This window comes from Bosea vaviloviae (assembly GCF_001741865.1).
Taxonomy (GTDB): domain Bacteria; phylum Pseudomonadota; class Alphaproteobacteria; order Rhizobiales; family Beijerinckiaceae; genus Allobosea; species Allobosea vaviloviae.
In genome coordinates this window covers 57,672-115,342 of sequence record NZ_CP017148.1, presented here as the reverse complement: position 1 = coordinate 115,342, position 57,671 = coordinate 57,672, and the positions used below count along the sequence as shown (strand labels likewise).

48 protein-coding genes and 8 pseudogenes (2 of these 56 cut by a window edge) are annotated in these 57,671 nt (G+C 60.6%); 28 read left to right on the top strand and 28 right to left on the bottom strand.

The window, feature by feature from the left end; translation table 11 throughout:
* The 3 genes in view from BHK69_RS30130 to BHK69_RS30120 are tightly spaced (at most 36 nt apart) and all read left to right on the top strand, a layout consistent with a single transcriptional unit that may run on beyond the window.
* Positions 1-298 carry the 3' portion of an ABC transporter permease subunit gene (locus tag BHK69_RS30130; RefSeq protein WP_083269942.1) on the top strand. 1,571 nt of this gene lie to the left of the window's left edge, so 298 of the gene's 1,869 nt are visible here — the last part of the coding sequence; the start codon falls outside the window, past its left edge; its stop codon occupies positions 296-298.
* 2 nt (positions 299-300) lie between these two features.
* Entirely contained in the window at positions 301-1,443 is a 1,143-nt protein-coding gene (locus BHK69_RS30125) for a M24 family metallopeptidase (RefSeq protein ID WP_069694163.1), read from the top strand.
* Between the two features lie 36 nt (positions 1,444-1,479).
* Positions 1,480-2,574: an ATP-binding cassette domain-containing protein gene (locus tag BHK69_RS30120; RefSeq protein WP_148663732.1), complete on the top strand. Its 1,095-nt coding sequence runs from the start codon at positions 1,480-1,482 to the stop codon at positions 2,572-2,574.
* Positions 2,575-2,640: 66 nt separating this feature from the next.
* On the opposite strand, the gene BHK69_RS30115 is transcribed toward BHK69_RS30120, so the two are convergent.
* Positions 2,641-3,105, bottom strand: coding sequence for an Lrp/AsnC family transcriptional regulator (locus BHK69_RS30115; protein WP_069694346.1), 465 nt, complete (start codon positions 3,103-3,105; stop codon positions 2,641-2,643).
* Between the two features lie 165 nt (positions 3,106-3,270).
* Here BHK69_RS30115 and BHK69_RS30110 point away from each other — a divergent pair, with 165 nt between their 5' ends.
* The 6 genes and pseudogenes from BHK69_RS30110 to BHK69_RS31745 all read left to right on the top strand — a co-directional run.
* Positions 3,271-4,398, top strand: coding sequence for an amidohydrolase (locus BHK69_RS30110; protein ID WP_069694345.1), 1,128 nt, complete (start codon positions 3,271-3,273; stop codon positions 4,396-4,398).
* 347 nt (positions 4,399-4,745) lie between these two features.
* Positions 4,746-5,954, top strand: coding sequence for an aminotransferase class V-fold PLP-dependent enzyme (locus BHK69_RS30105; protein ID WP_069694161.1), 1,209 nt, complete (start codon positions 4,746-4,748; stop codon positions 5,952-5,954).
* A 45-nt stretch (positions 5,955-5,999) separates the two neighbouring features.
* Complete coding sequence (locus tag BHK69_RS30100; RefSeq protein WP_069694160.1) at positions 6,000-7,139, top strand: M24 family metallopeptidase; 1,140 nt, start codon at positions 6,000-6,002, stop codon at positions 7,137-7,139.
* A gap of 72 nt (positions 7,140-7,211) precedes the next feature.
* On the top strand, positions 7,212-8,570 hold the full coding sequence (locus BHK69_RS30095; protein WP_069694159.1) for a malonyl-CoA decarboxylase: 1,359 nt from the start codon (positions 7,212-7,214) through the stop codon (positions 8,568-8,570).
* Positions 8,563-10,086: a malonate--CoA ligase gene (locus BHK69_RS30090; protein ID WP_069694158.1), complete on the top strand. Its 1,524-nt coding sequence runs from the start codon at positions 8,563-8,565 to the stop codon at positions 10,084-10,086. Before BHK69_RS30095 ends, BHK69_RS30090 begins: the two co-directional genes overlap by 8 nt.
* 28 nt (positions 10,087-10,114) lie before the next feature.
* Positions 10,115-10,451 (top strand): annotated as a pseudogene (locus BHK69_RS31745) (IS66 family transposase); the annotation flags it as partial.
* Between the two features lie 353 nt (positions 10,452-10,804).
* Here the strand turns inward: BHK69_RS31745 and BHK69_RS30085 are convergent.
* From BHK69_RS30085 to ehuB, 5 genes are all read right to left on the bottom strand, one after another.
* Entirely contained in the window at positions 10,805-12,010 is a 1,206-nt protein-coding gene (locus BHK69_RS30085; RefSeq protein ID WP_069694157.1) for a M24 family metallopeptidase, read from the bottom strand.
* On the bottom strand, positions 12,007-12,774 hold the full coding sequence (gene ehuA, locus BHK69_RS30080; protein WP_069694156.1) for an ectoine/hydroxyectoine ABC transporter ATP-binding protein EhuA: 768 nt from the start codon (positions 12,772-12,774) through the stop codon (positions 12,007-12,009). Before ehuA ends, BHK69_RS30085 begins: the two co-directional genes overlap by 4 nt.
* Positions 12,771-13,463, bottom strand: a complete 693-nt coding sequence (gene ehuD / locus BHK69_RS30075) for an ectoine/hydroxyectoine ABC transporter permease subunit EhuD (protein ID WP_069694155.1) — start codon at positions 13,461-13,463, stop codon at positions 12,771-12,773. Before ehuD ends, ehuA begins: the two co-directional genes overlap by 4 nt.
* Entirely contained in the window at positions 13,460-14,113 is a 654-nt protein-coding gene (gene ehuC / locus BHK69_RS30070) for an ectoine/hydroxyectoine ABC transporter permease subunit EhuC (protein ID WP_069694154.1), read from the bottom strand. The genes ehuD and ehuC overlap by 4 nt, the downstream gene beginning before the upstream one ends.
* Before the next feature lie 155 nt (positions 14,114-14,268).
* Positions 14,269-15,138 carry an ectoine/hydroxyectoine ABC transporter substrate-binding protein EhuB gene (gene ehuB / locus BHK69_RS30065; RefSeq protein ID WP_069694153.1) on the bottom strand — a complete coding sequence of 290 codons (870 nt, stop codon included), beginning with the start codon at positions 15,136-15,138 and terminating at the stop codon, positions 14,269-14,271.
* Between ehuB and BHK69_RS30060 the strand changes: the two genes are divergently transcribed.
* Positions 15,128-16,216, top strand: a complete 1,089-nt coding sequence (locus BHK69_RS30060; RefSeq protein WP_148663731.1) for a LysR substrate-binding domain-containing protein — start codon at positions 15,128-15,130, stop codon at positions 16,214-16,216. The genes ehuB and BHK69_RS30060 overlap by 11 nt on opposite strands.
* Positions 16,217-16,415: 199 nt before the next feature.
* On the opposite strand, the pseudogene BHK69_RS30055 reads toward BHK69_RS30060, so the two are convergent.
* Positions 16,416-16,604 (bottom strand): annotated as a pseudogene (locus tag BHK69_RS30055) (integrase core domain-containing protein); the annotation flags it as partial.
* Positions 16,605-16,674: 70 nt separating this feature from the next.
* On the opposite strand from BHK69_RS30055, the gene BHK69_RS30050 reads away from it, so the two are divergent.
* Positions 16,675-17,694: an IS110 family RNA-guided transposase gene (locus tag BHK69_RS30050; protein WP_069694151.1), complete on the top strand. Its 1,020-nt coding sequence runs from the start codon at positions 16,675-16,677 to the stop codon at positions 17,692-17,694.
* Between the two features lie 255 nt (positions 17,695-17,949).
* On the opposite strand, the pseudogene BHK69_RS30045 reads toward BHK69_RS30050, so the two are convergent.
* The 3 pseudogenes from BHK69_RS30045 to BHK69_RS32435 form a co-directional block, all read right to left on the bottom strand.
* Positions 17,950-18,327, bottom strand: a pseudogene (locus tag BHK69_RS30045) (DDE-type integrase/transposase/recombinase); the annotation flags it as partial.
* A 49-nt stretch (positions 18,328-18,376) separates the two neighbouring features.
* A pseudogene (locus BHK69_RS30040) lies at positions 18,377-18,727 on the bottom strand (integrase core domain-containing protein); the annotation flags it as partial.
* A 14-nt stretch (positions 18,728-18,741) separates the two neighbouring features.
* A pseudogene (locus tag BHK69_RS32435) lies at positions 18,742-18,885 on the bottom strand (aldehyde dehydrogenase family protein); the annotation flags it as partial.
* 347 nt (positions 18,886-19,232) lie between these two features.
* On the opposite strand from BHK69_RS32435, the gene BHK69_RS30035 reads away from it, so the two are divergent.
* Positions 19,233-20,132 carry a LysR family transcriptional regulator gene (locus BHK69_RS30035; protein ID WP_069694150.1) on the top strand — a complete coding sequence of 300 codons (900 nt, stop codon included), beginning with the start codon at positions 19,233-19,235 and terminating at the stop codon, positions 20,130-20,132.
* Between the two features lie 98 nt (positions 20,133-20,230).
* Here the strand turns inward: BHK69_RS30035 and BHK69_RS32430 are convergent, their stop codons facing one another.
* Positions 20,231-20,986 carry a hypothetical protein gene (locus BHK69_RS32430; RefSeq protein ID WP_148663729.1) on the bottom strand — a complete coding sequence of 252 codons (756 nt, stop codon included), beginning with the start codon at positions 20,984-20,986 and terminating at the stop codon, positions 20,231-20,233.
* A 9-nt stretch (positions 20,987-20,995) separates the two neighbouring features.
* Between BHK69_RS32430 and BHK69_RS30025 the strand changes: the two genes are divergently transcribed.
* From BHK69_RS30025 to BHK69_RS30005, 5 genes are all read left to right on the top strand, one after another.
* Complete coding sequence (locus BHK69_RS30025) at positions 20,996-21,328, top strand: hypothetical protein (RefSeq protein WP_069694148.1); 333 nt, start codon at positions 20,996-20,998, stop codon at positions 21,326-21,328.
* Between the two features lie 556 nt (positions 21,329-21,884).
* Positions 21,885-23,045: an amidohydrolase gene (locus BHK69_RS30020; protein ID WP_069694147.1), complete on the top strand. Its 1,161-nt coding sequence runs from the start codon at positions 21,885-21,887 to the stop codon at positions 23,043-23,045.
* Positions 23,046-23,086: 41 nt separating this feature from the next.
* Positions 23,087-23,887: an aldolase gene (locus BHK69_RS30015; RefSeq protein WP_069694146.1), complete on the top strand. Its 801-nt coding sequence runs from the start codon at positions 23,087-23,089 to the stop codon at positions 23,885-23,887.
* A 499-nt stretch (positions 23,888-24,386) separates the two neighbouring features.
* Positions 24,387-25,454 carry a carbon-nitrogen hydrolase family protein gene (locus BHK69_RS30010; protein WP_083269938.1) on the top strand — a complete coding sequence of 356 codons (1,068 nt, stop codon included), beginning with the start codon at positions 24,387-24,389 and terminating at the stop codon, positions 25,452-25,454.
* Positions 25,455-25,653: 199 nt separating this feature from the next.
* Positions 25,654-26,664, top strand: a complete 1,011-nt coding sequence (locus BHK69_RS30005) for a molybdopterin-dependent oxidoreductase (protein WP_148663728.1) — start codon at positions 25,654-25,656, stop codon at positions 26,662-26,664.
* Between the two features lie 73 nt (positions 26,665-26,737).
* Here BHK69_RS30005 and BHK69_RS30000 read toward each other — a convergent pair whose 3' ends face one another.
* Genes BHK69_RS30000 through BHK69_RS29990 form a run of 3 tightly spaced genes read right to left on the bottom strand, consistent with a single transcriptional unit; the run spans position 26,738 to position 29,796 of the window.
* Complete coding sequence (locus BHK69_RS30000; protein WP_069694144.1) at positions 26,738-27,526, bottom strand: ABC transporter ATP-binding protein; 789 nt, start codon at positions 27,524-27,526, stop codon at positions 26,738-26,740.
* Positions 27,527-27,530: 4 nt separating this feature from the next.
* A complete protein-coding gene (locus tag BHK69_RS29995; protein ID WP_069694143.1) occupies positions 27,531-28,358 on the bottom strand; it encodes an ABC transporter permease in 828 nt (275 codons plus the stop codon).
* A gap of 34 nt (positions 28,359-28,392) precedes the next feature.
* On the bottom strand, positions 28,393-29,796 hold the full coding sequence (locus tag BHK69_RS29990; RefSeq protein WP_244548593.1) for a CmpA/NrtA family ABC transporter substrate-binding protein: 1,404 nt from the start codon (positions 29,794-29,796) through the stop codon (positions 28,393-28,395).
* A 1,245-nt stretch (positions 29,797-31,041) separates the two neighbouring features.
* On the opposite strand from BHK69_RS29990, the gene BHK69_RS29970 reads away from it, so the two are divergent.
* Positions 31,042-31,563 carry a hypothetical protein gene (locus tag BHK69_RS29970; RefSeq protein ID WP_069694139.1) on the top strand — a complete coding sequence of 174 codons (522 nt, stop codon included), beginning with the start codon at positions 31,042-31,044 and terminating at the stop codon, positions 31,561-31,563.
* A 201-nt stretch (positions 31,564-31,764) separates the two neighbouring features.
* Here the strand turns inward: BHK69_RS29970 and BHK69_RS29965 are convergent, their stop codons facing one another.
* Positions 31,765-32,244 carry an Lrp/AsnC family transcriptional regulator gene (locus BHK69_RS29965; RefSeq protein WP_069694138.1) on the bottom strand — a complete coding sequence of 160 codons (480 nt, stop codon included), beginning with the start codon at positions 32,242-32,244 and terminating at the stop codon, positions 31,765-31,767.
* 119 nt (positions 32,245-32,363) lie between these two features.
* Here BHK69_RS29965 and BHK69_RS29960 point away from each other — a divergent pair, with 119 nt between their 5' ends.
* The 10 genes and pseudogenes from BHK69_RS29960 to BHK69_RS33325 all read left to right on the top strand — a co-directional run.
* Positions 32,364-32,909 carry a M20/M25/M40 family metallo-hydrolase gene (locus tag BHK69_RS29960; protein WP_069694137.1) on the top strand — a complete coding sequence of 182 codons (546 nt, stop codon included), beginning with the start codon at positions 32,364-32,366 and terminating at the stop codon, positions 32,907-32,909.
* A gap of 251 nt (positions 32,910-33,160) precedes the next feature.
* The gene (locus BHK69_RS29955) at positions 33,161-34,348 is read left to right on the top strand and encodes an amino acid ABC transporter permease (protein ID WP_244548592.1); all 1,188 of its coding nucleotides are present in this window, start codon (positions 33,161-33,163) and stop codon (positions 34,346-34,348) included.
* A 10-nt stretch (positions 34,349-34,358) separates the two neighbouring features.
* On the top strand, positions 34,359-35,738 hold the full coding sequence (locus BHK69_RS29950; RefSeq protein ID WP_069694135.1) for an amino acid ABC transporter permease: 1,380 nt from the start codon (positions 34,359-34,361) through the stop codon (positions 35,736-35,738).
* Between the two features lie 20 nt (positions 35,739-35,758).
* Positions 35,759-36,550, top strand: coding sequence for an amino acid ABC transporter ATP-binding protein (locus BHK69_RS29945; protein WP_069694134.1), 792 nt, complete (start codon positions 35,759-35,761; stop codon positions 36,548-36,550).
* Positions 36,551-37,544: 994 nt separating this feature from the next.
* Positions 37,545-38,558 (top strand): amino acid ABC transporter substrate-binding protein, encoded by a 1,014-nt coding sequence (locus tag BHK69_RS29940; RefSeq protein ID WP_069694133.1) that lies wholly within the window; start codon positions 37,545-37,547, stop codon positions 38,556-38,558.
* Positions 38,559-38,828: 270 nt separating this feature from the next.
* Entirely contained in the window at positions 38,829-39,221 is a 393-nt protein-coding gene (tnpA, locus tag BHK69_RS29935) for an IS66-like element accessory protein TnpA (protein WP_244548591.1), read from the top strand.
* A 9-nt stretch (positions 39,222-39,230) separates the two neighbouring features.
* A complete protein-coding gene (gene tnpB / locus BHK69_RS29930; protein WP_069694131.1) occupies positions 39,231-39,578 on the top strand; it encodes an IS66 family insertion sequence element accessory protein TnpB in 348 nt (115 codons plus the stop codon).
* A gap of 111 nt (positions 39,579-39,689) precedes the next feature.
* A complete protein-coding gene (tnpC, locus tag BHK69_RS29925) occupies positions 39,690-41,273 on the top strand; it encodes an IS66 family transposase (protein ID WP_069694342.1) in 1,584 nt (527 codons plus the stop codon).
* Positions 41,231-41,500, top strand: a complete 270-nt coding sequence (locus BHK69_RS29920; RefSeq protein ID WP_425285589.1) for a hypothetical protein — start codon at positions 41,231-41,233, stop codon at positions 41,498-41,500. The genes tnpC and BHK69_RS29920 overlap by 43 nt, the downstream gene beginning before the upstream one ends.
* A 29-nt stretch (positions 41,501-41,529) precedes the next feature.
* A pseudogene (locus BHK69_RS33325) lies at positions 41,530-41,682 on the top strand (diaminopropionate ammonia-lyase); the annotation flags it as partial.
* Positions 41,683-41,790: 108 nt separating this feature from the next.
* Here BHK69_RS33325 and pyc read toward each other — a convergent pair.
* From pyc to BHK69_RS29865, 13 genes and pseudogenes are all read right to left on the bottom strand, one after another.
* Positions 41,791-45,255 (bottom strand): pyruvate carboxylase, encoded by a 3,465-nt coding sequence (gene pyc / locus BHK69_RS29915; protein WP_069694130.1) that lies wholly within the window; start codon positions 45,253-45,255, stop codon positions 41,791-41,793.
* Between the two features lie 74 nt (positions 45,256-45,329).
* Entirely contained in the window at positions 45,330-46,163 is an 834-nt protein-coding gene (locus tag BHK69_RS29910) for a sulfite exporter TauE/SafE family protein (RefSeq protein WP_069694129.1), read from the bottom strand.
* Positions 46,164-46,438: 275 nt separating this feature from the next.
* Positions 46,439-47,272 (bottom strand): M20/M25/M40 family metallo-hydrolase, encoded by an 834-nt coding sequence (locus tag BHK69_RS29905; RefSeq protein ID WP_148663727.1) that lies wholly within the window; start codon positions 47,270-47,272, stop codon positions 46,439-46,441.
* A complete protein-coding gene (locus BHK69_RS32420; RefSeq protein WP_148663726.1) occupies positions 47,244-47,654 on the bottom strand; it encodes a zinc-binding metallopeptidase family protein in 411 nt (136 codons plus the stop codon). The genes BHK69_RS29905 and BHK69_RS32420 overlap by 29 nt, the downstream gene beginning before the upstream one ends.
* Positions 47,651-48,910 (bottom strand): annotated as a pseudogene (locus tag BHK69_RS29900) (diaminopropionate ammonia-lyase). Before BHK69_RS29900 ends, BHK69_RS32420 begins: the two are co-directional and overlap by 4 nt.
* Positions 48,911-48,920: 10 nt before the next feature.
* Positions 48,921-50,507, bottom strand: coding sequence for a gamma-glutamyltransferase (ggt, locus tag BHK69_RS29895; RefSeq protein ID WP_069694128.1), 1,587 nt, complete (start codon positions 50,505-50,507; stop codon positions 48,921-48,923).
* Positions 50,508-50,528: 21 nt separating this feature from the next.
* A pseudogene (locus tag BHK69_RS31740) lies at positions 50,529-50,768 on the bottom strand (D-glutamate cyclase family protein); the annotation flags it as partial.
* Positions 50,737-51,420 (bottom strand): MFS transporter, encoded by a 684-nt coding sequence (locus BHK69_RS33320; RefSeq protein WP_244548597.1) that lies wholly within the window; start codon positions 51,418-51,420, stop codon positions 50,737-50,739. The gene BHK69_RS33320 and the pseudogene BHK69_RS31740, both read right to left, overlap by 32 nt.
* A 124-nt stretch (positions 51,421-51,544) precedes the next feature.
* Entirely contained in the window at positions 51,545-51,937 is a 393-nt protein-coding gene (locus tag BHK69_RS29885) for a RidA family protein (protein ID WP_069694126.1), read from the bottom strand.
* Between the two features lie 174 nt (positions 51,938-52,111).
* The gene (locus tag BHK69_RS29880; protein ID WP_069694125.1) at positions 52,112-53,104 is read right to left on the bottom strand and encodes an IS481 family transposase; all 993 of its coding nucleotides are present in this window, start codon (positions 53,102-53,104) and stop codon (positions 52,112-52,114) included.
* A 57-nt stretch (positions 53,105-53,161) separates the two neighbouring features.
* A complete protein-coding gene (locus BHK69_RS29875) occupies positions 53,162-54,496 on the bottom strand; it encodes a pyridoxal-phosphate dependent enzyme (RefSeq protein WP_342029762.1) in 1,335 nt (444 codons plus the stop codon).
* A 1,176-nt stretch (positions 54,497-55,672) separates the two neighbouring features.
* A complete protein-coding gene (locus BHK69_RS29870) occupies positions 55,673-57,403 on the bottom strand; it encodes a thiamine pyrophosphate-binding protein (RefSeq protein WP_158516308.1) in 1,731 nt (576 codons plus the stop codon).
* 97 nt (positions 57,404-57,500) lie between these two features.
* Positions 57,501-57,671, bottom strand: partial view of a TRAP transporter large permease gene (locus tag BHK69_RS29865; RefSeq protein WP_069694124.1) — the 3' end only. 1,128 nt of this gene lie beyond the right edge of the window; only the last 171 of its 1,299 coding nucleotides appear in the window; the start codon falls outside the window, past its right edge; it ends in the stop codon at positions 57,501-57,503.

Sequence of the window (57,671 nt, the reverse complement as noted above, 5' to 3'; positions counted from 1 at the left end):
GACTCCGATAACGGCCTTCAGGACGGTCACGCTTCCATTGCTCCTCCCGTCGTTGCTCAGTGCGATATTCTTCTCATTCATCATGGCATTCGACGATGTCATCTTGGGCTTGTTTCTAGGCGGTCCGAGCAGCGTACCGTTGTCTGTCCGGATGTGGGAAGACATCAAGCAAGAAATCAGCCCCCAAGTTTCTGTTGTCGCAGTGATTTTCTTTGCTGCACTGGCAGCCGCTTATCTGGTCCATCAACTCCTATCACTGCGAACGCCAGCCGTTGGCAATACTTTGAAGGACGACTGATCATGCAACGCATCGATCTCGAATTTTCCAAGGAAGAGTTCGCGCAGCGTTTGTCTGCTGTGCGCGGAATTATGGCCGACTTGGATCTCCAGGTTCTCGTCCTGGACGAATTGGAATCCATGCAATGGGTGTCCGGTTTCGGCATTTCACAGACGATGTGGCGGTGCGCCGTCGTCCCGAGGGAAGGTGAGCCCTTCCTCATCGTGCGGAGTCTGGATCTCGTGCCGGCGATCGAACGGTCGCCTTTCTCCGGGATCGTTGGCTTCAAGGATTGGGATGATCCCGTCTCGGTACTTGCTGACGAACTCCGCAAGCGCGGACTCGACAAGACGGATATCGGCGTTGAATTCGACTCTTCGTCGATGTCTGTTCGGCGGCTCGCGGATCTGAAGCGCGAGCTCCCTGACGCTCAATTCAAGGACATCGGCATTCGCATTTGGGAGCTGAGGGCGGTTAAGTCGCCGGCGGAGATCGAGTATCTTCGTCGCGCAGCGCAAATCTGCGATGAGGCGGTGCTACGAGGCGTTGCAGCCATCAAGGTTGGAGGACGTCAGCGCGATGTCGTGAAGGCTGCCGCGATCACGTATCTCGAGATGGGCGCGGACCCGGGCCGCGTGGGACCGATTACGACTGGGATCGGTTGGGGCGCGCTACACGGGAATGAGCATACTCATCCCATCGAGAAAGGAAGCATCGTCCATATCGAGCTGACCCCCAGGGTCTGCTGCTATAGCTCTCGGATCATGCGATCGGTCGTCGTAGGCGAGCCGAGCAAGGAACAACTCGATGTCATGGATCAGTTGATAAAGATCCAGGATCGCCAGTTTGCGGCAATGGTACCCGGAGCTGTGGCCGGGGATATCGATGCTTTGGCTCGCGAGCCGATCCTCGCCGCCGGCCTTCGTCCGAGTTACGACAACATCACCGGGTACACTCTGGGCTGCTATCCGTCTTCCACTCAGAAGGGCAGCGAGTTCGTTCATAAATTCACGCCGGCTGAGACGTGGAAGCTCAAGGAGGGGATGGTCCTCCACATGTACCTGTCAGCCGAAGGCTTGGCCATTAGCGAGGCTGTAGTGGTCCGATCGGACGGGGTCGAACGCCTGACCCAATGTGACAGAAAGCTATTTAGCGTCGCTGTGTAAGCAAGAAACAGTGATACTCGCAAAAGGGTTGTGCTCGTGAAGTCTCCATCGGCCGATTTGACCATTCAAGGCGCTTCGGTGTCTGTATCGAATCTCACCATGCGCTATGGCTCCATGGTGGCGCTCGATAACGTGACGCTCGATGTCGCCGAAGGCGAGTTCCTTGCGTTGTTGGGGCCGAGTGGATCGGGAAAGTCCACGATTCTCATGAACATCGCGGGCTTCAATATTCCCTCCGCAGGTGAAATTCGTATCGGCTCGGAGGTGGTGACCAACAAGCCGCCGCACAAGCGCGGAATTGGAATGGTTTTTCAGCGCTATGCGCTATTTCCACACCTCACCGTGGCGGAGAACATTGCCTATCCGCTGCGGCGTCGTGGGTGGAAGCAAAAGCTCATCGCCGATGAGGTAGAGAGGGTTCTGGAACTCGTAGACCTCGGCGCTTATGGAGCACGGTATCCCGCTCAACTTTCCGGCGGCCAGCAGCAGCGCATTGCGGTGGCACGCGCGATCGTGTTCAAGCCATCGGTTTTGCTAATGGATGAACCGCTCGGCGCGCTGGACAGGAAGCTCAGACAGCAGCTTCAGCTCGAAATTAAGCGACTTCACCGAACCATCGGCTGCACGATCATCTTTGTCACTCATGATCAAGAAGAAGCGCTCTCGATGGCTGACCGCGTCGCGGTCATGCGGGGAGGCAGGATCGAGCAGATCGGTGACCCAACATCCCTGTATGAGCGGCCGGCCACCGATTTTGTGGCCGACTTCATCGGGGAGACCAATTTCATCGATGTCGCCGCCAAGGAGATTGCAAATGGAAGCGCGATCGTGGCATTTCCCGGTTTTGAGCAAGATCAATCCGTTCCCACTGCGAAATCAACGATCGCCGGGGGAAAAAGTAGACTGGGCGTTCGCCCGGAGCATTTTTTAGTTTCGACCACCAGGCAGGGGCTCAAGGCCAATTTGCTGGAGAAGGCGTATGCAGGCGAGACAACGACGTTACTTGTCGGGACAGAACTCGGTGAATTGAAAGTACGTTTGCCGAGCAACGAGTTGTGTTCTGGGATAGAACACGGATCGGAGATACATTTGATACCTGACATGAAGAAGTCGCGTTATTTCGTAGCCTAGCTAAGGCGCAGTGAGAGTCGTTTGTGGCCGAGGCAAGGCCATATCCAGTTCAAATGAAACATTAAACTAGATCGTCACCGTCAATCCAACCTTCACGCGATCCATCGCTACAAATGTTTTAAATTTTTTCACGTTCGTGTTGTTAAAGAATAGCTGTCTCGTTAGTTCTTCATAGGCTGACATTGTCGATATGACTATCACGAGGATAAATTCGACATCTCCGGTGACGTAGTAACACTGTTGCACAAACGGGCACTCGAGAAATTGCCGCTTCGCTTCGTCAATATGGCGTATCGTTTCGCTATCGAGCTCGACTTCCACGAACAAGGTGATCGGTTTCCCTACGGCCGTCGGATCGACAACGGCAATATTTCTGGAGATCACTCCGCTCTGTTCCATGCGCTTGATGCGCCGTTGGACGGCGGCGGCGGAGAGGTTGACGCGCTCGCCGATCGTTCGCTGGGGCGTTTGATTGTCCTGCTGGAGAATTTCGAGGATCGCGCGATCAAAGCTGTCGAGATTCGGATTCATGGTCCACGCGTTACAAATGTGCATCCAAGGCCCTCAAATAGAGCGCCCTTCTCTGGCGGATTGCAATAACGTTTAGCGGATCTCCGGCTGATTACGGCTTCCAGAATTTGAGAGGGTCTCGTGAGCAACGACAGCAAGCTCGATTATTTGGAACTTGAGCGCGAGATGACGACTTGGCGGCGCGACCTGCACGCCAATCCGGAATTTGGCTTCGAGGAGCATCGCACCGCCGCCTTCGTGGCCTCGAAGCTGCGCGAGTTTGGTCTGGACGAGGTTGCAGAGGGCATAGGCGGCACCGGAGTCGTCGGTACCCTCAAACGAGGCGCAGGAAATCGTGCTGTTGCCCTTCGTGCGGATATGGACGCGCTTCGCATCCTTGAGGATACGAACCTTTCCTATCAGTCAAAAAAGCCGGGTCTGATGCATGCCTGCGGGCATGATGGGCATACGACAATGTTGCTCGGAGCCGCGAAATTGCTGGCGGCGGAAGGGGGCTTCGACGGGACGGTCCGGTTTGTTTTTCAGCCTGCGGAGGAATGGGGCAAGGGCGCGCTCGCAATGCTCGCCGATGGGCTGATGGAGCGCTTCCCATTCGATGAAATCTATGGATTGCACAATGCTGCGGGGATGCCAGTGGGGCAGCTACAGGCGGGCAAGGGCGCCGTTACTTCCGCCGAGGACAATTTCGAGATCACGCTGAAGGGCGTTGGTGGACATTCGTCGAGGCCTCAGTCGGGGCGCGAAGTGATGGTGGCGGTGGGGAGCCTCATCTGCAGCCTGCAGACGATCGTCTCGCGGAGGCTTCGCCCTAACGAGACGGCGGTCGTCTCCGTTACCGAAGTCATAACCGATGGCACTCGAAATGTGCTGCCTGGGCAGGCGCGTATCTTGGGGGATGTTCGCAGTTTTGTGCCGGAAGTGAGCCTTGAGATTGAAAAGCACATGCTCGAGATCGCGAAGGGCACGGCTCAAACATATGGGCTGTCGGCCGAGCTCTCCTATTTGCGCGAGTTCGTGCCCGTCGTAAACGACGCCGCTCTCGTCGATGAAATGCTGGCAGCCGCCGGAAGCGTGCTTGGAGCCGACAAAGTCAAGCTCTCTACGGTGCCGGGAACGGGCTCTGAAGATTTTGCCCGTTTCCTAGAGCATGTCCCGGGAGTGTTCGCCCGCATTGGGAATGGTGACAGCGCTTCTGCCCACAACCCCAAGTTCGACTTTGACGACGGGGGCCTTCTGCACGGTGCCAATGTTCATGCTGCGATCGCTCGGAGGCGTCTGGCCGCTCAGTCATGAGTTAAGCCGGGGAACCTGCCACGCGAAGCCGGTTTCGGCATTTGGGCGGGTCGCTGACAGCCCTCCCAACTCACGGTGAGACATATTGGGTCCGCAAGTTGGCGAGAAGGCGCTCCAATCTGCGTTGGGGCTCACTTTCTGATGTCTCCTCCCCGCTGGGAGAGACTTCATCACCGTAGGCTCGCCCTTGGGTTTTGGAGTGATGTGTCGGGCAGGGCGAGACCGAGCCGAGGGCGCATCAGCTACGCAATGACACATGCAAAAATGCCAATTGCCTGCGTTCGGCGCCTTTGGCAGACGACAGCCCATGACCGGCGGACGCCCGCAAGCGGAGATCTCGCGAAATAATGACCGACATTGCTAAAACAGTTCTGGATATTGATGCTCTCAGGGCCGACACGCCGGGCGTCGCCCATCGAGCTCATTTCAACAACGCGGGCGCTGCGCTTATGGCAAAGCCGGTTTTGGCGGCCGTACAGAACTATCTTGTTCGGGAGTCCGAGATCGGCGGCTATGAGGCCGCCGCCGAGCATTACGACGAGCTGAATGCAGTATATGGCTCGGTCGCGCGGTTGATCAACGCTCGGCCTGATGAGATCTCGATCGCCGAGAATGCGACCATAGCCTGGCAGCGCGCATTCTATTCGATGCAGTTTCGGGCAGGCGACCGGATCCTCACCGCCAATGCCGAATTTGCGGCCAACTTCATCGCGTTCTTGCAAGTTGCCAAGCGCACGGGGGCCTCGGTCGAGATCGTGCCAAATGACGAATCAGGCGCGCTCGACCCGTCGGCGCTCGAGGCCATGCTGGACGAGAGGGTTCGGCTGATAGCGGTCACCTGGATTCCCACCAATGGTGGGCTGGTAAACCCCGCGGAGGAAGTAGGTAGGATCGCCCGCAAGCATGGCATTCCCTTCCTCCTCGACGCTTGCCAAGCCGTAGGGCAGATGCCGATCGACGTCGAAGCCCTCCATTGCGACATGCTCACGGCCACCGGTCGGAAATATCTCCGCGCACCTCGGGGTACGGGGTTTCTATACATCCGCAAGGCGGTCCTCGACCGCACCGAACCGGCCATGCTCGACCTCTTCGGTGCGACGATGACCGGGCCGCGTACCTATGGGTTGAGGCCGGACGCGAGGCGTTTCGAGACGTGGGAGACAAATTATTCGACCCGCATGGGCTTGAACGCGGCCGTCAACTACGCCCTGGCGGTCGGGTTGCAGGCAATCGAGGCGCGCTGCGCGGAGCTGACCAACACGTTGCGGAACGAACTGGAGGAAATCACGGGCGTCCGCTTGCACGATCTCGGTCGGCGCCGGGCCGCAATCCTGTCGCTGACAGTCGATGGGGTGGAGGCAGCGGAAGTCATGCGGCGGCTCGCTGCGGTTGGCATCAACGTGTCGGTGTCGCCGCCCACCAGCACGCCGATCGATGCAGCCGCCCGGCAGCTGCCGCCTGTCGTTCGAGTTTCCCCGCACTATTACAACTCTGGTGAGGAGATCGATCGCGTGGCGTCCGCCATCCGCTCCGTCGCCAAATCGCGAGCGACCTGACTCGCCGGCGCCAAACACCCCCAATCTGAGCCGAGGACCTTTTGCATGGCACAATTCGCATCCCCTTTTCCGCTGGAGGATTTCCATGATCGGCTTCGGCGCGTCCAGGAAGTTTTGCGGGCTCGAAACGTGGACTGGGCCATCTTGGACGAGCCCGAGACCATGGGCTGGTTGTCTGGCTATGTCACCAGCGAGAATTTGTGGCGTGCCGTGATCGTGCCCGTCAGCGGGCAGCCGTTTCTCCTGCTGAGAAGCCTTGATGCGGCTCCCGCGCGTCATCGGACCTGGATTGATCGGATCGTGACCTTTCTCGACTGGGAGGACCCTATCGAGGTTTTGATGAAGCACTTTCCGGCGAGCGAGAACGGCAAGGTTCGTATCGGGATCGAATTCCAATCAAACTCGATGACCCAAGCGCGTGTGCTGGCGCTCAAGCACAAGCTTTCGGATGCTGGGTTTGTGGATCTGGAGCGGTCGACATGGGATCTGCGGAGGATCAAATCCGTGTACGAGATCGCTCATATGCGCAGAGGCTCGGAAATTCTCGACCAGGTTCTGGGCGAGGTCGTCGCTGCAATCCGTCCTGGTATCAAGCAAAGGGAGATCGCCGCGATCGCAGCGGCGGCCTATTACCGGCTCGGCTTCGACGACGGTTTCATCGGGCACATCACCGCGAGCACCGGTTGGGATTCACTGCACGGGTTCATGACCGATGAGCCACTTGGAGACGGTCAGGTCGTACACATCGAGCTCCTGCCACGGTTCAAAAACTACACAGTGCGAATTATGCGATCCGTGGTCCTCGGTGCGGCCACCGATGAACAGAAGGACGTCTTTGCCCAACTATGCGAGCTTCAGGACCAGCAACTGACGGCAATGAAGCCCGGAGCCCTTGCAAGCGATGTCGACGCCATCATGCGCGTCGGGGCACTGCAAAGAAACTTGCGGCCTAGCTACGACAACATCACGGGCTACACGTTGGGATACAACTCCTCCGCGTCACAGCGCCTGAGCGACTTGCATCGAAATTTCTCGCCGAAAGCCTCGTGGCCCATCGAGAGGGACATGGTGTTCCACATGTACGCCTCGGCGGGCGGGCTGGCTGTGAGTGAAACGGTGCTCGTCACCGATGGTGGTGGCGAGCGGCTCACGCAAACCCCGCGGGTGATCTTCGAGGCCAAATAGCACGGACTGGAGCGGCGCCTTCGATAGGCCAAGTCGCTCGAACGTCTGATCCCAGGGACCTAGAGGGCTCGCATGAACATCTCGTTTCTCAGCGAACTTCTGACAAGCGTGACCGATCGAGGGCGCGCCCTGATCGGTTTCGACCGGGATGTCGGTCAACGCGGACGTCCCTTGGATCGACTTTGCGAGGATTTGCTCTCCGGGCGGGGCGAGGCCTCCGGCATGGCCTTGGCGCAGGCGGTGCTTAGCCTCTGGGAGCGGCTCGACAAACCCGGCCGGCTCGCCTTCTTCAATCTTCTCCAGGACCGGTTTGGCCCGGACCACGCGCTCCTAGACAAGGCCATCGAGGCCTATCGTGCGAAGCCCCAGGCTGCGGCGATCTCGGTGTTGCACCATGCCGCCGAGCCTCGCCGACAGGAGCTGCTTCGCCGCCTCAATCTTGCGCCCGACGGCACGCCCGTGCTTGTGCGAATGCGTCAGGCTTTGTTCGAGGCGATCGAGACGCAAGGCGATCTCAAGGCGATCGACGACGACTTCCGCCATCTTTTCGGCTCCTGGTTTAATCGTGGCTTCCTGGTGCTCCGTCGCATCGACTGGCGCTCGCCGGCGAACGTGCTGGAGAAGATCATCCGCTACGAGGCGGTGCACGAGATCCAGGGCTGGGACGATCTCCGACGACGCCTGGAGCCGGTGGATCGGCGCTGCTTCGCGTTCTTCCATCCCCAGCTCGTAGACGACCCGCTGATCTTCGTCGAGGTCGCGTTGACCAGCGACATCCCGCGCAGCATCGGCGAGGTCCTGAGCCCTGAACGGAAGGTGCTACCGGCGCGGGAAGCGACGGCGGCGGTGTTCTATTCGATCTCGAACTGCCAGGAGGGGTTGCGCGGCATCTCCTTCGGCAATTTCCTGATCAAGCAGGTGGCCGAGGATCTGCGACGCGAGCTGCCGGGGCTCACCACCTTCGTCACGCTGTCGCCGGTGCCCGGCTTCGCGCGGTGGCTTGCCAGCACCGCGGCCAAGCCTGGCGATCTCGCCCTGACAGCCGGGGAACGCGCCGAGCTCGCCCGCCCGACCGGCGAGACGATCTCGCTTGACGATGCCACTAAGGCTCGCCGCGACAAGCTCCTCGGCCAGATGACGGCCGAATACATGCTCCGGGCGCGCACAGCCTCCGGCCGCGTCATCGACCCCGTCGCGCGCTTCCACCTCGGCAACGGCGCGCGCCTGGAGCGCATCAATGTCGGCGGCAACCTCTCGGCGCGGGGGCTGCGCGAGTCCCATGGGGTGATGGTCAACTACCGCTACGACCTCGACGACATCGAGGCCAACCACGAGGTCTTCGCCACTCGCAACACGGTCGTGGCCTCGTCCGGCGTGCGCAAGCTCCTCCGGACATCGGGCAACGGTCAAAAGGATCGAGATCATGGGTAATCACTTCTTCGATCTGGTCCGCTCTCGCATGGGGAGTGAGGATGCGCGGTTCGCGCTGCTCGGCGACGGCTCGCGTCGGACCTACGGTGATGTCTTGGACGAGTCGGGCCGCTTTGCGAGCGCGCTAGTCGGGTTAGGGGTGAAGCCGGGCGACCGCGTCGCCGTCCAGGTCGAGAAGAGCTTCGACGCGCTGATGCTCTATCTCGGCACGGTGCGGGCCGGCGGCGTCTTCCTGCCGCTCAACACCGCCTATACCCCCGCCGAGATCGAGTACTTCCTCGGGGATGCCGAGCCGGCCGTCTTCGTCTGCGATCCCGCGCGTGCCGTGGCATTGCTTCCCTACGCCGAGAAGGCGGGCGCCAAGCTGGAGACCCTGGATTCCGACCGGGGGGGTAGCCTGGTCTACAAAGCGGATGCCGCCGCCGCGCGCTTCGCGGATGTACCGCGGGGGCCCGACGATCTCGCCGCGATCCTCTACACCTCCGGCACGACCGGCCGCTCGAAGGGGGCGATGCTGAGCCATGACAACCTCGCCTCCAATGCGCTGGCGCTCGTCGATTGCTGGCGCTTCAGCAAGGACGATGTCCTCCTGCACGCACTGCCGATTTTCCACACGCACGGCCTCTTCGTCGCGATGAACGTCACACTCCTCGCCGGTGCGGCGATGATCCTGCTGCCGAAATTCGATCCCGGCATGGTCTTCAAATACCTGCCGCAGGCGACTTGCATGATGGGTGTGCCGACCTTCTATGTTCGCCTGCTCCAGGATATCAGGCTGTCGAAGGAGGTAACGAGGCATATGCGTCTCTTCGTCTCCGGCTCGGCGCCGCTGCTGGCCGAGACGCATCGCGAATGGCGCGAGCGCACCGGCCACGCCATCCTCGAGCGCTACGGCATGACCGAGACCAATATGAACACCTCCAATCCCTATGACGGCGACCGGGTGGCGGGCACGGTCGGCTTCCCGCTGCCGGGCGTGTCGGCGCGCGTTACCGATCCGGAGAACGGCAAGGAGCTCGCCCGCGACGAGATCGGCATGATCGAGATCAAGGGCCCGAACGTTTTCAAGGGCTATTGGCGCAACCCGGAAAAGACCAAATCCGAGTTCAGGGCTGACGGCTTCTTCATCACCGGCGATCTCGGCAAGATCGATCCGGTCGGCTACGTCCACATTGTCGGCCGCGGCAAGGACCTGATCATCACCGGCGGCTACAACGTCTATCCGAAGGAAGTCGAGACCGAGATCGACGAGATGCCAGGCGTGGTCGAGAGTGCCGTGATCGGCTGCCCGCATCCCGATTTCGGCGAGGGCGTTACCGCGGTGGTCGTTGCCAAGCCGGGCGCCGACATCACTGCGAAAGCCATTGCCGCGGCGTTGGAGCAGCGGCTCGCCAAGTTCAAGCAGCCCAAGCAGGTTTTCGTCGTGGCCGACCTGCCGCGCAACACCATGGGCAAGGTTCAGAAGAACCTGCTGCGCGAGCAGTACAAGGACATCTATGCGAAGCAGGGCAAATAGGCGGCTTCTAGGGCATCCTTCAGGTTGCGGCTATAGTGGTTGCAAGGTGCTGGCCGAGCGCGGCGACGTTCACCCGGCCCAGTGTTGGTCCCATGTGCGGCGACGCTTCTACGAACTCGCCCAGGCCGGCCCCGCGCCGATCGCCAGCGAGGCCTTGCAGCGCATCGCGGAACTCTATCGCATCGAAGCCGCGATTCGTGGCCACGGTGCTGATGAGCGCCGCACAGTGCGCCAGGACAAGAGCCAGCCGTCCTTGGGGCGATGGAGGCTTGGCTGCGGGAGAAGCGGAGAAGCTCGCCCTGATCAGCCAGAAGACGAAACTCGCAGAGGCGACCCGCTACGCGCGCTCATGCCGGGGTGGGCTGTGTCCGCTAAAAATCAGCACACTTTTGACGGATAACCCGGCTGCGGCACGATGGAGCGTGTCCACCCCTACGGCATCGGAGAGGGGCCCGTCCCGATTTTTCGTTTCAGAAGCGACCGCAGGCGTGAGCGGAACGTGTACGCAGGCGGTCCATAACCGTACAATTCATGAAAAGTAGTTCGGGATATTGCGGCATCGGGTAAATTTGGCGATCAAGTTATTCGCGGTCTCAGGGCAGTAGAGCCACTCCCCTCACTTCCCTGCCGTTCTCCACACTATTGGCTGGCGGCCAACGGTGTAACTTGGGCCGCGTCATACTGACGGCGGCCCCTTTTTTTGTCCGTTCCACTTCGATCAAGCGATGACGACGATTTCGCGATCCGCCCGTGGTGTCAGCAAATCCGCGGCGTCTTCCGTTATTACAAGATCTTCCTCGTGAGCCATGATGCGCCCGTCCCCGAAACTCGCGGAAGGCTCGATCGTCAGAACCATTCCCGGTTTCAGAACGGTCTTGTCCGACGGCGCATTCGACGGGGGCTCCGTCAGCACCTTGCCGAGCCCATGCCCAAAGCGCCCGACGTTTCCGATATCGAAGCCATATCGGCTCAAGACGGTCGCTTGCGCCGTAAACACGTCGGCTGCGGTTCGTCCGGGCCGAGCTGCCTGGATGCCTGCTTCAGTGGCGAGCCACAACGCCTCATTGACCCGTAGGACCTCGTCCGTCGGCCTACCGAACGAGAAGTTGCGGTCGAAATCGCAGAAGTAGCCGCCGTACCTGGCTCCGGTATCGAGCATCAGGACATCGCCCACCGCCACCCTTCGGTTGGTTGGACCCATGATAATGCTATCATACCCGCCCTGGCCGGAACCAATGGAGGTGTAGGGCGCCTTGTCTGCACCCTTGAGCAGCAGGTCCGCCGCGAATTTTCGGCAGATCTCCCGCTCGCTGTCGCCAACGTTCACGAAAGACGGTAGATCGTCGAAGGTCTGGCCGGCGATCTGGCAGATGTGGCGGATGCGCGAAATTTCAGCTGCCGACTTGAGCACGCGCAGCTCGGCCATTAGCAACGTGCAATCGACCATCTCGCCACCGATGGCGGCTTGCAGCCTGAAAACATCGCTAACCGGCATGCCGATCCGCGACTCGGGGCCGATCTCAAAGCCAATTCGCCCATAAGACCGACCGACCTGACCCAGATGCTGCGTCAGGATGCTGATGCCTTCGTCATGCGGCCGGGGCGACGGCCAGGTTACGATGTTTTGACACCAGGAGGTGAGCAGCCAATTTGTTTCGCCAATCTCGGGGATGATGGCGATGGGCGACCCCGCGCGAGGCACCACGAAGTACCAGGGGCGGGAGGGCGTGTTCCAAGCGAACTGCGTCTCGAATCCAGCCAGATATTCGATGTTGGCTTCCGAGGTCAGCACGATCGCGTCTAGCCTATAGCGGGTCATCGCCGACCGCGCGTCCTCGATGCGCTTTTCGAACTCGGCACGGGCGAAGAGAGCGATTTCGCCGATGCTGTGGGCGCGTAGGGGGGAGCTAGCCAAGATGGTCATCCGTTTAACACCGACGATAGGAAGCGTTTGGTGCGATCCTGCTCGGGCGCATTGAAAATCTGATCGGGCTTTCCCTGCTCTACGATGCGTCCGCCCTCGAAAAAGCAGATCCGGTCGGAGATTTCACGGGCGAACCGCATTTCGTGAGTGACCATGAGCATGGTCAGATCATGCTCGTGAGCCAGGGAGCGAATGACGTTCAACACTTCGCCCACGAGCTCCGGATCGAGCGCCGAGGTGGGTTCGTCGAACAGAAGCACCTGCGGGCGCATCGCCAAAGCCCGGGCGATGGCCACACGCTGCTGCTGGCCGCCCGACAGTTGCCCCGGATAGGCCTTGGCCTTGTCGGAAAGGCCGACCATGCGGAGCAGTTCGACGGCCCGTCCTTCAGCTTCGTCCCGGCTCAAGCCCAGGACTGCCGTCGGGGCTTCCACCAAGTTCCGCAGAACCGTCATGTGCGGGAACAAGTTGAAACTTTGAAACACCATGCCGACCTTGCCCCGCACCTTGTGGAGATGCACATCAGTCGCAAAGAACGGCGGCTTTCCTTGAGGCTGATGATAGCTCATGCCATCGAGCGTCAGGCGCCCCTCTTGAAACGGCTCGAGCGTCATCAAAATCCGCAGCACAGTGGATTTGCCAGACCCGCTTGGCCCGATGAGCGTCACTTTCTCTCCAGCCTGCACCTTGAGATCGAAATCGCGAAGGACGGGATGGGCACCATACCGCTTGTGGACCTGGTTGAATTCAATGGAGGCGCTCATCGCAGCGCAATTCCCTTCTGCGGAACGAAGCGTTCCAAACCGCGCAACAGCGCCGAACAAACGCAGGTGAGGACGAAAAAGATGGCGCCAACCATGGAAAGCGGGACGAGATACTCGAAAGTCCGATCCCCAATGCGATTGGCCAGATTCAACATCTCAACGACGGTGATGGTCGAAAGCACCGGCGTGTCCTTCATCATCGAGATCAGATAGTTGCCGAGCGCCGGCAGGACCCGCGGGATCATCTGCGGAAGAACGACGGTTCGATATGTCCGCGTTTTCGAGAGATTGAGCGCCGTCGCTGCTTCCCATTGACCTTTGGGAAGCGCATCGAGACCGGCGCGGTAAACTTCGCTCACATAGGCTGCGTACTGCAGTCCCAGCACGGTAGTGCCGGTCCAGAATGCGGGCAGGGTTACGCCGAACTCCGGAAGCACGAAATACAGAAAGAACAGCTGCATCAACAACGGCGTGTTGCGCAGGAATTCGACGACGAAACCGACCGGCCAAGTCACGGGCTTCCACCGTGAACGGCGCAACAACGCGAATATCATCCCAACGACTACCGCGATGACGAAGCCCGCGAACATGGCGAGCAAAGTCGTTCGAAGGCCAATCAGGAGGATCGGCAAGATCGACCACGCGAAAGCGGCAGACGAGGAGAGAACGAGTTCGTGGCCCAGGATCATGAGAGCCTCCCGGTAGAGCGCGCGACGCGAGTCTCGAGAATGCGCATCAGTGCGACGATCAACATCGCCATGGCGAAATAGATCAGCAGCGCGGTGCCGTAGACGGCCACCGTATCCTGCGTGAGATTCCGGATCTCCTGGGTCTTGAACGTCAAATCGGCGATCGTGATCATGGATACCAACGACGTATCCTTGAAGTTTTGGACGGCCAGGCTGGAGAACGATGGCAGCATTTCGACGACTGACTGCGGCAGGACTATCCGCCAAAGCGCTTGGCTGCGCGTGAAGTTGAGTGCTCTGGCGGCTTCGTGCTGCTGCTGACTTACCGATCGGAGAGCCCCGCGTACGACCTCGGCGCCATATGCACCGGTGTTGAGGCCCAGTGCCAGAACACCTGTCAGGAAAGGCGGCAGCGAAATGCCGAGCAAGGGCAAGGCGAAGTAGAGCCAGAAGAGCTGGACCAGAAGGGATGTGCCGCGGAAGATTTCGACATACGCGAATGCTATCGCTCTTAGCCAAGCCGGTCCGGCAAAAAGGGCGACCCCAGCGCCGAATGACAAACTGGCTGCCATCAGCAATGACAGGGAGCAGATCAGCAAGCTGGTCGACGCTGCCCCTAGTAGGATGGGTAGGTGAACTGACAAGTCCATGATGGTTGCCCACAATCGGGACGGTGAGCGTGCACTACACGCGCCCTGTAATTTTGTGCGGTGCCACGGGGAAGCGATCTCCTGAGTGGCACCGACGCGTTGTGAATGGCTCGATAGGCTGCGATGTCGCGTTGGTCGGAGACACGCGCGCTAAGTCACTTTCCGGCGCAGAGGTCAGCTGTCGACTTGGCCAGCGAAGCCGCGATGCTGCCTTCGGTGACGCCATGGTTCGCGAGGATCTTCTTATAGTCGTCTGTCTTCTTGAACTCGCCTAAGGCCTTGTTGAAGGCCGCCACGAGCTCTTCCGATCCCTGCGAAAATGCAAAGCCGCCGAAGCTGCGCGTCGCCTTGCCTTTGATGATCGGATCGGAGAAGGGCTGGGCGATGTCCAAGCGCTGATTGACCTTGGCAAGGCTGCCGACGGTCGCCTCGACGGCGGCATATGCGTCGGCCCGGCCACTTGTGACGGCGGCCGGCGCATCGGCATTGTTTGCGATGATGACCAAGCGGCTCTCCGGCACGCCGACGGCTTCGGCAAATGCGAGATGGCTCGTGCCGTTGACGACCGCCAGCTTGAGGTTCGGGCTTTTGGCGACATCCTCGTATGAGTGGATCATCTTCGGATTGCCCTTGGGAACGAGCAAGGCGTCGCCGTAGCTGGAGTTTGGCTCGGAGAACAGGACCTGCTGGCACCGAGCGGGCAAGATATCCTGTTCGGCCGCCACGATGTCGAAACGGTTGGCCTTGAGGCCTGGGATCAAGGAGCCAAAAGGCGTGACGACCCATTGCACCTCGGGAATGCCCATCGATTTGAGGACGGCTTGGGCCACCTCGGGAGCGATGCCCTTCGCCTTTCCTTCGGCGTCCATGAAACCGTAGGGAACCTCGTTCGCGGTCGCTGCGCGGATAAACCCTTGCGATTTGATTTGATCGAGACTGGCCGCCTGCGCGTTGGCGAGGACGACGGGGAGGGCCAAAACCGCGAGGGCGGTCCGGAACGAGCGGAGTTGCAGATTGAAAGCCATTTTTTCCCCTATGAGAACCGCGACCCGCCCTGTCATGCCGCAGGATTATGGCCGGTGCCGAAAAGAATTTGCGCAAGCACCACTCCTTGGTGCCAACTTCAAACACCTAGGCTCCCGCTTGCCGGCCGTATATTTCCATTTTTTATCATGGCTGGTACAACTCTCAGTTATGACAAGAACCCCGTTGCTTCCCGTCCAACTGAACGCGCTGGCGTGCTTCGAAGCGGCCGGCAGGCATGCCAATTTCACCCATGCGGCGCGCGAACTCGGGATCACGCAGGCTGCCGTCAGCAAGCAAATCAAGGCTCTGGAAAGCCGATTGAATGCGCGGCTGTTTGACAGGGGAAACCGCGCGGTCGCCCTCACCGAAGCCGGCAAGAAATTATACGACGGTGTTTCCGCCGGCATGCGGACGATCGGCGAAACGCTGGAAGCTATTTGCAGCATCCGCCATCCGCCGGAACTCGTCGTGACGACAACGGTGGCGATGGCCTCGCTTTGGCTGATGCCGCGGATCGCCAGCTTTCGAGCCCAGCATCCCAGCATCGCAATCCGACTGATTGCTACGGACACCCTGCTCGATTTTGCAGAGGATCGCGTCGATGTCGCCATCCGGTATGGGAATGGCGACTGGCCGCACCTTAATTCCAAGTTTTTGCTGGGCGTTCGCTTTTTTCCTTGTTGCAGTCCTGATTACCTTGCGAGGCATCCGATGCGGACTGCCGAGGATCTCCGTCACGCTCGCCTGCTGAACCTCGAAGGGCCGGCCGCCCGCTATTCTGAATGGGAATGGTGGTTCGCTTCGAATGGCATCGCGGTCTCGAAGCTCGATCCAGAACTCAGCTTCAACAATTATCCGCTGCTCGTTCAGGCCGCCCTATCCGGTCAGGGAGTTCTCCTCGCCTGGGGAAATGTAATCGACAACCTGATCGATGACGGGTCCCTCGTGCGCATTATCGACGGGGAAACGCCCGCCAACCAGTCCTATTATGTCGTGACCACCCAACGCAGAACCTTGCGAGAAGAAGCCCGTACGTTCTGCGAGTGGCTGCTGGCCGATACTAGGCAGTTGCGCTGAGCACGCTCTCATCGGTTGAAGCAAAGCACCTTTGTTTGCATCATTCCTCAATCGCGAACCATACGCCTTCCCGAACCAGGCTTCCGGCCTTGATGACGTGCTCCCCGTTTTCCCGCCGGTCATAAGTTAGGTCCGGCTTCGTTTTGAAGTGCTCCCCGATTTTGGGCCAGCGCGAGCTGGAATTTTCCGGGGTTAGGGCTCATGCCCGCAGGGGCGCCGGAGAGCCGTTCATCAGCGATATCGGCGGCTTGTTGCCGATGGCGCTGTGTGGCCGGACCTCGTTGTAGTCTCTGCGCCAAGCCTCCATTTTTGCCCGGGCGTCGTCAAGGCTCATGAACCCGTGCGTGTTCAGGCACTCGGCCCGGACCTTGCCGTTGATGGGGTGGACGGCCCCTGCACCCGGCATCAGCGTGGCATAGTGGCTGTCGTGGCAGTCAAACTCAAAAAGGAGCCGTCCCATGCAGATCAGTGTCGTCGGTCTCGATATCGCCAAGCAGGTCTTCCAGGTTCATGCCGCCGACGTGGAGGGCCGGCCTGTCGCACAGCTGAAGCTGCGGCGCGCGCAGGTGCTGGATTACTTTCGGGCGCTGCCACCATGCCTTATCGGCATGGAGGCTTGCGCGACCGCACACCATTGGGCGCGCGAGTTGAGCGCGCTTGGCCATGCGGTTCGTCTCATGCCGCCGGCCTACGTGAAGCCCTACGTCAAGCGCAATAAGACTGACGCGGCCGATGCTGAAGCGATCGCCGAGGCGGTCACGCGGCCCACGATGCGCTTCGTGCCCGTGAAGTCAGCCGCGCAGCAAGCGGCGCTCATGCTGCACCGGGTGCGCGAACTTCTCGTGCGGCAGCGCACGATGCTTGCCACCGCTATACGGGCGCATCTGGCCGAGTTCGGCATTATCGCTCCGCAAGGCATCCACCGCGTCGAGAAGCTCGCAAATGAGGTCAACAACCCGGCAGTGCCGCCGCTGGCGCGCGACGCGCTGATGTTGCTTGTTGATGAGCTTGCGAGTGTTTGGCAACGCATCGATGAGCTGGAGGTGCGGCTCGTCGCCCTGCACCGCGCCGACGAAGTCAGCCGACGGCTTGCGTCGATACCCGGTGTCGGGCCGATCACGGCCATGGCGATCGCAAACACTGTACCCGACCCGTCGATGTTCCGCTCTGGTCGTGAGTTCGCCGCCTGGCTCGGGCTCACACCAAAGAGCCATTCAAGCAGCGGCAAGGATCGACTTGGGCGGATATCCAAACGCGGCGACCGTTACATCCGGCATCTGCTCTACGTTGGAGCGGGCAACGCAATCCGCTTTGCCAAGGCTCGCGCCGCAACAGGAGAGGCGTGGATCCGGGGCCTGCAGGAGCGTCGACCGCCAAAGGTCGTCATCATCGCCCTTGCCAACAAAATGGCACGCATTGCGTGGGCGCTGATGATCCGTGGACAATGCTTTCGTTCGCCGGCGGTCGTAGCGGCATAGCCGCAGGCGGGCACACCTGTTGCGAGGGCGAAAGTGAGGTGATGGCACGACCGGTCGGACCGGGGATCGACACAGCCCGCAGAGCTTTGGGCGCCAAGAGCGCGACCCGTTGATGAGGCGTCGATCCGCGAACTCCATCAGGGCCAGCGGTCATGAAAATGGGCCGCACGAACAGGCCGCATACATGAACGCACCCGACCCGCGCGTTGCACGCCCCTCATCTCGAACCTTGCAACGCAGGGGCCGTCCATACATGAAGGACTCGATGAAGCTGTTGTCGGTCGGCTTGCCTGGCCGGGAAAAGTCGAGCACGACGCCCTTCTGATAGGCCCAGAGATCGAGGTCCCGGCTGACGAACTCCGAGCCCTGATCGACACGGATGCTTCTCGGATAACCCAGTCCGCCGCAGATCCGCTCCAGCGTCAGGACGACGTCCTCGCCGCGATAACTGAACCGCGGATCGACGGTCGGCGAGAACCGGGAGAAGATGTCGACCACTGTCAGGACCCTGATCTTGCGGCCCGTCGCGAGCTGCTCGTGGACAAAATCCATCGCCCAGGTTTCGTTCGTCCGCGTCGCCGGACGACGGTCCTCGCGCAGTTTTGCCTTGACCCGGCGCCTGGGCACTGAACTGCTCCCCGATTTTGGGCCAGCGCGAGCTGGAATTTTCCGGGGTTAGGGCTCATGCAGGCGGGGGCGCCGGAGAGCCGTTCATCAGCGATATCGGCGGCTTGTTGCCGATGGCGCTGTGTGGCCGGACCTCGTTGTAGTCTCTACGCCAAGCCTCCATTTTTGCCCGGGCGTCGTCAAGGCTCATGAACCCGTGCGTGTTCAGGCACTCGGCCCGGACCTTGCCGTTGAAGGACTCGATGAAGCTGTTGTCGGTCGGCTTGCCTGGCCGGGGAAAGTCGAGCACGACGCCCTTCTGATAGGCCCAGAGATCGAGGTCCCGGCTGACGAACTCCGAGCCCTGGTCGACACGGATGCTTCTCGGATAACCCAGTCCGCCGCAGATCCGCTCCAGCGTCAGGACGAACGTCATTGACTGCCGAAGGGCATGGCATTCAGCCGATAATCGGTCGAATCGTTGATCATGACGACGGCAGCCTCGATCCCGTCCACAGCGGACAGTGCGGCCTGCAGATTTGAGGTGAAGATGACAGAGTGAATGCCGTAGTCGGTTTCGTTCGCTGCAGACCCGTACCAGCGCATCGCTTGGCGCCTCGAAAAGCCAGGGGACATCCTTCTTCAGCCCCGGCAGGAGCTTCGATATTTCATGGAAGAAGATGAAGCGGCCCTCGGCCTCGTACCGAGCCTGCTGCACGGCCAGCAGATGGTTCCAAAACCAGCGAGGCCCGACGTGCCGGGCAATGCAATCCGCTGATCCTTCATTTGATACAGCTTCAGGCGATAGGCCCGGCAGATCGTCGTCAAACAGAATATTCTCATTCCGTTCCAGGCAGACCATTGCCCAGTCAGATCAATTCAGTCAATCGTTGAGCAACCTCGCATGAAACAGATCCGAAACCCCAAGGCCGATGAGCGCAATTGACAACCTGGACTGGGATGATTTGCGTGTCTTTCTGGATGTTGCGAGGACAGGGAGCTTGGCGCAAAGCGCGAAGCGTCTGCGCATCGACCATTCCACTGTCAGCCGACGTATCGCACACTTGGAGAGCAGTCTTGGACTGAGCGTCTTCGAGCGCACCAGGACCGGCTTCCGACTGACCGATAGCGGGGAGAGAGTCCTTCGCCATGCCGAAACCATCGAAAGTGCCGTAATCGGCATAAGGGCCGATGTCGCTCCGGAGGTCGCGTCCGGAGTGGTCCGTCTGGCCACCATGGAAGGTATCGCGTCCCTCTATCTAGCACCGCGATTGCTGGCTTTGGATGCCGAGGCTCGCGACCTTCGGCTGGAACTGGTCACGTCGCCTCAGGTGATACACGTGAACCGCAGAGAAGCGGACCTGTTTCTGAGCTTCTTCAAGCCTCCAGGCCAAGGTCTCGTCTCGGAAAAATTGGGATCGTTTGCCATTCATGCGTATGGCTCCGATGTTTATTTCGAGCGCTTCGGTCGGCCGCAGGCGGAATGTGATTTGGCCAACCATAAATTCGTCGGATATATCGACGACTTGATTGTGGTCGATGCTGTTCGATGGCATCGCGACCTGATTGGTCTGTCGAATTACTCGTTTTCGTCAAATAGCATGATAGCGCAAATGCACGCGGCTTCGGCCGGCTTGGGTCTCGTCGTATTGCCCAGGTTTGCGGCGTTGACCTCTCCGAATTTGCGCCCACTGTTCCAGGAAAGCCTGCGGGCCGAGCGCGAGATCTGGTTGAATGTTCACCAGGACCTGCAGTACTCTGGAAGGATCAAGACCGTGGTTCGGTTCCTGAAGCGGCAAATCTCATTGGACATGTCGACCGGGGTGTTGTGACGAGCGCCTGCAGTTAGGCTGTCGCGGTCTCGCCGCCGCGACGTCCTGCCTGGCGGTCTTGGAGGTGGCGACGACCTGCTTGCCGGCGCCCGTGGAGCTCAGGCCAGACGCGTCGCCAATGCAGTGTGCTCGGCGACGATGTGCAGGAATAGGGCGAGTTGCTCCTCGGTCAGTAGCCCGTCGCCTCGGGCTTCGTAGGACGAATGGTCCGCCCGGCGGATGAGGTTCAGTAATTCGTCGTGGGCGTACTGCGCGTTCGCATGGACCCGCTTGATGTTCGACGTCATCGGAAAGTTGCCTCCAAGGCTCAGCGCGGCGGAAGTCGTGCTACGGCGGTCGCCCAGGGCGCTGACGGCTCGCTTCAGGCCCACCAGCGGCTTGCGGTAGGCGATCAGCTCCACGAGAGCGTTTCTCCATCGATGGCGAAAGGTGGGCGCTCCGATGCCGGAGCAAACCTCGATGTGGCGTGTGGTGAACAGGCAGGCGAGCGGTCGATAGATTTTTGAAAAGCGCTTCTGGTCCCGCTTGAGCATCGCCCGGACGATCATCGCGGATTCCCACGCCGCGCCTCGGTGGAGGCGCAAGGAAATCGCCGCGGTCGTAGATCGGTTCGTCTCCCGCAACGGCACTCTGCCCGTCCTGGTCCGGCCAGCCCATAGAAATTTGGTGGAGCAGCTTCGGGTCAGTGCAGCCAGTTCGATCGCCGCCTCGATGTCGCGGCGTGGCGCATGGCCGAATTTTTCGATGCACCATCTGCTCGGTGTCGGCGTTCGGGCGGACGCAGCGGCACGAAGCGCAAAATCCTTCGCGGGCGTGGAGGAGATGATCGAAGATCTCGAATCGCGCTTCGGCATCTGTCAGACGTGTCGCAGCTTTTGTCCTCGCTGCGTGAGGACGTGAAGGGGTGGGAGCAGGAGTATCTTTCCCAGGCCCTCGCCCTCGGTCGCGCCGCGTTCAAGCCACACCTCGACGCGGCCAACGACCTGTGGGTCGGATGCGTCCGCCGATGGGGGCAGGGCAGCGGCTACCGCGACGACATCGCGGGGGAAGTGCAAGGCTGGTTCGACGACGAGCCTAGCCTCAACAGCGCGCGGCAGTCAGTCGAGAGCGGTCTCACGCAGCTTTGGAAGGAGCTGGTTCTCGACTCGCTCACTCAAGCCACCCGCTTCGAGGACCAGATTGCCGAGGACGCCTGAGAAGTAGATGCGACGGGAAGACAGCACCCAGCCGCCGGTGGCTCGGCCAACTTGGGAAGCGCCCCGGCGACATCGGAGGACTCCGATTTTGCAAATGAGGGCCGAACCTGTCTCCGCCGGTGAGTAGGTTACGGCGTCATTCGATCAAGAGCACCCCCGTCAGAAGCTCGGTTTTGCGGGCTGCATACAGAATGGCAAGGATCACCTGATCGAATAATCTAACGAATGCCATCGGTGAGGCCAAGGGCGCACCACGATACAAACTTGCAAAACGGCCTGGCAAATGGAGTGCCTTTCTCACCTCAGTCCCAATATTCTCCCGGTGTTGCACTCCAAACGGCTTCGTATGCTCGACCTCGATTGCCGCTTTATCCGGCCCGTCTGGAGACGCGGACGCGGACGCCGTTCGCCAGTTCGGTCAGCTGGCTCCAATGCCGTGGTATGCCAGCTATCCCCCGGCGGGCGCCGCGGCCCGCCGACTGGCATGACGCGTTCTGCCGGCGTCCTTCGCGAGCCACAGCCTATGAACGTTGCAACGCAGGATGGAGATTGTGCCATGACGATGCTGGACCCTGACGCGCTGGTGGCGGAGATAACCGCTTGGCGGCGCGATCTCCACGCCCATCCCGAATTCGGCTTCGAGGAGACGCGCACCAGCGCCTTCGTCGCGGCCAAGCTGCGCGAGTTCGGCCTCGACGAGGTGGTAGAAGGTGTCGGCGGCACCGGCATCGTGGGCACGCTGAAGCGCGGCAACGGCAATCGTGCGATCGCGCTCCGGGCCGACATGGATGCGCTGCGTATCCCGGAACAAGGCGAGGCATCCTATCGATCCCGGAATCCCGGCGTAATGCACGCCTGCGGCCATGATGGCCATACGGCGATGCTGCTCGGGGCGGCGAAACTGCTGGCTGCGGATGCCGGCTTCGACGGCACGGTGCGCTTCATCTTCCAGCCCGCGGAGGAATGGGGGCGCGGCGCGCTCGCCATGCTCGACGACGGCTTGATGGAGCGGTTTCCGTTCGAGGAGATCTATGGGCTGCACAACGCGCCGGGGCTCGCCATCGGCCGTTTCCAGACCAGACCCGGCGCAATCATGTCGGCGGAAGACAATTTTGAGATCGTATTGACGGGTATCGGGGGACACGCCGCCCGCCCGCACTGGGGCAAGGAGGCGCTCGTCGCCGCCTGCGCGCTGGTCACGAGCCTGCAGACCATCGTCGCTAGGCGCCTAAGCCCGTCCGACATTGCGGTCGTCTCGGTGACCGAGCTGATAACGGACGGCACCCGTAACGCCCTGCCCGGCCAGGCCCGGATCCTTGGCGACGCCCGCAGCTTCACGCCCGAGGTCAGTGCCGAGATCGAGCAGCAGATGCGGATCATCACGGAGGGCATCGCGCGCGCCTATAATCTGCAGCATGCCGTCACTTATACCCGCGAATTCGTGCCGCTCGTGAACGACGCGGCGCTTACCGACGAGGCCTTGGCCGTCGCGCGTGAGGCGCTCGGGCTGGACAATGTCTCCATCGTCTCGGCCCCTTTCACCGGGTCGGAGGATTTCGCCCGCTTCCTCGACCATGTGCCCGGCTGCTTCGCCTTCCTCGGTAATGGCGACAGCGCGCCGCTGCACAATCCGCGCTACGACTTCGACGATGCCGGGCTAATCCACGGCATGCGCTTCCATGCCGGGATCGCGCGCCGGCGCTTGCCCGCGGCCTGAGCTTTGCTTTCACTGCGTTCACGCTTCGATTGGAGATTGCGATGGCCCATTCCCTCAAGGCAGTTGCCGCAAGCCCTGCCCATGCCCCCGGCCCGAACCAGCCGGATCTCGACGCAGCCATCGTCTGGGAAGCGCGCCGCGAGCTTGCCGCGACATTCCGCATGGCAGCGCGCTATGGCTTCGAGGAAGGCATCTGCAACCATTTCTCGGCCCTCGTCCCGGGCTATGACGACCTCTTCCTCGTCAACCCCTATGGCTGGGCCTTCCGCGAGCTGACGGCGTCGCACCTGCTGATCTGTGACTTCCATGGCAATGTCGTCGCCGGCGAGGGGCAACCCGAGGCGACCGCCTTCTACATCCATGCGCGCGTCCACAAGAACCTGCCGCGCGCGAAGGTCGCCTTCCACACGCATATGCCCTACGCGACGGCGCTCTCGATGACCGAGGGCGAGCCCCTGATCTTCGCCGGGCAGACGGCGCTGAAGTTCTATGGCCGCACGGCATTCGACCGCGACTATAACGGCCTTGCCCTCGACGAAAGCGAGGGTGACCGCATCGCCGCCGCGGTCGGCGATGCCGACATCGTCTTCATGAAGAGCCACGGCGTCATGGTGCTGGCGCCAAACGTCGCAGAGGCCTGGGACGACCTCTATTATCTCGAGCGCGCCTGCCAGGTGCAGGCCATCGCGCTCGCGACCGGACGCACAGTGCTGCCGGTGAAGCGAGAGATCGCCGAGGCCGCAGCCCGCCAGATGCGCGAGGGCGATCCGGAGTCTGCGCGGCTTCATCTCGCCTCGATCCGCCGCCAGCTCGATGTCGAGGAGCCGGCCTATCGCGATTGATCCGACGAGTATCTAGCCGGGGACCTTGTCGCTCAGATGGTCGAAACACTTCGCCGTGGCCCAGTGACAAGTCGGCGATGTAGTAGACGTCGAGACGCGCGATCGGGTAATCCCCGATTCGCTCTTCGATCGCGTCGTTGACCAGCTTGGCCTCTTGTTCATCAGGAACTCGGGCTAGCTTGACTTGGCCAGGCTTGAACCAAGGCGGCCGACCGGGTGCTGTCGAGAAGCCGCCCCCTGCAGGCGAGTACGAGCACGTCGGCATCGCGGCGTGCCAGGCAGACGCCGAGAGCTGCGGGCCAGCGCTCATGTGGGCCGCCTGCGCGGTTGCAACGGAGCTTGCAACGATAGGCGCTCAACGCCCACCGGCCTCGATGATATTTGCAGTCATCGAGCGTGGGTGAGCGATCGACCGAACAGCACCGCTGCCGCTTTACGCTTTGCCGCGAATCCACGGCGACCGTCGGTCGTTGGACCGTAACATGACTGCGAGTGCACAATGGGACAGCTCCCACGCTTCAAGGCTGCGGCAATCCACGCTGCACCCGTCTTCCTCGACAAGGCTGCGACGACGCGCAAGGCGATAGCGCTCATCCAGGAGGCGGCACGGGCAGGGGCGGAGTTCATAGCCTTTCCGGAAACCTACATTCCCGCATTTCCGGTCTGGTCGGCGATCTGGGCCCCGATCGAGAACCACGATTTTTTCATCCGCATGTCGCAGGAGTCCGTGCTGATCGACGGGCCCGAGGTCACCGAGATTCGACGCGAGGCCCGACGACTGGGCGTCTTCGTCTCGATCGGGATCAGCGAGCGTTCACCCGCCAGCGTTGGCTGTATGTGGAATTCCAATTTGATCATTGGTGACGACGGCGCGATCCTGGTTCACCATCGAAAGCTCGTTCCGACCTTTTATGAAAAGCTGGTCTGGGCCGCCGGTGATGGTGACGGTCTGCGCGTTGCCGATACGCGCATCGGTCGGCTGGGCGGGCTTATTTGTGGCGAGAACACAAATCCGCTGGCCCGGTACACCCTCATGGCGCAGGGCGAGCAGGTTCACGTGTCGAGCTGGCCGCCGATCTGGCCCACCAGGCCGCCGGCGAACGGCGGCAATTTCAACAACGTCGCGGCCAACCGCATCCGCGCCAGCGCGCATTCGTTCGAGGCCAAAGCCTTCGGTATCGCCACTGCTGGATTCATGGATAAATCGATGCGCGACCAACTCGTCGATAGAGATCCGAAGGCCGCGGAAGTGCTCGACGCCACGCCTCGCGGTGCGTCGTTCATCATTGATCCGACCGGCGAGCTGATCAGCGACACACTGCAGGACGAGGAGGGTATCGCTTACGCGGAAATCGACATCGGCCGGTGCATCGAGCCCAAGCAGTTCCACGACGTGGTGGGATACTACAACCGCTTCGATGTGTTCGAGCTCACCGTGCGACGGACACGGCAGCGACCCGTGCGCTTTGTCACTGACGAGTCGGCCTGCAACGCCGCGCCTGCGCGGCAGCCTGATCAGAGCGATCTAGACTTCAGGGAGATTGCCTTGCAAGAGGAAGGCGCCTGAACCCAAAAAAAGTGCGCCGACACCGGAGCCACGCGCGTTGGAGAACTTTCGCCCTTCGCACCGAGGTCCTGGTCGGGATGAGGACGCCGTCCTTGACGAGGAGGTTGGCGGACATATCGGCTTGCACGAACACCGTGGGCCCGTTTCGGCCGGCACGGTCCATCAAACCGGGCGCTCGATCGCCCAAGGGGACACGCGCATGAGCACGCCGATCGCACCTCACAATCCTCGGCCCAATATGGGCCCGAGCGGGATCTATCGTCGTCTTCCCTTGGAGCCTCATCAGATGGATGAGCGCCTCACCGCTACCAGCGACCTCTTTGTCCTGATCCACATGGGAACACCCGCTGTCGACGTGTCGATGTGGTCGCTCGGCATCGGAGGGATGGTTTCGCGCCCACTCTCGATCCCGCTGACCGAGCTTCGAAGCTTGCCGCGCGTGACGGTCCAGACCGTCCATCAATGCGCCGGCAATCCGCTCCAGCCGACCGTTCCCACGCGTCGGGTGGCCTGTGTGGAGTGGGCCGGCGTGGCTCTGAAATCCCTGATCGACCTAGCGGAGCTGGATCCCAGGGCGACCCATATGTGGTCGTTCGGCATGGATCACGGGGAGTTCGAAGGGACTTCGTGCGACGGTTACGGCAAGGACCTCACGATCGATCGTCTTCTGGAGGCGGGAGCCTTGGTTGCCTACGAACTGAACGGCAGCGCCTTGCCCACGGAGCATGGTTTTCCTGCACGCCTCGTCGTTCCCGGCTACTATGGAACCAACACGGTGAAGTGGCTTGACAGGATCGAGTTCCGGGACAAGCCGCTCGATGCGCTTTTCACGACCATCTACTACAATGATGCGAAGTCCCCCGCCGAGGCGCGGAAGCCGGTATGGGAGATCCCCGTCGGCTCGCTCTTCACCTCACCCGCCCCGGGATCGTCCCATCGTCGCGGCGATGGTCTCGATGTTGCTGGGTGGGCGTGGGCGAAGTCGGGCGTGTCTCGCGTCGACGTCAGCGTCGATGGCGGTGCCAATTGGCGCCCCGCAAAACTTGAACCGGATCGGGGCGCCGCCTGGCGACGTTTCGAGGAGACGATAGGTGTGCCGGAGCCGGGGCCTCTCGGACTGGTCGTACGAGCCACGGCGAACGACGGGCGCAGCCAACCCCTCGAAGGGGTGCGTTACGCCGCCCATGCGATCACCATCAACGTAGTATAAGTCCGCTGCGTCCCGTACCTCGACGACCGGAAGATTGCCTCGGCTCGACACCGCAGCTCGGTGGACCCCAGTATCAATGCCGGACCACGGCCTGCTTTAGATAGAGGAACTCGAGCAGCCTTCGGCGGCATTCGACATAGGCCGGCGTCGTGGTCATCTCCAGGCGATGACGGGGCCGCGGAATATCGACATGGAGCACCTCTCCGATCTTCGCTGCGGGACCGTTCGTCATCATGACCACACGGTCGCTCAGGAAGATGGCCTCATCGACGTCGTGAGTGACCATGACCACCGTGGACCGCGTCTGCTCTACTATCTTTATGAGTTCGTCTTGTAGACTTGCCCTCGTAAGCGCATCGAGAGCTCCGAAGGGCTCGTCCAGAAGCAGCACACGGGGCTCGATCGCCAGGGCCCGAGCGATGCCGACACGCTGCTTCATGCCCCCCGAAATTTCGTGGGGGTATTTGTTTGCCGCATGACCGAGATGGACGAGATCCAGCGCCTGGTCGACCTTTCGCCGCATTGCACTCTTGTCGAGCCGGGCGGCGAAGACCTGCGCCACTCCCAAGAGGATGTTGTCGTGACAGGTCATCCAGGGAAGCAGGGAATGGTTCTGGAACACGACGCCACGGTCGGGGCCTGGGCCGAGTATCTGCTGTCCTTCGCAACTGATCGAACCGGCCGAAGGCCGATAGAGACCGGCGATTAGATTTAGCAATGTACTTTTCCCGCAGCCGGAATGGCCGATCAGGCTGACGAACTCGCCACGCGCCACTGACAACGAGATGGTGTCCAGCGCATGGAATTTCGTGCGCTCGCCGAAAGTCATCGACACCTTGTTCAGCGACAGGAAGGTCTCCATCGGGTCACTCCTTGAAACTGAGTTTTTGACCGACCCATGCGAGGGCCTGATCGAGAACGAAGCCGATGATGCCGATGAGCCCAATGGCGACGATCATGCTGGAGAGCTGGAGGTTGTTCCACTCGTTCCAGATGAAGTACCCGATGCCGTTCTGACCGACGACCATCTCGGCTGCCACGATGACGAACCAGGCGATGCCGATCGAAATGCGCATTCCGGTCAGGATCATCGGGACCGCGGCTGGAAAGACGATCCTCAACACCTTGGTCGAGGTCTTGAGGCCGAGCACTTTCGCCACGTTCAGCCAATCCTGCCGCACGCCGGCGGCCCCGGCGGCCGTGTTGATCAGAAGCGGCCAGAGGGAGCAAATGAAGATGATGAAGATGGCCGCCGTCGCGCTGTCCTTAAGAGCGTACAGCGCCAACGGCATCCAAGCCAAAGGAGAGATTGGCTTGAGCACCTGAATGAACGGATTCAACGCCTGGTAGAGCCATGGCATCAGGCCAATGCCGAAACCCAAAGGCACGGCCACCACCACCGCCAGCGCGTACCCTAGAAAGACACGGCCAAGCGAGTAGTAGAGATGCCAGAAGATGCCGAGGTTGTTGGGATTGGAGCTGTCGAAGGCGCGACTTCCCAATTCCATGGCGCGTCGAGCGACTGCCATCGGGCCAGGAATTGAAGAGCCAGTCGTGACGCCGACGGTCTGGCCCATCAACTTGGCATACTCGGGATCGACAGCAGTTTCGCTACCGCCGATCGAGGTGAGGGCATGCCAAATGGATACGAAGGCGACGAAAATCACCAGCGACGCGACCCATGGGCGGTTCATGACACTATGCAAGCCGGACAAGGACAACTTGCCGTCAGTTCGGGCGGCGGACGGAGCGTAGATATTCGTCTGGCTCATTGGCATCGAACTCCTTGCCCAATATCCGTTCAATCCCAAATTTCGGTTCCGGAACTTCGATGCCTTGTTGCGCGAGAATCTTCTTCGCATCGACGGCAAGCATGACCGTCTGTGCCAGCCGCTTATGGTCGACATCGGCTGGGAGCATGTTCCAGCGGCTCATTTGCACGGACAGCCAGACGGCCATCGAGTATTGCGGAAACGGGTCGAACTTGATCCGGTCAGGCACGTTTCGCACCGCGCCCAGGCCGTCTGCGAAGCGTCCCCCGATGACTTGCTGGATGACGTTCGCGGGAGCGTTGATGTATTCCGGCCGGGCGAGGATCTCCGCCATGCCCGCGCGATTTTCGGGAGCCGAGGAATACAACCCCGCTTCCACCAGCGCGCGAAACACCGCAAGAAACGTGTTGGGATGCTGCCTTATCCAAGCATCGGTCGCGGTGACCGAGCAGCATGGATGGTTTTCCCAAATGTCGCGGGACAGCAAGTGAATGAAGCCGACGCCCTCGACAACCGCGCGCTGCCCACCGGGCTCGCCTCCAAAAAATCCGTCGATGTTGCCGACGCGAAGGTTTGACACGTATTCGGACGGAGGTACGACGCGGTAGACGACGTCCTTGTCCGGGTCCAGTCCTGCTTCAGCTAGGTAGTGACGCAGTTGCAGAGCCTGATGGGATTGGTCGAAGGGAACCGCGAAACGGAAGCCTTTCCAGTTTCGCGGGTCCCGATTGTCCTTGTGCTTCAAAGCCAGTACCAGCGAATTCCCATTTTGATTTAGGATCGTAAGCACCTTGGCCGGGACGAGGTTGCCACCGGCGCCGGCCGAAGTCGCAATCGCCACAGGCATGACCTGTTGGGAGACATCGAGCTCTCCATTGATCATCTTGTCCCGGATGAGGCCAATGCCAGGGGTCTTTTGAAGAGCGACGTTGAGACCGTGCTTCTCAAAGATGCCCTTCTCCTTGGCCATCACCAGCGGTGTGGCACAGGTGATGGCGAGAAAGCCGACGTTGATCTCTTTCTTCTCGAGGGGGGCTCGCTCCTGGGCCAACGCCCTCAAGGTGCCCAACGGGAGGATGTCTCCCATGGCTGCGAGCAACGTGGCGGCCCCCACACTGCGCAGCAGCTGGCGCCGCGTTCGCAAATCACGAAACACGGACGCGATAAGGATTTCGTCGGTTGCCGAGACAAGGTCTTGTTCGACGGATCCCTTACAATCCTCCGCCGCAAGGTGGCCGTCGTGCGAATGACCGCACGCGCACATGGCACGGCGATAGCGGTTGAATTCTCCCGGCTCCATATCGGCGCTCCACTTTTTTATTCCCGCCGTCAGTATGGAGGCCGACTGAACTTGGGGCATTAGGCTTTCTCGCAACTTACCCTGCAAAAAGGTCCTCCGGCTGCCGACGTAGGCTGCAGCCGGAGCCAGGGGCAGCCGTCGTTTGGGGTAACCAAGTGCCTGCCCGGCCGTCCCGGGTTGAAATCGGACCTGGCTAAGCGGGGGCTCGGCCCGCCTCGTCCATCCGGGCCGAGACCTTCGGTCGATCTTCCCGCCAAGACTGGGGCGGGCCGTCCTCCCCAGCACGACCGCGCGTGGTCGCGGAGTTGCACGCGCACAGTGTGGTCCGGTTGCCCTCATGAACGGACCTATTAATCCCTAGCTAGCGCAAGCAAGGGTGCAAAAGCCCCTGTTTTTGCTGGGGCCGTAGCGCGGACAAGCCGGGCTATGGTTCCGGCGAACTCGTCTCGTCATATCCGCTCCTGTTCACGGCAATCATGCCGCGTTCAGCCGAAAATCCACCTACGCCCGATGTCCAGATTTCCCGAGTCAGCTCTCTGTTCAGCCATTGGCATGCGAAGGTTGAACGCAAACTCCGCAGCTGCCTCCAAAATCATCTCAAGGGCTACCGACGACGGATCTCGGTCGCGCTGAGCCACCGTGATATCGCGCCAGCGCCCCGCGGCGCGCTTTGCCTCCCGGGCCAGGAACGACCGCTTCCCGGCTTCGTCAGCAATCTTTGCTCGCAACCTGGCCTCGACAGAAAGGAGCCGCTAAAGGGCGGCACCGTCGGGCTCGAAGGATTCCGTAACGGTCGCGTTATCTGGGAATTCCCTCGTTCGATTGGTCGTCGTTATCTTGAGCCGTCGGACATCGAGATGTGACAGGAGCGGCGCCAGAAGGTAAGCGGATTCGGATGACGCCATCACGTCCAGCAGGACGGTGGCGACGTCATCATCGCTCCGTTTTCCAAAAGGATGCTCCGGGCCCAGCCACATTCATAACGCTTCGGCAGACAGGGGGGCGGACGCGTTCCACAGTTCCAACGGCGCAGGCGGCGCGGGAGCCACAAGATCGAGATGCGGAAACCAGAAAGCAGCGTCCTTCGACAGGGTTCCGTAAGCCGCGGCCAGGGAGGCGATCTGATCGGCGGAGGCCTTTTCAGCCACCCCGCTGCACAATGCCTAGCCGATCAACATCGCAATCGGGCGCTTCTCTGTCAGGCCAATCGTGAGCATCCTGTACCAATCGAGCGCGATGGAATGGTTTGTTCGATCGACAGCTCCAGAGGAATGAGATGCGCGTCGTAGGATCGAGCGCGGACCATTGCTTGCTCCGAGCCGCTGCGGCCGCGAGGTGCCGCAACACGGCGACAAAAAATGCAGCCTGCTCGCTGGCCGACTGGAGCAGCGTGGCTATGCCGGCATCGATCCGAGGGCGATCAGCGTCGGCAGCAGCCAAAGCTCGGAGGTCAAGAAGTGCTATATGAGGCGAGATGCGATCGACAGACGCTCGCTCGCTTGTCAGCAGTTGCATGCCGCGTTTGACCAGCCATTCACTGGCAATTGCAACGGCAAGCCGGCGACCCGATACGCGACCTCATCGGGGGCAGGTCTTCTCGAAGACCAGAAAAATGGACTCGGCAGGCCTGAACTCTGGGTAGGTCGGCGCGCGGAGATAGGTTGCTACAGCTTCGACGCTCGGGAGACTGAAATCTTTCAGCCCGACCACGTTACGGAATCGAGAGGCTTCACCCATTCGCCGCAGTTTTTGATGCAGATTGTGGTTTGCCAGCCGCTGGAACCCGTCAAATCGGGAGACTGGATTTTCGAGGTCCCAGTGTCGTAGCCAGTTCCTCACGGCTGACGCATGGGCCTCAGGAGATCCGCCTCGTCCTCTGGCGGCACTTCCCGCTTCTTGCGTCGAGGATGGGCAAGCTTCCGGCCACGCAGCCGCTGGCGAAGCGCAATGAGATTTTCAACGAGCCCGGGAAGGGAATGAAGTTCAAGCGGAACGACGCAGCGCGTCGTAGTGTGCCACCTTAAGATTTCAAGCGGGAAATCGATCAAGCGATACTAACATGCCTGCTTTCACCCGGTCCATGGCAACCAAAGTCCGGAATTTCTTCACGTTGGAGTTTCCGAAAAAAAGCTCTCTCGTAAGATCTTCGTAAGCTTCCATTGAATGCACTAGCATTACCAGGACAAAATCGACGTCACCGGTCACATAATAGCATTGCTGTACGTTAGGACATTCGAGAAAGTGCTTCTTCGCCTCGTCTATATCACGTGCGGTCTCGCTCAGAAGCTCCACTTCCACAAAAAGCGTAATTGCTTGCCCGACAAGAGCGTGATTGACGACGGCTACATTGCTAGTGATCACGTCCATTTCTTGCATTTTTTTGATGCGTCGCTGAACGGCTGGAGCCGAAAGGTTCACGCGCTCGCCAATCACACGCTGGGGCGTTGTATTATCCTTCTGCAGAATTGCGAGGATTGCGCGATCGAAGCGGTCGAGGGCAGGGGGCATGGGGTTTACAAAATTGCGAGAACGCACGGGAATTAGAGCGCCTTTTTCGAGTTGATTGCAATAGCGTTGACCTCAATGGGGAAAACCCCGCCGTTTGTCGAGAGGGCGGACTCGTAGCCATGGATACTTCCATTGATCAGCACGCTTTGACCGAGGAAATGAAGGCGGTGCGCCGCGATTTCCACGCTAACCCTGAGTTCGGGTTCGAAGAGAGGCGAACTTCCAGTATCGTCGCAGCAAAGCTATGCGAGTTTGGGTTCGATGACGTCGCAGAAGGCGTCGGCAAAACTGGAGTTGTGGGAACCCTCAAGCGAGGCACGTCAAATCGAGCAATCGCTCTTGTCGCCTTATCGTATGGGGTCAACATTGAGGTGAGCTACACGCGCGAGTTCGTTCCAGTCCTCAACGACGAAGAGCTCACGCGCGAGCTGCTAACGGCGGACGGCGATGCCTTGGGTTCCGAGAATGCGGGGCAGGCCAAAGCGCCTAGCACCGGAACTGAGGATTTCGCTCGCTTCCTCGACTATGTCCCCGGCTCGTTCGCCTGGATCGGTAACGGCGAACGCGCGCCCTTGCATAATCCTCGCTACGACTTCGACCACGACGGGCTGTTGCACGGCGCCCGTGTGCACGCGTCAATCGTCAGAAGACGGTTGCACGTTTAGTAGCTCCCTCGCCTCACTACTGGTCACTCTATGGGGCTGCCTCTGCGAAGTCATGCTTCGAGAAATGCAGACTTAACGGCAAAGCAGGCTATAGGCGCGCGAGGACAAATCCGCCCTGCGATCCAATAATTCGCAAATGGATTGGCACGGCGCGGGGTACCCAGCAGCCGGTACACCAGTGCGACCAATATCACGGCCCAACTGAGAACCAGTGATGGCCAGCACGGCCGCAAAAATAACTGGAGGTAGATTTGTCTAATCCACAGCAAGAGCGTGCTAAAGCCTCACTATTCTATGACCCGAAGATCCGGGGCTACGTCTATCAAGCCGCCTTGGTGGCGGTCGTCGTCTTCCTGATCTGGTCGGCGGCATCGAACGCGATCGAGAACCTGCGCGCGCAGAAGATCGCTTCCGGCTTCGGCTTCTGGCACAACGCCGCCGGCTTCGACATCAACCAGAAGCTCATCCCGTTCTCCGCCTCGGGCGGCTCGACCTATGGCGACGCATTTATCGTCGGTCTGCTGAACACGCTGCTCGTCGCCGGGCTCGGCATCGTGCTGGCGACCTTCCTCGGCTTCTTCGTCGGCGTCGCCCGATTGTCGAACAACTGGGTCATCTCGAAGCTCGCGATGATCTATGTCGAGGTTATCCGCAACATCCCGCTGCTGCTGCAGCTGTTCTTCTGGTACAACGCGGTGCTGAAGCCGCTGCCCAATCCGCGCGATTCGATCAAGCTGCCGACCGGCGCCCTGCTCAATAACCGCGGGCTCTATGTGCCTGATCCCCAGCTCGGCCCCGGCGGCTCGCTCATCGTCTGGACCTTCCTGATCGGCATCGTCGCTTCGATCATCTTCCGCGCTTGGGCCCGCAAGCAGCAGGAGGCGACCGGCAAGCAGTATCCGATCGGCCTGGTTGCCCTTGGCTTGATCATCGTCCTGCCGCTGCTGGTCTATTTCGCCACCGGCCGGCCGGTCTCCTTCATCTATCCCGAGCTCGCCGGCTTCAACCTGCGCGGCGGCATCCAGATTTTCCCTGAATTCGTCGCGCTGCTGGTCGGCCTGACGACCTACACGGCCGGCTTCATCGCCGAGGTCGTGCGCGCCGGCATCCTCGCGGTTTCGAGGGGGCAGAGCGAAGCTGCGCATGCGCTGGGCCTGCGCAGCGGTCCGACTTTGAAGCTCGTCATCATCCCGCAGGCCATGCGGGTGATCATCCCGCCCCTGACCTCGAACTATCTCAACCTGACCAAGAACTCCTCGCTGGCGGTTGCGATCGGCTATCCCGACCTGGTCCAGGTCTTCACCGGCACGGTGCTGAACCAGACCGGCCAGGCGGTCGAGGTCGTCGCCATCACCATGGCGGTCTATCTGACGATCTCGCTGGTGACCTCGCTCTTCATGAATATCTACAACAAGCGCATGGCGCTGGTGGAACGGTGAGGGCTGCGCGATGACCGACGCAACAAGCGAGAACGCGCCCTATGCCTTCGTCCGCACGGAGACGCTCCAGCAGGAGTCGGCGCCGCTTTCCGTCGCCGGCCCCCTGGCCTGGATCAGGGGGAACCTGTTCTCGAGTCCGCTCAACGCGATCCTGACGCTGCTCTGCGTCTGGCTGGTGATCGACACGGTTCCGGGGATGGTCCGCTTCTACATCCTCGATGCGGTCTGGTCCGGCACGAACCGCGACGCCTGCCTCGCCGACAAGGTCGGACGTCCGGTCGGCGCCTGCTGGGCCTATATCGCGGATCGCACCCAGTACTTCATCTACGGCTCCTATCCGGTGGCGGAGCGCTGGCGCGTCAACATCGTCTTCGTGATGTTCGCGCTCGGCGTGGTCTGGCTGCTCTGGAACAAGATGCCGCTGAAGAAGGTCGGTCTCTTCTTCTTCTTCGTCATCCTGCCGGCTAGCGCCTTCATCCTGCTGCTCGGCGGCCCGCGCGCGGAGAGCTTCCTGCGCTTCCTGATCATCGTCACCTTCGCCCTGGCGGTGCTCCATCTGGTGCTCTCGTTTGTGCCGGGGCTGATGAAGTATTGGGTCGGCGAAGGGCAGCTCGCGGTCGAGGAGGCGATGCCGGCCTGGAAGCGCTTCTACCGGCCCAAGCGCCTGATCCTGCTGTCGCTGGTCGTCTTCGGCCTGATCGCGGTCCTGGCTGACTCGATCGGCCTGCCGCGTGTCGACACCGGCCTTTGGGGCGGCATGACGGTGACCTTCCTGATCGCGGCGGTCGGCATCGTCTTCTCGCTGCCGCTCGGCGTCATCCTGGCGCTGGGACGGCGCTCGAAGCTGCCGATCATCCAGCTGCTCTCGGTGATCTTCATCGAGTTCGTGCGCGGCGTGCCGCTCATCACCGTGCTGTTCATGGCCAACACCATGCTGCCGCTGTTCGTGCCGCAGGAGTATTCGCCCGACCGCCTGCTGCGCCCGCTGATCGGCGTCGCGCTGTTCGCCGCCGCCTATATGGCGGAGGTGATCCGCGGCGGCCTGCAGGCGATGCCGAAAGGCCAGTACGAGGGCGCGATGTCGCTCGGCCTGGGCTACTGGCAGATGATGCGGCTGATCATCCTGCCGCAGGCGCTGCGCATCGTGATACCCGGAATCGTCAACACTTTTATCGGGCTGTTCAAGGACACGACGCTGGTCACCATCGTCGGCATCTTCGACTTCCTGCGGACCATCGAGGCGACCCTGGTCGATCCGACCTGGGCGACGCCGACCACCCGCGCGACGGGCTACGCCTTCGCCGCGATCTTCTATTTCCTGTGCTGCTGGGGCATGTCGCGCTACTCGATCTCCGTCGAGAAGCGTCTCGCCGCCGGCCAAAGACGTTGAGAGGAACCAGGCTCATGGCAATGGCAGAAACCAAGACCGCGTCCCGCCCTGCGGCGCTGAAGTCGACATCGCTGAACACCGACACCGCGGTCGAGATGATCGGCGTCAACAAGTGGTATGGCGAGTTCCATGTGCTGCGCGACATCAACCTGAAAGTCTCGCGCGGCGAGAAGTTGGTGATCTGCGGGCCCTCGGGCTCGGGCAAGTCAACGATGATCCGCTGCATCAACCGTCTGGAAGAGCACCAGAAGGGCACGATCATCGTCGACGGCACCGAACTCACCAACGACCTCAAGAAGATCGACGAGATCCGCCGCGATGTCGGCATGGTCTTCCAGCACTTCAACCTGTTCCCGCATCTGACGATCCTGGAGAACCTGACGCTCGCACCGATCTGGGTCCGCAAGATGCCCAAGAAGGATGCCGAGGAGATCGGCATGCACTACCTCAAGCGCGTCAAGATCCCCGAGCAGGCGGCGAAGTATCCCGGCCAGCTCTCCGGCGGACAGCAGCAGCGCGTGGCGATCGCGCGCTCGCTCTGCATGAGCCCGAAGATCATGCTGTTCGACGAGCCGACCTCGGCCCTCGATCCCGAGATGGTCAAGGAGGTGCTCGACACCATGGTCTCGCTCGCCGACGAGGGCATGACCATGCTCTGCGTCACCCACGAGATGGGCTTTGCCCGCCAGGTCGCCGACCGGGTGATCTTCATGGACGCGGGCCAGATCGTCGAGATGAACGAGCCCAACGCCTTCTTCAAGAACCCGCAGCACGAGCGCACGAAGCTCTTCCTGAGCCAGATTTTGCACTGAGGGCGAGGGCACGGATTATTCCCGGAACACTGGGATATAGTGGCGAAGCGGGAGTGCCCCTCGATGGTTGATCCCGATCTTTAGTCGCGGGGTCGACTTACGACCATCATAGGACCGCCCCCATAAGCTGCTCGGCGGAAAGGAATACTGTGCCGCTAGGATTTAATAAAGCGACCCTGAGAACCCGGGGCGTAACTATTATATAATATTGAAATGTAAAATTCGCTCTCTCCGTCAGCGTTCGTTGAGGAATTGTTTCGAATCGAACCCCAAATTCAAGCGCAAAAATCGTACTCGATCTCATAATCTGATTCATCCGACGGCGAATTTTGAGCCTCGCAAGTACAATTGCGGGCTATGATCTCCGCCTCGAGGATATATCTCCCGATTGCACCATGGTCCGTGTTTGCGCCGGGTATAGCGTTGGCCGCCATGGTGCTGGCGGGGAACCTGCTTGGTGACGGCATCCGTATTGCCGTAGATCCGAAAAGCAAGCGGCGCTGAAAATGGCCATAGCAACGGGACAGCGAAGGGCGCCTGGTTGGATAGTAACCACGCCGCGTTGCCACCGAGCAACGCTTTGACCGGCGGGGGAGGATCGTCGGGCGTTGCCCCGTGTTCGGCGTGAACGCGCGTTTCCCCCTCCTTGCCGTTAAGGTGTAAGCGTCTCTCTGCCGCATTCGCGATGTGGACCGGGTAGGAATGATTGGTCGTGGAACCAAAATTCATCGTGGCGGCGTTCTGAGATAATTTGATGCGCTGCTTGGCCTGAAAAAGAGCGCAACGCTCGGGCTGCGCGTCCTATCTTTAAAGCAACAAAGATCAAAGATCCTGGGTTGCACCCTTGGTCTAGAAGAACACTTACGCAATTTGCTCGCGTGGCTGGTTGCGTTTCTGGTCACTTGCCGAGCCGGACGTTGGAATTCGCGACGTCGCCTTCGGGAGGCAACTTTTGGCGATGCTAAAACAATCACTAAACAGACTGGGGAAATGAATGTTCAAGGCACTTGCGGGTCTGGCAGCCGTGTCCTGCTTGGTTTTTGCTGGCGATCTTCAGGCGGGGACACTTGAAAATGTGAAGGCCCGTGGGCAGCTCAAATGCAGCTCGACGGTGGGGACGCCCGGATTCAGCATTGCTGACGCCAATGGCCGCCACACGGGGCTCGAAATCGATTTCTGCCGAGCAATTGCTACCGCGATCTTCGGCGATCCCGAGAAGGTGATGATCGTCCCTCTCTTGCCCGCGGTTCGCTTCACCGCGCTCCAATCGGGCGAGGTGGACGTCCTTTTCGGGACGACCACGTGGACGCTCGGTCGTGAGACGACAAACGGCAGTCTCTTTGCCACCGTCACGTATTATGATGGCCAGGGCATCATGGTCCGTAGCGGCGTCATCAACAGCCCCAAGGAATTGAATGGGGCGACCGTCTGCACGAACCAGGGTTCGACGACAGAGCTCAACCTGACGGACTTTTTCAGGACAAACGGCCTGAAGAACGAGATCGTTGCGTATTCCACGCAGGAAGAGGCTCTGCAGGCCTACGTATCCGGTCGATGCGACGCCTTTAGCACGGATAAGTCGGTTCTCTACGCTTTCCGTTCGAAGCTTCCCGATCCCGAAAAGCACGCTGTCCTCCAGGAGACGCTGTCGAAAGAGCCTCTCGCGGCGTCCGTCCGCCAAGGAGATGATCCCTGGTACAACGTCGTGAAGTGGTCCTCATATGTGCTGCACGCCGCGGAAGAGGCCGGTCTGAATTCCAAGAACGTGGACAGTGTTGCCTCGTCGACAAACGATCCCAACATCCTGCGGCTGCTCGGAAAGGAAGGGAAAATTGGCGCGTCGATGGGGCTCTCCAATCAGTGGGCCTACAATATCATCAAGAAGGTCGGGGCGTACGACGAGATCTTTGAACGCAATATCGGCAAGGACAGCCCCCTCAAGATCGATCGCGGTCTGAACGCGTCGTGGAAAAAGGGCGGCCTCCACTACGCTCCGCCGATCCGCTGAGAATGATGGCCGCGATGCTGGGTTGCATCGCGGCTCGTCTTCTTAAAGGTTCGCGCTCTTCTAATGGCCGGACCAACTCCAGCTTCCGAGTTTCGATACTCACGCTAGAAATGTGCTTAGAGGGGCTCAACGAGACACTCTCCTGCTGGTGCGACGGCGGTTCCACACGTGCCCAGTTGACGGGAGGTACGCATCCGGCGTGGGCCGCCTTGCGCTGAGTGACGCAAATCGTTGAGCACTGTGAGTATGGACAGCCATACTGACAGTGTCTTGGGCGGCCTCGACGTGGTGGAGACTGGGCGTCGTCGCCGCTGGAGCGAGGGCGAGAAGGAGCGGATCGTGCTGGAGAGCATGGCCGGTCCGCGCCAGATCTCCGCGACGGCGCGGCGGCATGGGATCGCGCGCTCGCAATTGCTGGCTTGGCGGCGGGCGCTGTTCGTCGAGCCCAGCGCTGCACCTTCAGGCTTTGTCCCGATGATGGTGACGTCCGAGACCGACCGGCGTGAAGACGCCCGGAGGATGGGCGCGGGAGCGCCGCCGGCCTTGGCGGTCGCCGCGCCGACGCCGGGGCGGGTCGAGATCGTGCTGCGCTGCGGTCGGCGCATCATAGTCGAGGGCGCGGTTGGATGCCGATACGGTGTTGACCCTCGCGCGCGGCCTTGAGGCGCTCAGGTGATCCCGGTTCCGGTTGGCGTGAAGATGTGGCTCGCGACCGGCCACACGGACATGCGGAAGCGGTTTGCCTCCCTGGCGTTGGTGGCGCAGGAGGTCTTGAAGCGTGATCCGCTGGGAGGCCACATCTTATGCTTCCGCGGGCGTCGCGGCGATCTTTTGAAGGTGATCTGGCACGACGGGCAGGCGGCGAGCCTCTACGTGCGGCGACTGGAGAAGGGCCGCTTTCTGTGGCCGTCGCCGGCCGACGGCGTCATCGCGATCACGCCCGCGCAGATGGGTTACCTGCTCTCCGGCATCGACTGGCGCAATCCGGTGGAGACCTGGCGTCCGACTGCGATCGGATAGAGCTTTGCGCCTTGTTTTTGCTCTCGGATGTGATTCCCTGTCCTTGTGAACGCGCCCGCTGAATCGCCCCTGCCAACGTCACTGCCGACCGATTTGGCGGCGGCGCATGCGATGATTCTGGCGGAGCGCCAGGCGAGGATCGAGGCGCAATCCGAGGCTCTTGCGGCGAAGGCTGCAGCGTCATCGACCGAGGTGACGATCGCGCATCTGAAGCTGATGATCGAGACGCTCAAGCGCGAGCTCTATGGTCAGCGCTCCGAGCGTACCGGGCGCCTCATCGACCAGATGGAGCTTCAGCTCGAAGAACTCGAAGCGAAGGCAACCGAGGACGAACTCGCGGCGGAGGCGATGTCGCGCCAGGCGTCACTGCCTGCACGGCTCCGCGGTCGCCCTGTCCGCAAGCCCTTCCCGCAGCATCTGCCGCGCGAGCGGGTCGTGATCGCAGCGCCGACGTCATGCCCGTGCTGTGGCTCGATGAAGCTATCGAAGCTGGGTGAGGACGTCACCGAGACCCTGGAGGTGATCCCGCGCCAGTGGAAGGTGATCCAGACGGTGGGGGAGAAGTTCACCTGCCGCGAGTGTGAGGCAATCACGCAGCCGCCGGCGCCCTTCCATGTGACGCCGCGCGGCTTTGTGGGGCCGAACCTGCTGGCCATGGTGCTGTTCGAGAAGTTCGGTCAGCACCAGCCACTCAACCGCCAGAGCGAGCGCTACGGCCGCGAGGGCATCGACCTCTCGGTCTCGACGCTCGCCGACCAGGTCGGCGCGGCGACTGTGGCGCTTGCGCCGTTGCATGAGTTGATCGCCCGGCACGTCATGGCGGCTGAGAGGCTGCACGCCGACGATACGACGGTGCCGATCCTGGCCAAGGGCAAGACCGACACCGGCCGGATCTGGACCTATGTGCGCGACGACAGGCCCTTCGACGGTGCCGATCCGCCGGCGGCGCTTTACTTCGCCTCGCGCGACCGGCGGCAAGAGCATCCGGACGCGCACCTTGCGGCTTGGCGCGGCGTCCTGCAGGCCGACGCCTATGGCGGATACAACGGGCTGTATGATCCCGCGCGTCCGGGCGGGCCGGTCAGATCGGCGCTTTGCTGGTCCCATGCTCGTCGCGGCTTCTTCGAGCTCGCCGACATTGCCGCGAGCGCACGGCGCGGGCCCGGCACCGCGCCCGTGTCGCCGATCGCTCTGGAAGCGGTGAAACGCATCGACGCGCTCTTTGCCATCGAGCGCGAGATCAACGGTCTGAGCGCCGACGAGCGCCGCCAGGTCCGGCAGGAGCGCAGTCGCCCGCTCGTCGACGACCTGCGCGTCTGGCTCGGCGAGCAGCGCGTCAAGCTCTCGCGCTCGGCGACCGTCGCCAAGCCGATCGACTACATGCTCAGGCGCTGGGACAGCTTTGCCTCGTTCCTCGACGACGGGCGGGCCTGCCTGTCGAACAATGCCGCCGAGCGAGCGCTCAGAGGTTTTGCCCTTGGTCGAAAAGCGTGGCTGTTTGCGGGCTCCGACCGCGGCGCCAAGCGTGCCGCCACCATGGCGACGCTGATCCAGACCGCAAAGCTCAACGACATAGACCCGCAGGCCTGGCTCGCTGACGTGCTGGCTCGCGTAGCCGAGTATCCGGTCCATCGGCTTGACGAACTGCTGCCTTGGAACTGGCGCGCGAAATCGATCATCGCAATCGCGGCCTGACGATGCAGGTCAACAAGGTTCACTCCGTCCGGACCTTGGCGCTCGTCGCAAAGGATCTCGGTGAGGACGTGGACTGGCTCGCCGATATCGCCATCGACATGGAGCCCGAAGACGGGTTGATCTGGGTCTACGATCCGGAGCACACGGACGGAACCATGGCCTTCTCCCAGTTCGGCATCGAAAGCCTCTGCAACCTCATCGAAATCCACCGCAGCACGACAAAATAGGCCCGCCGTGGCCCACGCCGGATGCTTACGCCCATGCTGTGATCCGCCTGGTTCTCGAGAAAGCCAGTGAGCGCCTGGGCCGAGCCGTTGATGTCTCCGAGCTCCAGTCGGCCGACGTTCGAGCTGTTGCCGAAGAACTGGCGTTCGCCTGCGCTACGGACGGCAATCATCGCCGTTCAGTTGGGTGAGCAACTCACACGGGTCGTCGCTGATTTTCATTTTTCCCAACTGGTCTAGTGCAGGCAAACACCAACTGCCGCACGGTCGGGCGGCAGTTGTAGCGTCGTAGTTCATCCCAAGCAGACCAGAAGGTCCTTGGCATCGACCTGATCGCCGACCTTCACCACCACCTCCGAAACGGTGCCGTCTCGCTCCGCTCGGATGGCCGTCTCCATCTTCATGGCTTCGATGGAGACCAGAAGATCCCCGTTCCTGACCACTTGGCCGACCAAGACCGCTAGCTGCGAGATGACACCGGGCATCGGCGCTCCCACTTGGGCAGCGTCAGCCTGATCGACTTTGCGGCGCAGCTTTACATTCGCCATTCCATGGGCTCTGTCAGGCACCTTGACGTGCCTTGGCTGCCCGTTGAGCTCGAAGAACACGGTGACCATGCCCTTGTCGTCGAGCTCTCCAATTGCGAGGCAGCGAATGACGAGGGTTTTTCCCTTCTCGATATCGACGAGGACCTCGTCGCCGGCCTTCATCCCGTAAAAGTAGGACAGGGTCGGAAGCGCACTGACCGGACCGTAGTTGCCTCGGGCGGCAACGAAATCCAAAAAGACCTTCGGGTACATCGTCCAGGAGGCAAACTCCTGGTCGCTCACTGCGCGTCCAAGCCGCCTCTCAAGATCGGCCCGAAGCTGAGGCAAGTCGGCGAGTTCGATCAGCGAGCCTGGTCGAACCGTGATGGCGGGCTCTGACTTCAGTGCTTTGCTTTGGATGGCCTTGGGCCAGCCACCTGGCGGCTGGCCAAGGTCGCCTCGCAACATGGCCACGACAGATTCAGGGAAGGCAATCTCTCGATCAGGTGCCTCCACGTCTGCGATGGTCAGGTGCTGCGACATCATCATCAGCGCCATGTCACCCACGACCTTAGATGACGGCGTAACCTTCACGATGTCGCCGAACATGCGGTTCACGTCGTGGTAGGTCTGAGCGACCTCGTGCCACCGGGTCTCCAAGCCAAGGCTCCGAGCCTGCTCCTTCAGGTTCGTAAACTGGCCGCCCGGCATCTCATGAAGATAGACCTCGGAGGCCGGGCCCTTCAGATCGCTCTCGAATGCCGCGTACTGATTGCGAACTGCCTCCCAGTAGAACGAGATCTTCTTGATCCAAACCGGGTCCAGGCCCGTGTCCCGCTCTGTCCCCTTCAGCGCTTCCACGATCGAGCCAAGGCAAGGCTGTGACGTGTTGCCGGAAAAGGCGTCCATCGCGGCATCGACGGCATCCACACCTGCCTCCACGGCCGCCAGAATGCTGGCACCGGAAATTCCGGAGGTGTCGTGGGTATGGAAGTGGATCGGCAGGTCTGTTGTGTCCCTCAGAGCCTTGAACAAAACCGAGGCCGAGCGGGGCTTCAGAAGGCCAGCCATGTCCTTCACGCAGATGATATTGGCCCCTGCCGCCTCCAGCTCTCTGACCAGCGAAACGTAATAGTTCAGATCGTATTTCGCGCGATCCGGGTCCAGGATATCGCCCGTGTAGCAGACGGTTGCTTCGCAGAGCTTTCCTTCGTTGCGGATCGCGTCAATCGAGACACGCATGTTCTCGACCCAGTTGAGGCAATCAAACACCCGGAAGAGGTCGATACCGGCAACTGCAGCCTGACGGACAAAATTTGTGACGACGTTGTCGGGATAGTTCGTATAGCCGACGCCATTTGCCCCGCGGAGCAGCATCTGGAGCAGGATGTTGGGGGCTTTTTCTCGTAGCTGCGACAGTCGCTCCCACGGATCTTCACAGAGAAAACGCATCGAGACATCGAAAGTCGCCCCGCCCCAGCATTCGAGCGAAAGGAGTTGAGGCAGTTCGCGCGCATAGGCGTCAGCGATCGACACGATGTCTCGGCTTCGCACACGGGTTGCCAGCAGCGACTGATGCCCGTCCCGCATCGTGGTGTCGGTGATCAGTACCTGCCGTTGGGCTCGCATCCAGGCGGTGAAACCCTCAGGCCCCAGCTGATCGAACAACTGTTTCGTTCCGGAGGGGATTTCCTTGGGAGAGAAGGGTACGACCGGTGCCGCGGCTTCTGGATGTGGGGCCGGTCTTCCGCGGGTTTCCGGATGCCCATTCACGGTAACGTCCGCGATGTAGCTAAGGAGCTTCGTAGCGCGGTCCTGCCGCTTCACCTGGGCGAATAGCTCGGGAGTGGTATCGATGAATCTGGTTGTATAGGAGCAGTCTGCGAAGGCCGGATGGCCAACCAAAGATTCCAAAAACGTGAGGTTCGTAGCGACGCCACGGATACGGAACTCCCGAAGTGCGCGATTCATGCGCGCGATGCACTCGGACGGTGTGGGCGCCCAGGCGGTCACCTTTTCCAGAAGCGGATCATAGAAGCGGGTAATGATCGCTCCTGAGTACGCGGTTCCGCCGTCCAGCCGGATCCCAAAGCCCGTCGCTCCTCGATAGGCGGTGATGCGCCCGTAGTCGGGGATGAAGCTCTGTTCCGGGTCTTCGGTCGTCACGCGGCACTGCAGCGCGTGGCCGTTGAGCCGGATATTCTCCTGGCTGGGGACGCCTGACGCGGCGTCGCCGATCGTCTCGCCGCAAAGAATTTTGATCTGAGCTTTAACGATGTCGATGCCGGTGACCTGCTCGGTCACGGTGTGCTCGACCTGAATGCGAGGATTGACCTCAATAAAATAGAACTTCTCGGTATCGGTGTCCTCGAGGAACTCAACCGTTCCGGCCGCGACATAGGCGGTCTCTCTTGCGATCTTCAGTGCGTAGCCACAGAGCTCGTTACGCCTGTCCTCGCTGAGGTAAGGGGCAGGTGCCCGCTCAATAACCTTCTGATTGCGACGCTGGATCGAGCAATCGCGCTCGAAGAGGTGAACCGCATTGCCGAGCCGGTCGCCAAGAATTTGCACTTCGACGTGCCTGGCGCGTTCGATCAGCTTTTCGAGGTAGACTTCATCCTTGCCAAACGCTGCCTTAGCTTCCCGCTTGCCTTCCGCGACCTCCGCGAGGAGGTCGCTCTCGCTACGGATTGCCCGCATGCCTCGGCCGCCACCACCCCAAGACGCCTTCAGCATCACGGGATAGCCAACCTCAGCCGCAAGCTTCTTGATAGCATCTGGATCGTCGGGGAGGGGATCGGTTGCCGGAATGACCGGCACCCCAATTTCGATGGCCAGATTCCTCGCCGCGACCTTATTGCCGAGGCGCCTCATTGTTTCGGGGCTAGGGCCAATGAAGGCAAGGTCGTTTTCGGCACAGGCTTCCGCGAACTCCGGGCTTTCGGATAGCAGACCGTATCCCGGGTGGATAGCATCCGCCCCAGAGAGCTTGGCAACGCGGATGATCTCGGAGATCGAAAGATAGCTCTCGATCGGCCCCAAATCGCGGGCGAGATGGGGCCCGCGACCGATTTGATAGGACTCATCTGCCTTGAAGCGATGCAGCGAGTATTTGTCTTCTTCCGCCCAGACGGCCACCGTTGCGATATTAAGTTCAGTCGCCGCTCTGAAGACACGGATGGCGATCTCAGATCGGTTTGCGACGAGAATTTTCGTGATCTGGTCCGTCATTGGCGCTTCCCGTATCCAAGAATTCCTATTGTGGGGTGTTGTGCCCGCCGCTCAGCCGGAGAGCGGCAGCCAGATCATCCAATTAGGGAGATGATGAAACGGCTCGCGACGAAGAGCAGAAATATGCCGAATGCGAGTTCCAGCTTTCTCTTTGATAGCTGGTGCGCCAGCTGAGCGCCGATGGGTGCAGTCCAGATGCTGGTAGGAATGAACAGTAGGAAGCCGATGAGCGATACGTAGCCTAGGGAAAGAGGCGGAAGCACATCCATCTTCGGCCAGCCGGCATAGATATAGCCGAGTGCTCCGGGAATCGAGATTAGAACGCCCAATCCCGACGAGGTAGCCACTGCCTGATGGATAGGTCGGCCGTAGAAGGTCATGAACAGACTTGAAAGCTGCCCTCCGCCAATGCCCATCAGAGCGGACAGAACGCCGATGATAAGACCGTACAAAACCATCAGTGGGTTGCTCGGCATGTCATCGCCGAGCTTCCAGCGTTCCGACGCGAACAAAAGGCGCAGTGCGCTGACCACCGCGACCGCGACAAAGATGATCTTGAAGAGGTTGGGCGGAGCGTATTTCGCGACGTAACTGCCAGCCAGGACGCCCAGCAGGACCGGCACCGCCCACACCTTGAGGATAGATGTATCAACGAGGCCTTTGGCTCGATGAGCATTGTATGATCTGATCGAGGTCGGAATAATGATCGCCAGAGATGTACCGACGCAAAGCGGCATCCGGATTTCTTCCGATACGCCAATCACCCGGAAAATTTCATAGAGAATGGGCACGATTACGGCGCCGCCTCCGACTCCGAAAAGTCCTGCCAGAATCCCGGTAATGGCACCCGCCGCGACCAACGAGACGGCTAGGAAGGCGAGATCGCCAAGTGGAATTCCAGCAATCATCTCGACCCCCTACTGGTTCAAGCTCATTCAACAGCTCGCTATGTGATGCTTTTACTTGGATTGAGCGAATAGTGGGCTCTTTATCCCGGGACTCTTTGCAATTTTCGCTCGCTGATCGGCCGCGCTGTGGGCGATCTTCTCGGCAGCGAAGCAGACGCCATAAACCGGCGCTTGTGATGTTCTCATGTGAAAAGGGCCGCGGGGGTAGTTCCGCGGCCCAATCTGAGTCTGCTCAACTCCAACTTCGCCTAAGCGGCAGCGTTAGGACCGCAGGATTATACCGAGGCCATCAGCTTGAGGGCAGCGAGGGCGTAGATCTTCGCGCAATCGACGACATCTTGCTCATTGGCGTAGTCGTCCACGCCGGCGGGGAGGGTCGGCTGAGGGCCAAAGCAAATCGCCGGCACGCCTCGGTTTCTCCAATGCCGAGCATCGCTATCCGGCAGGCGAACCACCATCCGCGGAGCTGACCCACGGACCGTTGCGATCGTGTCGGAGAGGAGGGAAGCGTATCGGCTGTTGGAGGGCTCCCAGTTCGGATCCCACTCCTTCGGATAACTCAGCTGAATTCCTTCGAACCGGTTTGCGAGCGCCAGCAGGCGCTGCTTTACGTCGGAAGCAGGGATACCGGGCGGTAGCCGGAAATCAAAATGAGCGAAGGCTTTGGGTGCAATCAAGCTCCGCACGGTGCCCGCACCAATTACGCCGGCACTTGCCGAAAGGCGAAGCCCCAGGTTGTCTTCGCCACCAGAGACGCCGTCCAATTCAGCGGGGAGCGTCCCATATTCGTCGTTCAACTTGTCGATCTCGGTCATAAGCGCGACGAGCTTGCCGACCGCGCTTTCCTCCCGCAGTGCGCGGGACGAGTGGCCGGAAGGTCCAGTTACCTCGACATCGACCCAGAGCAGCCCCTTCTCGGCAACCGCCAGATCCATATAGCCCGGGCTCTCGGCGCTGATCATGAAGTCGCCTGCCAAGCCAGGGTGCTCACGCAGAAGCGTCTCCGTGCCCCGGGAGCCGAACATCACCTCGTCGCAAACCGCCGTGAAGCTGATCTTACCGTCCAACTTCGCAAGATGCTCAGACAGGATGGCCGTCGCCAGCGCCATAGCTGCGAGACCGCCCTTTGCCCATTCCAAGCCCGTAGAGCTTTCCGTCTTTCCGGGTCAGCTCAAGCGTGGGAACGGTCCAGGCCGCCTCGTTGCCGGGCTGCATCGTATCCATATGCGCATTGAAGACGACATGCTTCCCCGACGACTTGCCGGATAACGTCACAAAGACGTTCGATGCGTCGTCGTCCACGTTGATGCGGTCGCTAGCGATACCTTTCGCGGAAAGGAACGCCTGAAGCACATCCGCGACCTCCTTCGTCCGGCCAGGAGGATTCATGCTGGGAACCGCAACGAACCGGGCGCAGAGATCAACCAGCTCTTGGCGCCGTTCTTCGATCTGCTGGCAAACCAAGCTGCCGAGCTCGTCCAAGCCGCTCATTTGGACAGCTCCAGCTGCCGATCCGCGAGCCAGTTCGGCAGAACCTGTTCAGCCGGCCGCCCGACATACTGCTCGTAGACGACCGGATCGGTGGCTCCTTCGGTTCCGATAACGAGGACAACGCTGTTCTCATCGAGGCTGATGGCGGCTCGGCTTGTCGCGTCGCCTGCAACGTGGAGGCTGGCAGCCAGACCGGCGACAGCGGACTCTCCAGCCACGATCGGCTGATCACCATACCGACCTTCGGCGAGAATGCGCATGGTCTCGGCTGCAGCTTCATCCGTGATTGTCAGGAAGCCGTTCACCCCTGGCTTCAGGATCGACCAAGCGAGCAGCGAGACTTCACCGCAAGCCAGGCCAGCCATGATGGTGTCCAAGCTGCCATGGTCCGCGGTAGGGGTGCCAGCTTCAGCACTGAGCTGAATGCAGCGCGCGCGCTCAGGCTCCGCAACGTAGAACGCAGGGGCGCGGTCTCCGAACCTCTCCCAGAGATATGCGCAGATGCTGGCCGCGAGACCTCCGACGCCGCCCTGCACAAAGACGTGCGTCGGCAGCGGACCGCCCGAAATTTGATCCAGGACCTCGTCGACGATGATGCCGTATCCCTGCATCACATACCGGGGAACGTCGGTATATCCCTCATAGGAAGTGTCTGAAATGACGTTCCAGCCATTGCGTTGGGCGTCGTCGGCAGCACGCCTGACCGCGTCGTCATAGGTGCCCTGCACCTCGATGACCAGGGCATCATACGCCGCGATGGCGTCACGGCGACCTTGGCTGACCGTTGCATGAACGTAGATCACACATTTGCAGCCGAATGTCTGGGCGCCTCAGGCGACTGAACGGCCGTGGTTGCCGTCCGTTGCACAGGTGACCGTAATATCCTGCGTCACATGGCTGAAGCGGCGGGAAACCAGCTCCTCAGTCGTCGGGCGCGAGCCTGTCTGACGCTCGACCTCCGCCTGGAGGACGGCTGACACCGCATACGCGCCGCCCAGAGCCTTGAAGCTCCCGAGACCAAACCGCGAGCCCTCATCCTTGTAGAGGATCGAGCGGACGCCTGCTGCCTTGGCAAGGCCATCCAGCCTGCGCAGAGGGGTCTGGTGATACCCCGGCCACGAGGTGATCTCTTCACGGGCACGGTCGAGGGCCGCGAGGCTGAGGATCTCAGTCCGTTCCTGGGTGCCGTAGGCTTCAGTGCGAACGGGCCGGGAATTCAGATGAAGGCTGAACTTGTCGTTGAGAACTGCTGTCATGGTCCTGATCTCAATATCCGAGGGCTAAGCCGTCACGGCGCGGATCCGCTCCACCCCGAAGGAGGCCGCGCTTTCGGTCGATGAAGATCGCCTGGGCGGTTCCGAGCGGGTTAGGGGCGGGGGTTGGGCGGTGACCTAATGCTCGGAGCCGCGCCAGCGCGGCCTCGGGCACGGTGTGCTCAAAGTCGAGCACGTCGCCCCGAGCAAAAATCCGGGGAGCGTCTATCGCTTCCTGCACGGACATCCCATGGTCGAGGATGTTGGACAGGACTTGGATTTGGCCGATCGGCTGGAAGTGACCGCCGGTCACCCCAAAGGCCAATTCCACCTCACCATCTTTCGTCAGCATCGCGGGCAGAATGGTGTGCAGAGGCCGCTTACCGGGCGCGAGGACATTGGGATGGCCCTCGTCGAGGACGAACCCGCAGCCCCGGTTGTGAAACAACACACCGCTCTTGGAAGAGACGATGCCGCTGCCGAAATCATCGAAGATCGAGTTGATGAACGAAACCGCAGTGCGGTCTTTATCAACGACCGTCAGGAATACGGTGTCCTTGTGCTCTGGAGCCGGAATCGGGGTCAGATTGCTGATACGGCCGGAATTTGAAATCCGCGGGAAAAGCGCATCTGCACGTCGAGCGGACAAAAGGTGCTGGAGAGGCACCGGGGCAATGTCCGGATCGGCAACAAACGCATCACGTTCCGCATAAGCGATCCGGGCGATTTCGGCGAGGATATGATATCGCTCGGGAGATTGCAGATCGAGTGCGGACAGATCGAAGCGATCGAGCAGAGTTGCCATAGCTAGCACTGTGACGCCCGATCCATTTGGCGGGCATTCCCATAGCTGGTGACCCCTATATGCCGCTGAGATGGGGGTTTCGTAACGCGGCTCGAAAGCGGCGAGGTCCTGCAGGCGATGAGACCCGCCAAGCGCGTTCAACGAGGCGACAATATCTTCAGCGATCCAGCCCTCGTAGAAGGCGGAAGCACCCGACGCGGCAACCTCGCTCAGCGTCTTCGCAAGATTCCGCTGCACGTGTACATCGCCAGCCGACGGCGCCCTGCCATGCGGAAGGAAAATCGCTGCTGTGTCTGCTAGCTTCGAGAGCTTCTCGGTCTGCCTGGACCAGTCGCGGGCGAGGCGCTCCGTTACCGGATAGCCATTTTCCGCGGCGTTTATTGCAGGCGCGAGAAGGCCGGCCCACTCTCGGCTACCATGATCCTGAACGAGCTTCTCCCATGTGCGCAGCGCGCCAGGGACGGTAACGGCATGCACGCTATCGCCAGGCAGCACAGCCTTGTGGTCTTGCCGCAGGCGCTCGACATCGATGTTCGAGGGTGCTGCACCAGATCCGTTGATGGCGACAACTGGCTTGCCCTCGCGCTTGATGAGCGCAAAGCAATCCCCACCGATGCCGGTCTGGCTCGGCTCGACGACAGCCAGAACAGCGGCGGCTGCGACTGCAGCGTCGATGGCGTTTCCGCCTTCGCGCAGTACATTGATCGCGGCTATCGAGGCGAGGGGATGGGTAGTAGCCACCATTCCGTTGACGCCAAACGCCTCGGATCGGCCCGGAAGTTCAAAATTTCTCATGATTAGCTTTCATTCGGTCTGTCAGAAGGATGCGAGGCTCGCGTTTCTGAGGTCAGTGACCAGCATGCTGGAGGGAGCGTGCGTGATGCACAGCGGCGGTCGTGCATGAGCGACGGCTAACTGAGGCGTCAGCCCGCAGGCCCAGAAAAGGGGTAGTTGCCCGGCCCCAACTTCGGCCGAGCCGACATTCTTGTAGCGCCGAGCCAAGTCGACCCCGATCGCGGCCGGGTCACCAATGTGTACTGGCGCTCCGTGTACGTGCCTTTTGCCAAATCGACTCAGCCGGAACGGGCATTCTTGGCTCAGGAGCACGCAGTTCACCGTGTTCTGCACGCAGCTCGTCCTCGATCGAGGTGACAACCCGATTGGCTTCGTCGGTCCTACCCTTCACTTCCAACCAACGCGGGGATTCCGGGAGCGCCTTGCGCATCCATAGGATGAACAACGCGCCGACGCCGGGGATGATGAACATGATGCGCCAACCGAAAATCGGAATGAGCGCCCAGCTCAGCAGCGTCGAAGCGAGCAGGCCGGTGCTCGAAATCATCGAGAGCATAGATACCCAACGCCCGCGCTTCTGGGGCGGCACGAACTCAGCGATGGTGCCGTAACCAAGGACGATTTCTGCACCAAGGCCGATGCCGCACAGGAAACGGAGGAAGATCACCCATTCCATGTTGGGTGCGGCTGCACCTGCGAGTGAAGCAAGGCCAAAGATTGCCAAGTTCCATTGGAACGTGACACGCCGTCCGAGCCAATCCGCAACGACGCCAGCACCAATCGTGCCGATAAACATGCCAAGGAAGGTTGCCGAGACAAAGTAGGCGTTAAGGTCGAGAGTGGAAAAGCCGGTAGCGATAAAAACGCTCAGAACAGCGCCGGCAATGTAGATATCGAAGTTGTCGCAAAACATGCCGCCGCCGACGAGGTCGACAAGTTTTTTATGAAATCGACCGGTCGGGAGCCTATCTAGGCGCGATGAAACCGATGGTTGGGCCATATTCCTCTCCTACATTTCTTCGTTTTGAGTTTTGTTTTTATCGCTTTGCGATGCAGTCGATCTCCACAAGTGCATCGCGAACGAGTTGGGTAACGCCCACGCACGTCCGTGTTGGACGGTGGTCTACTTCAAAGAACTCCGCATAAGCTTGGTTCATCTCGCCGTAGTCGCGCTTGAATTCAGTGAGGAAAACGCGAACGCTGACGACATTTCGCATGTCCAGGCCCAGGTCAGCCAAAACGGAACGCATATTCTGGAGCGTCCGCCTGGTCTGGGCAGCAATGCCGTCTGGAAGAGGCGCTTCTGGATCGTGCAGATCTCGACCAAACTGTCCGGTCAGGAACACCAGGCCGTCCGCTTCCACGGCATGGCTGCTGGGCGAGACGGAAGGCGGCATGCCGGGGAGGTTGTGTCGCAATATCGAGGTCATTTGGCGCCCTTTCGTCGATCGAGCGGTCGAAATGCGGCCGGCCGCCCTCCGGCCAGCAAGGGTCGGCTCGAATAAAGATATTGCGTCCGGGCGGGAAAAAGCCTCTAAGACGGGGCTCAATCCGCAGATTTGTCCCATTCCATGACCGATAACCGAAGACTTCGTGCGCGCGACCTAGATGTTTAGTCCCGGCATTTGGTGGATAGGATCGAGCTTGAACTTTTCGGGCTCGATCGTCCACCGTTTGCAGATGAACTCGTAGGGCGTGAGCCCCTTCAGGGTCTTGAGCCGCCGGCCGAAATTGTAGGCGCTGACGAAGTTGGCGAGGTGCCGTTCGAGCTGCTCGTGGTCGTCATAGTGGTAGCGCTTGACGGTGGCGTCCTTGATCGTGCGGTTCATCCGCTCGACCTGGCCATTGGTCCAGGGATGCTTCGGTTTGGTGGTGCGGTGGTCAATATCGGCCTTGGCGCAGGCGTATTCGAAGGCATGAGCGCGGAACAGCTCTCCGTTCGCCATCGCCTCCCTGATGAGCGGAACCGCTGAGCCACCGGCGCCCGGCGTCGTGAAGTGCGTGCCGTTGTCGGTCAGGACGATGGTGATCTTGTAGGGAACCGCTTCGACGAGATGGCGGAGAAAGTCGCCTGCGGTGCGCCGTTTGGCTTGCCGATGAAGCTCAACGAAGGTGAATTTGCTGGTCCGATCGATGGCGACAAACATATAGAGCTTGCCCTGTGCGGTTTGCACCTCGGCAATATCGATGTGGAAATAGCCGATCGGGTAGCTCTTGAACTTGGTCTTGGCTGGTCTCTCGCCTTCGACCACGGGCAGGCGGTTGATCCCGTGACGCTGCAGGCAACGATGCAGCGATGAGCGAGTCAGAGTCGGGATTGTCGGCTGCAGCGCATAGAGACAATCGTCGAGCGGCAGCAGGGTATGACGCCGAAAGGCAACGACAATGGCCTCCTCTTCGATGGTCAGCACCGTCGAGGACGGGTTCTTAGGCCCGGTCGGCGCATCGGCGACCGAACTCCGCTTCTTCCATTTCGCGACTGTCTTCTGGTTGATGCCGTAGCGCTTCGCCAGCGCCCTCAGGCTCGCTTGACTATGTTGTATCGCTCGACGGACTGCCTCAGTCGTCGTGGCGCTCCCGTGAAGAACCTGGACCATAGCGCGTCCCTCGATTCATGCTTCGAGATTGCACCATCAAAGCCCGGGATCAAACATCTAGTTCAGTGCAACTTCCGCATTGAAGTCCTCGATCAAGTCGTCCCAGGCTTGATAGGAGCTGGCGACGCCCTTCCAAAAAGCTTGGCTGCGGCGTGCATCGAAGTCCTCGACACTCACGCCTTGCTGCTCGACCCAGGTGTAGTAGCCAAGATTGAAAACTCTGCGTCGGTCGCGCCCCGTCGTTTCGATCACTGAGTCTGCCACTGGTTCATGCAGGCAACGCCGAAGCATGGCGTGAAAGTCATTCTGCGGGATGTCTTCCGGAATGTGCGTCTCGATCATAGCTGCCGCTTCGCTCTCATAAAGTTGAGCGCCATCAGTAGCAATCGTGACGATAACATCGTCGGGGCCAAAGTCCATGTATTTCGCAAGTTTGATGGAAGCGACGATATTGGCGAAGCCCGAGATGCCAACGTTATCAAAACTCGTAAGCTCAGATCGCTGGACACCCAAGAGATTTCTCAACGCGTTGCGATTCGATTCGCCTCTAAACAGGACGTTTAATGCGTTGGTCGATTGATCTGATACACCAATAATATAATCTAAATTCATTACATTATGTATCAAGGGCACATGCTTGTCGCCAATGCCTTGGATGTTGTGCTCTCCGTAACCGCCTTCGAGTAATGTCGGGCATTCTAGAGCTTCGACCGCGGCGATCCGTGTGCCGTACACCGCCTTGAGGTAGTCGCCGGCGGCGATGGTGCCGGCCGAGCCGGTAGCAGAGACAAAAGCTGCCAATCGGGAGCCCGCTGCCTGTCGTGCGAAATTCTCGAACACCTTTCCGCAAGCCGTCCCAGTGCAGAGGTAATGAGCCATGTAGTTGGGAAATGCGGAAAACTGATTGAGGATGACATTGCTGTCATCGAGCTCAAGGGTATGGCACGCGTCGTATATTTCCTTGACGTTGCTCTCGGTGCCCTGCGTGCGGATGATGTGGGACGGATCTGCGACCCACCTTTCCAACCATTCAAAGCGTTCGCGACTCATGCCCTCCGGCAACACGGCTAATCCGTCGCAACCGAGTATCCGGGAGATCGCAACGCCGCCGCGGCAGTAATTGCCAGTCGAGGGCCAAACTGCGCGATGGCGCTCCGGGTCGAATCTGCCGGACACCAGCTTGGTCACGAGGCCCGCGTAAGCCGGGAGCACTTTATGCGCCCCGATCATGGGAAAATGGGCCCCAACCATCACCACAATCGGCGCATCAACGCCCGTCAACGCCTTCGGCAGCACAAAATGCCGAGGAAGGCCGGCAAGCGTTCTGCGATCCTCCGCGTTGAACCAATTGACTCGCCAGAGATTGTCGGATTCGGGCGCATCGGGATCCACGCCCTGAAGGTTTGCAGTTATATCAGCTGGTATCGGAGTGATGCCTGCCAGCTGCGAAAAGGTCGGAAGCCGAACTCCGCGAGCGCGAGCTCTACGTATCGCGGCGGAGCGCGCTTGGGCATCTACGATCTCAATCGAGTCCAATAGACCTGAGCCCGGTAACGACATGCTTAGCTCCGCTTCGATAGCTGCGGACGCGCCTTCCATCCGCCAAGATGGTCGAAACATACTGAGTGGAGAGGTTTTTTGCGCTCGATTTTCGGGTGCATTTCGCAACAAGGCCTCGCAAGCCTTGCCGGTGAAGTGTGCGAATGCCCAGGACGTAGCATCAGGTCGCGTAGGTGCAATGCCTCGGCCGCACGCCGGCATAATGGCTGTGGAGGCCCGCAGGCCAAGCATTGCGGTAGGTTGCGATAAGTTCTCGTAGCATTGTGTCATATCGAATGCGAGAATCGAGCGCATTCCTCGCGATCAATTCGCTACCATCGCTTAACTGAAGAGTTACAGCACTGCTTTGGTTACGCAGTCGCGTAGGTCAGCGTTATCAAAGCTTCCAACGATCGAGGCGGTTAGTGATTGAGAATCAGGATTATCACGAAATGCGGCAATTGGTGGAATCAAAGCGCAAAAAATACTTTGCTATAAGCGAATTGATCGAGGAAAGGCCAGAGCTGAATTATCATGCGCCATGGCGCGCTCGAAAGAAAGCTACGGCCCAGCCACGACAATATCACAAGTATACGCTGGGAAATAACTCGTCAGCGTCGCAGCGCCTCGGAGCAGCTTGGTCGCTCGAAAAGGATATGATCTTCCACATGTATGCGTCAGCCGGCGGGCTTGCCGTCCCCGAGACTGTCCCAGTCGGCGCAGAAGGCGGCGAACGGCTCACGCGAACTCCCCGCGTGATATTCGAAGCCCCATAATTGCGTCGTCCAGATCTGGCTTCGAATGGTCTTTCGGATCCGGGATTCGGAGTACTCGCATGGATATGTTTTTCCTCGGCGAACTTTTGACAAGCGTTGCCGATCGCGGACGTGCGCTTATCCGGCTTGATCGCGAGCATGGCAGCCGGTCGCGTCCGATCGACGGTCGTTGCGAAAATCTTTGTCAGGCCGCCGCGAGGCCTCGGGCACGGCGCTGGCGCAGGCGGTGCTCGAAGCCTGGCAGGGACTGACCTCAATGCGCATGCTTCTGCCTTAGAAGCTCCGAAAACCAGTCCGCCGCGAGGTCCGGATTGATCCGTGCATCGACTAGATAAACGCCGTTGCAGCCTTGTCCCACCCATTGGCGAAGGTCCGCAAGATCAGACTTCGTGCGCACGATCGTGCCGGCCGCTCCTGTCCCCCGGGCAATGGCTGCGAAATCGGTGACCGGAAACGTGGCAATGGAGGTTTGATAGCCCAGCGGACCAAACTCATGGACCTCGGCAGCGTAGGAGGCGTCGTTGAAGATAACGATGCACATGCGCAACTTGAGGTTCACCGCGGTCTGGAGGTCGGAAAGCGACATCATGAACCCGCCATCGCCTGCGCACAGGACGGTAAGTCGTTCTGGATGGGCGAGCGCCGCACCGATCGCTGTTCCCAGCCCCAGTCCGGTTGACGAGAACGACATCGCGAAGGACCAGCCTGCGGCATCGGGCACGGTCAGGTACAGAGGAGGCCAGCCTTGGAAATGGCCGCCATCATTCGCGATCGTACGTTCGGGCGGTAGGAGTGCGTCGAGCTCGATACACAGCGTGCGTGGATCTATAAACTCCGTCGTTGATGTATCGGCATAAGACCGCAAATCGCCTTTGCGGCCTGCCAGGACCGTGGCAGTAACCTCGTTTCGCCATCCTTTCACACCACCCCTTTTCAACTCCTGGGCGGCGCGGAGAATTTTTTCCGCAGTGACGCGCGCGTCGCCCAATAGAGCGATATCGACACCGCGCTGGCACCCGAGCCGTGAAACATCGGAATCGATCTGGATCACGGTGGCGTCGCTGGCGATAAGCCGACCAGCTTGGGTGGTCCAGTGGGTAAAGGTCGCGCCGAACCCGACCACGATGTCGCTCTGACGTATCAGCTCGGCCATTGCTGGTAGCGAAAACCCGCCCATGATGCCAATAGACCATGGCTCGTTGGCGAAGAGCCCGTGTGCGCGGGCGGTGGTCGCCAGCAAGGCATCGACCTCTGCAGCCAGTTGGCCAAGGATCGGGCCTGCGTCGGCGATGACCGCCCCTCGCCCGGCTAGGATGAGGGGCCGCTTCGCCGCGACAAGCCGCTGGGCCACCTCATGAACGAGCCTGCTGTCCGGTTCCGCTGGCGGTTGCCGCTCAAGGAGGCGAATGGCGACGGGGGGCGCGGGCGACTGCAGGATGTCCTGCGGCATGCTGAGCACCACGGTCCGCCTCTCGCGGATGGCCTTCTCGCACGAGCGGACCACGTCTTCGACAGCGGATGCGGCTGATCCAAGCCGCTCTGGGACGGCTCCCACCGATCGGACGAGCGCATCTTGATCGATGTGGAAGTTGGAGAGGACATCTCCGACTGCAACGTCACCGGCGAGTACCAAAAGGGGCGTTCTGGCCTTGGCCGCTTCCGCTATCGCCGTGATCGCGTTGGTCAAGCCCGGCCCTGCATGAACGCTGGCCAGGGTTAGCCTTCCGCTATGCCTCGCGAAGGCGTCGGCCATCGCGATCGCATTACATTCATGTCCTGCGGCAATGTAGCGGACACCGAGTCGCCCCAGAGCCTCGCAGACGTAGTAGTTGGTCGAACCAGATACGCCAAAGCAGATTGCCGCGTTGAGGCTATTCAACGCCTCCGCGATGGCGAACCCGACATGGCCGCTCGGGCTGGAGTTTGGTTTCCTCGCGATCGACACGCCGTTGGAAGCCGTCATTCCGTTGTCTGTTTTCTGCATGTTCGGTTCCATCTGGCCCACGCGCCTGGTCAGTCTGTGTTAGCTGTTCCGCCTCTCGAGCACGCAGGCCGTCGTGCCCCTTGTCGAGGACGGCGGTCTACATTCGACTCGGAAGCCATATGGCGATCACCGGGAACGCGACCAGGATCGCCAGGCGGATCAGGTCGGTGACGATGAACGGCGCAACGCCTCGAAAGATCGTCGAGAAGCTGATGTCCTGAATGACGCTCTTGATGACGAAGACGTTCATGCCCACCGGAGGATGGAT

Coding starts and splice junctions, on each gene's coding strand:
- BHK69_RS30125 (WP_069694163.1), top strand. CDS start 301: ATGCAACGCATCGATCTCGAATTTTCCAAGGAAGAGTTCGCGCAGCGT.
- BHK69_RS30115 (WP_069694346.1), bottom strand. CDS start 3,105: ATGAATCCGAATCTCGACAGCTTTGATCGCGCGATCCTCGAAATTCTC.
- BHK69_RS30110 (WP_069694345.1), top strand. CDS start 3,271: ATGACGACTTGGCGGCGCGACCTGCACGCCAATCCGGAATTTGGCTTC.
- BHK69_RS30105 (WP_069694161.1), top strand. CDS start 4,746: ATGACCGACATTGCTAAAACAGTTCTGGATATTGATGCTCTCAGGGCC.
- BHK69_RS30100 (WP_069694160.1), top strand. CDS start 6,000: ATGGCACAATTCGCATCCCCTTTTCCGCTGGAGGATTTCCATGATCGG.
- BHK69_RS30095 (WP_069694159.1), top strand. CDS start 7,212: ATGAACATCTCGTTTCTCAGCGAACTTCTGACAAGCGTGACCGATCGA.
- BHK69_RS30090 (WP_069694158.1), top strand. CDS start 8,563: ATGGGTAATCACTTCTTCGATCTGGTCCGCTCTCGCATGGGGAGTGAG.
- BHK69_RS30085 (WP_069694157.1), bottom strand. CDS start 12,010: ATGACCATCTTGGCTAGCTCCCCCCTACGCGCCCACAGCATCGGCGAA.
- ehuA (WP_069694156.1), bottom strand. CDS start 12,774: ATGAGCGCCTCCATTGAATTCAACCAGGTCCACAAGCGGTATGGTGCC.
- ehuD (WP_069694155.1), bottom strand. CDS start 13,463: ATGATCCTGGGCCACGAACTCGTTCTCTCCTCGTCTGCCGCTTTCGCG.
- ehuC (WP_069694154.1), bottom strand. CDS start 14,113: ATGGACTTGTCAGTTCACCTACCCATCCTACTAGGGGCAGCGTCGACC.
- ehuB (WP_069694153.1), bottom strand. CDS start 15,138: ATGGCTTTCAATCTGCAACTCCGCTCGTTCCGGACCGCCCTCGCGGTT.
- BHK69_RS30050 (WP_069694151.1), top strand. CDS start 16,675: ATGCAGATCAGTGTCGTCGGTCTCGATATCGCCAAGCAGGTCTTCCAG.
- BHK69_RS30035 (WP_069694150.1), top strand. CDS start 19,233: ATGAGCGCAATTGACAACCTGGACTGGGATGATTTGCGTGTCTTTCTG.
- BHK69_RS32430 (WP_148663729.1), bottom strand. CDS start 20,986: ATGCCGAAGCGCGATTCGAGATCTTCGATCATCTCCTCCACGCCCGCG.
- BHK69_RS30020 (WP_069694147.1), top strand. CDS start 21,885: ATGACGATGCTGGACCCTGACGCGCTGGTGGCGGAGATAACCGCTTGG.
- BHK69_RS30015 (WP_069694146.1), top strand. CDS start 23,087: ATGGCCCATTCCCTCAAGGCAGTTGCCGCAAGCCCTGCCCATGCCCCC.
- BHK69_RS30010 (WP_083269938.1), top strand. CDS start 24,387: ATGGGACAGCTCCCACGCTTCAAGGCTGCGGCAATCCACGCTGCACCC.
- BHK69_RS30005 (WP_148663728.1), top strand. CDS start 25,654: ATGAGCACGCCGATCGCACCTCACAATCCTCGGCCCAATATGGGCCCG.
- BHK69_RS30000 (WP_069694144.1), bottom strand. CDS start 27,526: ATGGAGACCTTCCTGTCGCTGAACAAGGTGTCGATGACTTTCGGCGAG.
- BHK69_RS29995 (WP_069694143.1), bottom strand. CDS start 28,358: ATGAACCGCCCATGGGTCGCGTCGCTGGTGATTTTCGTCGCCTTCGTA.
- BHK69_RS29990 (WP_244548593.1), bottom strand. CDS start 29,796: ATGCCCCAAGTTCAGTCGGCCTCCATACTGACGGCGGGAATAAAAAAG.
- BHK69_RS29965 (WP_069694138.1), bottom strand. CDS start 32,244: ATGCCCCCTGCCCTCGACCGCTTCGATCGCGCAATCCTCGCAATTCTG.
- BHK69_RS29960 (WP_069694137.1), top strand. CDS start 32,364: ATGGATACTTCCATTGATCAGCACGCTTTGACCGAGGAAATGAAGGCG.
- BHK69_RS29950 (WP_069694135.1), top strand. CDS start 34,359: ATGACCGACGCAACAAGCGAGAACGCGCCCTATGCCTTCGTCCGCACG.
- BHK69_RS29945 (WP_069694134.1), top strand. CDS start 35,759: ATGGCAGAAACCAAGACCGCGTCCCGCCCTGCGGCGCTGAAGTCGACA.
- BHK69_RS29940 (WP_069694133.1), top strand. CDS start 37,545: ATGTTCAAGGCACTTGCGGGTCTGGCAGCCGTGTCCTGCTTGGTTTTT.
- tnpC (WP_069694342.1), top strand. CDS start 39,690: ATGATTCTGGCGGAGCGCCAGGCGAGGATCGAGGCGCAATCCGAGGCT.
- pyc (WP_069694130.1), bottom strand. CDS start 45,255: ATGACGGACCAGATCACGAAAATTCTCGTCGCAAACCGATCTGAGATC.
- BHK69_RS29910 (WP_069694129.1), bottom strand. CDS start 46,163: ATGATTGCTGGAATTCCACTTGGCGATCTCGCCTTCCTAGCCGTCTCG.
- BHK69_RS29905 (WP_148663727.1), bottom strand. CDS start 47,272: ATGGCGCTGGCGACGGCCATCCTGTCTGAGCATCTTGCGAAGTTGGAC.
- BHK69_RS32420 (WP_148663726.1), bottom strand. CDS start 47,654: ATGAGCGGCTTGGACGAGCTCGGCAGCTTGGTTTGCCAGCAGATCGAA.
- ggt (WP_069694128.1), bottom strand. CDS start 50,507: ATGAGAAATTTTGAACTTCCGGGCCGATCCGAGGCGTTTGGCGTCAAC.
- BHK69_RS33320 (WP_244548597.1), bottom strand. CDS start 51,420: ATGTTTTGCGACAACTTCGATATCTACATTGCCGGCGCTGTTCTGAGC.
- BHK69_RS29885 (WP_069694126.1), bottom strand. CDS start 51,937: ATGACCTCGATATTGCGACACAACCTCCCCGGCATGCCGCCTTCCGTC.
- BHK69_RS29880 (WP_069694125.1), bottom strand. CDS start 53,104: ATGGTCCAGGTTCTTCACGGGAGCGCCACGACGACTGAGGCAGTCCGT.
- BHK69_RS29870 (WP_158516308.1), bottom strand. CDS start 57,403: ATGCAGAAAACAGACAACGGAATGACGGCTTCCAACGGCGTGTCGATC.